The following is a 55,855-nucleotide window of genomic DNA, read 5'->3' on the forward strand; positions in this document are numbered from 1 at the left end:
CCGCCGCCGTCGGCAGACGAGATCTCGCACTGTGACTCGAGTTCCCACGCGGGCTCGTCCGATGACCCGGCTGTTGAAGAGGCACCTGAAGCTGCTGCTGAGGAAGAGGCCCCGGCTGTTGAAGAGGCACCTGAAGCTGCTGCTGAGGAAGAGGAGAAGAAATGATACAACCTCAAACTCGATTAAACGTAGCAGATAATTCTGGAGCTAAGCAAATTATGTGTTTCAACATACCTGGTGGAACACGAAGGCGATATGCTCGGGTCGGGGATATCATTGTAGCCTCGGTTAAAGTAGCTCAGCCAAACAGTGGTGTGAAAAAAGGTGAAGTTGTGCGCGCAGTTGTTGTTCGGACAAGCGCGGTAACTAAACGGCAAGATGGCTCAACTATAAGATTCGATGACAATGCTGCAGTGATTTTAGGATCTGCAGAGGGCAGCAATGCTCAGAACCCTCGTGGGTCTCGCATTTTTGGCCCAGTCGCTCGTGAATTACGAGAGCGTAATTTTATGCGTATAGTTTCCCTTGCCCCGGAGGTGCTCTAGTGGCTTCACGTTTAAGAAAAGATGATGAGGTTTTGGTGATAGCCGGCCGGGACAAAGGTAAAAAAGGTAAAATCCAGCGGATGATTTCTGGAAAAGATCAAGTCCTTGTAGAAGGTGTGAATATGGTAAAACGCCACCTTCGTGCAGGTGCAGAAGGCGCTAGGCAAGCAGGGATTATCGATAAAGAAATGCCAATTCAGACTTCTAAGCTTATGCCGATTTGCCCATCATGTTCCAAGCCTACCCGAATTGGGTACCAGATTTTAAAAGATGGGACTAAGTCACGCATGTGTAAGAAATGTGAAGGGATGTTCAGTTGACGACAGATTCTAACGAAAACAACCAAATAGAGGAATCGGCAAAGCAGCCAGCTAAGCGAAAGCCTAAGGCTGATTCCAGCGCTGCGGGTAAATCCCCTGCTCGTGCTACTACCAGAGCGAAGAATACGGTAAGTGCTGCTGAAAAAACTACAGCCACTGAACCCGCTGTAACTCCGTCTCGTAAAACTGCTACTAAAAGAGCAAAGACTAAAATCGACAGTGCTCCTCAACCTCGATTAATGCAAAAATACCGCGATGAAATTCGCCCTCGATTGATTGAGGAATTTGGTTACTCGAGCATGATGCAAGCTCCGAGGATCACGAAGATTGTAGTTAACGTTGGACTAGGAGAGGCATTGACTAGCAACCGCGCTATTGAGACAGTCCCTGGACACATAGCTGCAATAACTGGTCAAAAACCTGTAGTTACGAAAGCCAAAACATCAATAGCCGGGTTCAAGTTAAGAGAAGGGCAGTCTATAGGAGTAATGGTGACACTCCGAGGTCGCCGAATGTATGAATTTCTTGATCGTATGTTATTTACAGCCTTGCCCCGTATCAGAGATTTTCGTGGTGTGAAGAGAAATGCCTTTGATGGAAGAGGCAATTATTCTCTCGGATTTAGAGAACAAATTGTGTGGCCTGAAATTGATTATGGTTCGGTTGACAGAGTAAGAGGCTTTCAGGTGGTTATTACTACAACGGCAAAAACTGATGCTGAAGGATTTAGATTACTCGAATTATGCGGGATGCCTTTTGCACGCAATTAGAAGTAAAGTAGGACATTGAAAAGTGGCAAAAAAAAGTAAAATAGCTAAATGGAAACGTACACCGCCCTTTAAGGTTAGGCTTATGAATAGATGTAATCGATGCAGTCGTCCCAAAGCCTACAATCGTTTTACTGGGTTATGCAGAATTTGTTTTAGGGAGATGGCTTTGACAGGTCAACTTCCTGGAGTTAGAAAGGCTAGTTGGTAGGGGATAATTTATGACAATGACGGATCCTATATCGGACATGTTGACTCGAATTAGAAATGCTCATCTAGTAGGGCATCCTGATGTCGATTTACCTTCTTCTAAAGTTAAGGTATCAATTGCTGGGATTTTAAAAGCTGAAGGCTTTATTGAAGATTACAACGTTGTGAAGCAGCAGCCTCAGGATGTTTTAACCCTCCAATTGCGTTATTCAGAGAGCCAACGTCCTGCTATCGCAGGATTAAAAAGAGTGAGTAAGCCTGGGTTAAGAGTGCATGTCCAAACTAAGCAGGTTCCAAGGGCTTTTGGGGGCGTAGGAATTTCGATTATCTCCACCTCCCAAGGGATTATGACAGGTAAAGATGCTTACCATCGCGGTATCGGTGGCGAGTTAATGGCATACGTTTGGTAGGAGTTATCAGTGTCTCGAATCGGAAATAAACCAATAAATATACCCTCCGGAGTATCAGTTGAGAGAATTGGTGCCGAGGTTGTGGTCAAAGGGTCAAAAGGTGAGCTTCGGCAAATGATTGACTCTGAGATTGTTGTGCGTCAAGAGAACGAAACTATAGTGATAGAACGCGCTTCGGATGAAAGAGAACAGCGTGCTTTGCATGGTTTAACTCGCGCGCTGATTGCCAATATGGTTACTGGAGTCCATGACGGATTCACTCGCACATTGGAGCTTGTTGGTTACAGGCTTCAGGCTCAGGGTAAATCGGTTAATTTGCAACTAGGATTTAGTCACCCCGTAATTGTAGAACCAATGGAGGGAGTGGCTTTTGAAGTTGAAGGAAATAACAGGCTTCATATTAGCGGGATAGATAAGCAAATTGTTGGAGAGCAAGCAGCTAGGATTCGTAGCCTTCGACCGCCTGATGCGTACAAGGGTAAGGGAGTGCGTTATGCAGGAGAACAAGTGCGCCTAAAACCTGGTAAGTCTGCTGCTAAGAGGGCTTAAATATGGCAAAACTAAAAACAAATTGGGCTGCTCGAATTGTTCGTCATAAAAGATTGCGTCAATCTTTGAGCGGGACTACGGATCGACCAAGGTTGAATGTGTTTCGTAGCTCAAAATTTACCTATGCGCAAATTATTGATGACCAGCAGGGGCATACTTTGGTTTCAGCTAGCTCTCGCGAACTACCTGTAGATTCTCAAGCGAAGACCGACGCTGCGAGGGAAGTTGGGCGGTTGTTAGCAGAAAGAGCAACTTCCACAGGAATAAAGTCGGTTGTCTTTGATAGAGGCGGTTATCGCTACCATGGACGGGTAAAAGCTCTTGCTGATGGTGCCCGGGAAAAAGGATTAGAGTTTTAATTTATGGTATCAACGGAACGAACAAATGAAGATCAATTAGAACTACAAGAAAAAGTAGTTCAAATACGTCGCGTAGCAAAAGTCGTTAAAGGAGGGAGGAACCTTACCTTTAATGCGATGGTGGTGGTAGGCGATGGCGAAGGAAGTGTAGGTGCTGGCCTTGGGAAAGGTAAGGCAGTTCCTGACGCTGTCCGCCAAGGCGTCACCATTGCTAAGAAAGAAATGGTGACAGTTCCCTTAAAAGGTTCGACAATTCCTCATGCGGTTACCACTAAATTTAGAGCTTCAAAAGTTTTGTTACGCCCTGCTAGGCCTGGTGCAGGAATCAAGGCTGGAGGTGCGGTACGTGCAGTGATGGAAGCAGTTGGAATCAAAGATGTAGTAGGCAAAGCATTAGGGAGTCGAAACCCCATAAACATTGTGAAAGCCACTCTGCAGGGTTTGAGTCAATTGCAAAGTAGTGATACAAGGGAAGCCCAGTCTTCTGGTCGGGCTATTTTACCTCCTGCTCCGGATAGGCGCTTACCTTTAAGAAGGGAAATGAGTTCACGGAGAGACAGAGAGGATCGTGAGAAGAAAGAGCCTAATCCAGCTGATCAGGCTACCGAAGAAGTCAATCAGGTCAAGCCTGAGGTCATAGAGGAATAGGAATGGCTAAGTTACGCATTAAACTCGTCCGTAGCCAGATAGGCTCGGATCAAGGTCAGAGGCGCACTGTCAAGGCCTTAGGACTCAATCGTCTGAACGGCGAGGTTGAGCATGACGATACCCCAACCATAAGGGGGATGGTGCATAAAGTCAGGCATTTAGTAAGCGTTAGAGCTGGAGAGGAAAATTAGTTATGCAAGTGCACAATGTGAGATCAGCTCAAAACCGAACTAAGCGTAAAAGGGTTGGACGTGGAGACGCCAGCCGAGGTACCTATTCTGGTAAGGGAATGAAAGGGCAGAAGGCTCGATCTGGAGGTGGTGTTCGCCCTGGTTTTGAGGGTGGACAGAACCCAATGATAAAAGGATTGCCTCGTTTGAGAGGATTTAAAAACCCATTTCGTACGGAATACCAAGTTGTCAATGTTGATCGGCTAAACGCGTTACCTGCAGAAATTAATGAACTATCGCCTGCTACTTTGGAGTCCTTGCGAATAATAAGGCACGCTGATAAGCCTGTAAAAATTCTTGGATTTGGTGAAATCAGTCGCCCAATCTCAATTTCGGGTGTCCAAGTTTCAGGAACTGCTAGAGCAAAGATTGAATCTGCTGGCGGATCGGTACAGGAGGGGTAGTTTTTGAGAGCTGGTCAAACTGGAACTAATGGACCTGTTGGTCGACCTGCTTTAATTCAGGCAATGATCGACGCTTTTCGAGCACCGGACCTTAGGGCCCGGATTCTTTTCGTATTAGGGATGTTAATCATTTTTAGATTACTAGCTCATGTCCCAGTTCCCGGGGTTGATAGGACTGCTCTAGGTAATTTATTTCAAAGTAATTCAATGATCCCATTTTTTGATCTCTTCAGCGGTGGAGGGCTTAGAAATATGAGCATTGCTGCTCTGGGCGTATTCCCTTATATAACTTCGTCAATTGTGATCCAGATACTAACTCCTGTTTTGCCTCAGCTACAAGCACTTGCGAGAGAGGGTGATAGCGGCAGGCAACGAATTAACCAAATAACCCATTGGATTACAGTTCCTATTGCCTTCTTTTCAGGTTACGGGCAGCTTTTATTATTCTCTAGAGCTGGTGTTTTCACCTTTCCTGTAAGTTTCTTTGGCCCTGGGGCATTTGAAACTCTTACAATAGTTATTAGCTTTGTAGGTGGAACCATGCTTCTTGTTTGGATGGGAGAACTTATTACAGAAAGAGGTATCGGCAATGGGATATCTCTTATTATTTTCGCGGGGATTGTGTCAGGTCTTCCGATGATGTTGGGCCAAGGATTTCAAGCCAGAGATAACTCAGGCGGATTATTGCTCACTGCAGTGATTGGATTGGGTTTAATTTATTTTATTGTTGTGTTTAATGAGGCTCAACGACGTATTCCGGTTCAATACGGTAGAAGTGTATTTCGCGGAGGGCGGATGTATCGGCAGTCTGGAGCTACTCATTTACCGCTACGTGTTAATTCCGCGGGTATGATTCCCTTAATCTTTGCTTTTAGCATAATGGTCCTACCTGGGACTATTGCAAATTTCGTCTATAACCCTTCTAGTTCTGGATTTATCTCAACCTTTGCGGGTTTTATAGTCTCTGTATTTGCCCCAACTTCAGTATGGTATTGGATCGCAGTGTTCCTGCTTGTTGTACTTTTTACATTTTTTTATACGTTGATAGTATTTCAGCAGCAGCAACTCGCAGAGAATTTACAAAAAAATGGGGGCTTCATCCCAGGCATTAGACCAGGTGTCCCGACACAGCAATACCTTAATAGAGTGATATTGCGAATTACATGGGGAGGGGCTCTCTTTCTAGGTCTAGTTGCGATAATGCCATACTTTTTTACTCAGATTACGGGAATTAAAGCACTTACTTTAAGTAGCACAAGCTTGCTTATTATGGTTTCGGTAGCTTTGGATTTCATGCGTCAACTTGAAGCACAATTGCTCATGCGCAATTATGAAGGATTCATAAAATGAGCAAGCGCGTCATTCTTTTAGGCCCACCTGGGGCGGGCAAAGGGACCCAAGCACTCATTATAGCGAACACCGCAGGAGTGGCTCACATTGCTTCCGGAGATCTTTTCCGTAAGCATCTTGGTGAAGGTACAGAGCTTGGAATTTTAGCGAAAGAATATATGGCCAAAGGGGAATTGGTCCCTGATGACTTAACTATTCGCATGGTTCTGGAACGCATGAATGAGGACGATGCTTCAGATGGATATGTACTTGATGGGTTTCCTCGGACGGTTGAGCAGGCTGAAGCATTGGATGACGCTTTGCTGAGCCAAGGCCAAGAAATTGATAAAGCTCCGCTAATTGAGGTTGGCAAAGAAGAATTGATTCGTAGATTATCCGGAAGATGGATATGCACCGACTGTCAGACTCCATACCATCAAGTATTTAATCCGTCAAAATTAGCGGGTAAATGTGATCTATGCTCAGGAGATTTATACCAGCGAGAAGATGATAGAGCCGAAGTTGTTGAGGCAAGGTTAGACACATATGACGTACAGACAACACCATTGATAGGGTATTACCAATCTCAAGGTAAATTAGTACGTATCAATGGAGAGCAAGAGGTAGACCTTGTCACGTCGGATTTAGGAAATGCAATTACTTTAAGTGATGGCTTTTCGTAATGACTAATGTGGAGTAAAATAGGCGTTTGATGGAAATGAATTCAAAAACGGTTTTTTTGAAAAGCCTAAATAGAGGCCTTACTTCAGGCCGCTCGTCAAATGGCATTACGGTCAAAACCTCTTTAGAACTAGATCGTATGATCGATGCTGGTCGTATAACGGGTGAAGTCCTAACAGTCTTGCGGGATTCTATTTGTGCAGGAATGACGACTTACGAGCTTGATCAAATTGCGGAGAAAGAAATTCGTTCACGGGGTGCGATTCCAGCTTTCAAAGGGTACCGGGGATTTCCTGGAACCCTTTGCGTTTCTGTTAATGAAGAAATTGTCCATGGGATCCCAGGCAGCAGGGTCATAGCTGATGGTGATGTAATAGGACTTGATTTAGGTGCGATCGTGGATGGGTTATACGGAGATTCCGCTATCACGGTAGCCGTCGGCGAACAGAATGTTGCTACATTAGATCAAATTGAGACTGGCAGAGCGGCATTATTTGCTGGGATAGAACAAGTTCGTTCGGGGAATCGTATAGGTGATATCTCTAATGCGATTGAGAATGAGATTTGTAAGCGAGGCAATTTCGGGATTGTTAGAGAATATGTGGGACACGGAATTGGCCGTAGATTACATGAGGAGCCATCTGTTCCAAATTTTGGACCTACAGATAGAGGGCCAATACTCAGGCCAGGTATGGCAATTGCGATAGAGCCGATGATTAATTTTGGCGGAGATGAAACTAAGGTTTTGGATGATGATTGGACAGTAGTAACTGCAGACGGTTCAGTATCTGTTCATTTTGAGCACACAATTATAGTTACTGAAGGCAAACCAATTATTACAACTAAGGTGGATTAGGGGATGAAATTGCCGAATGGCTAAAAAGGAATCTATAGAAGTTGAGGCTACAGTCCTTGAAGCACTGCCTAATGCTAGTTTCAGAGCGGAATTAGCTAATGGCCATGAAGTACTAGCTCATGTATCTGGGAAAATGCGAATGCATTTTATCCGTGTTCTTCCAGGTGACCGAGTGTTGGTTGAGTTATCTCCGTACGATTTAACGCGCGGTAGGATAACTTACAGGTTCAAATAAACAGGAGTTTGATGTGAAGGTTAGGGCGTCAATAAAACCAAGATGTGATAAGTGCCGTTTGATTCGAAGGAATCGAATAATTCGTATTATTTGTACGAATCCACGGCATAATCAGAAGCAGGGGTAAGATAAATGGCACGTGTTGCAAATGTAGACATTCCCGATAATAAGCGTATTGAAATCGCTCTACGTAGTATTCATGGGATTGGACCCGTGGCTGCGGTAAAGATCACAGCGCGAGCGGGATTGTTAGGTAATCCTCGTGTTCGAGATGTATCCGATGAGGATTTGACAAAAATTCGAGAGATAGTCGATCAAGAATACATGGTTGAGGGTGATCTTCGCAGAGAAGTTCAAGACAACATAAGGCGTCTAATCGATATTGGTGCATACAGAGGAATCAGGCATCGCCGTGGACTCCCGGTGCATGGGCAGCGTACAAAAACTAACTCGCGTACTAAACGCAGTGGTCGTAAGGCTATTGCGAATAAGAAACGCATAATGAAGTAGGGGGGACACCTTGGCTAGGGCCAATAGAACAAGAACTCGAAGGCGTGAACGTAAGTTTGTGCCTCGTGGCAAAGTATTCATTACCGCCACGTTTAATAATACTCTAGTGTCGTTGACGGACCCCGAGGGTAACGTTGTTGCTTGGGGATCAGCTGGAGGAGTGGGATTTAAAGGAGCTCGTAAAGGAACGGCATTTGCTGCTCAAAGAGTTTCTGAAACTGCTGCCAAGAAGGCAATGGAACATGGGTTACGGCAAGTCGAAGTTTATGTCAAAGGCCCTGGTGCTGGACGTGAATCTGCAGTTCGAGCTCTTCAAGGTGCAGGACTAACCGTGACTAGTATTAGAGATGTTACACCCATACCACATAATGGATGCCGTCCACCTAAACGGCGCAGGACATAGAGAGATAATATGGCAAGATATACAGGACCAGTATGTCGGCAATGCCGACGATCAGGGGAAAAACTTTTTTTGAAAGGTGAAAGGTGTTTTACGCCCAAATGTAGCGTAGAGAAACGACGGAAGACACCTGGAGACCAACAGCCTCGCAGGCGGCGTGCTTCTGATTGGGCCATTCAATTACGAGAAAAACAAAAGGCTCGTCAATCGTATGGTGTTCTCGAGCGCCAATTCCGAAAATATTTTGGTGATGCAATTCGATTACCAGGTGCAACTGGTGACAATTTACTTCAGTTGTTAGAACGGCGATTGGATAATGTTACCTATCGAGTAGGATTTGCGGACTCTCGTGCTCAAGCACGACAAAGAGTACTTCACGGTCACTTCACCGTTAATGGTAAGAAAGTGAATATACCTTCTTACAGGGTTAAAGCAGGTGAGGTTGTTGCTTGGAAGCCAAATAGCAAAGATAAGCAATTTGCACAGGATGTTATAAGGACTGTTGGCCAACGTCCCGTGCCTGAGTGGATTTCGCTTGATAAAGGCGAAATGACAGCGAAAGTTAATCGAGTTCCAGAAGCGTCAGATATTGACTCTAGATTGGAGACTCGAATGGTAGTGGAGTTTTATTCCCGTTAACAAGACCTCTTGAGGTGCACTCGTTTCGACTAGTGCTGAAGGATGTGATTTAAAGATGTTGGAATTTGTTTATGATGAGCCAAATGAAGCTGCAGTTGATGCGGCACCCGTTCCGCAAGCAAGCGTGCGTGTTCACGAGACTACAGATACCTATGGCGTTTTTACGATAGAGCCTTTGCCGCGTGGGTATGGAGTTACACTTGGGAATCCAATTCGGCGTGTATTACTTAGCTCTATTGAAGGCGTAGCAATTAACTGGGTGCGCATAGAGGGTGTTGAGCATGAATATTCGACTATTCCAAATGTAAAAGAAGATGTTGTTGATATTCTTCTTAGCATAAAGTCTATCAATTTACGCTCCAGCACTGATCGCCCTGGAAAGCTTCGACTGGAGGTTACAGGTCCAGGCCAAATAACAGCCGGTGATATTATGTCGTCGTCTGATTTTGAAGTTGTTAATCCTGAAATGCATATAGCCACATTGGATGGCGATAACTCCAAGCTAGTTATAGAAATGAATATTGAGCGTGGTGTTGGCTACGAGCCTGCTGCCTCTGGTGAAGGCTTACCCATAGGGGTCCTGCCGGTGGATGCAATTTACACCCCTGTTCGGAAGGTTAATTTCACTGTTGAATCTACTAGAGTAGGGCAGCACACAGATTACGAGCGGTTAAATTTCGAAATTTGGACAAATGGTGCTATTGCGCCAGTGGATGCAATTAATCAGGCTGGCCGCGAGCTAGTTGAGCATTTCTTCAGATTCTCTACTGCTTCTGAAAAAGAACAGCAAGAAGGTGATAGACCCACTTGGGCCTCTGCAATTCCCGCCTCTCAGTACAATTTGACTGTTGAGAGTTTGAATTTGACAGCACGAACGCTGAATTGTTTAAAACGAGCACAGATAAATAAAGTGGGCGAAGTTCTGGAGAAAACTAGAGATGAATTGCTCAGGATAAGGAATTTTGGAGAGAAATCATTGACTGAGCTTGATGAAAGATTACGTGAATTAGGAATAGATCACCCTGACTTTAGTGTTAATGGGGATCTCGATTCAGAAGTTGTGTTGGAAGCTGAGGTAAGTGGAGAGTAAATATGCGTCATCGAGTATCAGGCCGAACCTTAGGCCGTAGAACAGAACATCGAGAGTCGATGTTATACAACTTAGTCTCGCAATTAATTAAGCATGAGCGTGTAACGACAACAGAAGCGAAAGCTCGTGAAGTTAAAGCGATTGCGGAAAAGATCATTAGTAAAGGCCGAGAGGAAAACTTGCATAGTCGCAGGCAAGCTTTGGCTGTCCTTCCAGATAAGGACTCTGTTGAAAAACTATTTGATGAAATAGGGCCGCGCTACGCTGACCGTCCTGGTGGCTATACCAGAATGGTTAAATTGATGCCTCGAAAAGGCGACGCAGCTCCTATGGCATTACTGGAGTTAGTATAGGAGTTTATGACGAGGCGGATTGCTTTAGTCATTGAATACGACGGAACAAATTTTTCAGGCTTCCAAAGGCAGAAAAATGCTTCGTCAGTACAGGGGGAAATAGAAAACGCAATAGAATCGCTTACCCGAAGAGAAACCATTTTGAGGGGTGCTGGTAGGACAGATGCTGGTGTTCATGCTACGGGTCAAGTTGCAGCTTTTGATACTGAGAGTGTACTTCCTATCCCGCAGATAGTTTCAGGATTAAACAACTATTTATGTGAGGATATAGCTATTAAGAGTGCTTACGAGGTTTCTGGGTTATTTGACCCTAGGAGAGATGCTTTAAGCAGGGTGTACAGGTATAGGCTTTTGGAAAGCGAGCATAGGTCTCCTTTTCGTAAAGATTTTGCTCAGTTAGTGAGGATTGGACTAAATACAAACAAAATGCAGTCTGCAGCGGCAACTTTACTAGGGACACATGACTTTCGGGCATTCAGTGGCAGTCAACCAGCAGGAAAGTCATATACGAGGCTTTTAAGCCGAATAGACATTTGGCGTAACAACGATGAAATTGCGGTTGAATTTGAAGGAAACGCGTTTTTGCCTCAGCAGATTAGAAGGACAGTTGCGGCTTTGGTTGACGTGGGGTATTCAAAGACAACAATAGAAAAATTTGAGCAAATGCTTACAAGCGGAATTCAAGGTGCGGCGCAGAAAGTTTTCCCCGCTCGAGGATTAACGCTTAGGGAAGTGAAATACACGGGACTCCCGTGGAGGGAAAATGCAATTACAACGAATAACTAGACATACTAAACCAACAGATCGTACTGAGAAATGGCATCTTATTGATGCCGATGGTGAACGTATAGGTCGCTTAGCTACTAAGGTTGCAAGTATTCTGCAGGGAAAGAACAGGGCTGATTATAGCCGCCACCAACTTAGTGAAGACTATGTAATAGTGGTAAACGCGTCAAAAATTGGAACCTCAGGCAATAAATTAACTCAGAAAGTTTACTACCGACATTCAGGATACCTTGGAGGCCTTCGAACAAGAACGCTTGAAGAAATGCTTGGTAGATTCCCTGAGCGAGTTGTTGAGCTTTCGGTTAAAGGGATGCTTCCACGCAACAGGCTTGGTAGGAAGATGTTACGTAGATTAAAAGTATATTCGGGTAATACTCATCCTCATGATGCTCAATTGAGAATGGGTACATCAGCTACTAAGAAGATTGCAAATAATAAAGAAACGATTCTTGAGCAGGTACAAGAACCAGATATTTCTGCGGATAAGCCTGTAACGAACACAAAATCTGACGGTGCCAAGAAAACTTCTGCTTCACGTGGTAAAGCTTCGACTTCTCCTACTAAACGTGCTGTAGCGACTTCTTCGACCCGCCGCCGCGCCGCAAATAGTAAAGCGAAGGATGGAGAAAGTAAGTAATGACAACTCAACAAAGTTACTACTATGGTACTGGAAAACGTAAATCTGCTATTGCTAGGGTCCGCCTATACCCTGGTGGGACTGGCGCTATGGTGATTAACGGAAAAACTTTAGAAGAAGCCTTGCCTTGGTTAGATTGGCAGAAACGTGCATCTCAACCATTTGATAGTATTCCTGCAGCAAGCAATAGGTTTAATGTAGTAGCTAAAATTGAGGGTGGTGGAATTTCTTCTTGGGCAGATGCATTGAGGCATGGAATATCGAGAGCGCTACTTGTTGCAGACCCCAGTTTGAAGTCTGAGTTACGGAAAAATGGGTTCCTTACGCGTGACTCTAGGATTAAAGAGAGTAAGAAATACGGACTTAAACGAGCTCGTCGTGCCCCTCAATACACCAAGAGGTAATACCTCGAAGTTAAAGTGAAATGAGCGAACGCATCTCATGAAGAATCCCTGCTACTCTGCTAGGGCTATCTGCTTCTGCGTATATCCTAACAAGAGGCTCTGTTCCTGAGGGTCTAATTAATCCCCAGTACCCATTTTCAAGAGAAAATAATAGCCCATCAGTCAGCTCTTTTCTTTGGATTTTAAGACCTGCAAGAGAAGACGGAGAAGACTCTTGAACTTCAACTAAATTAATTTTTGCTGAAGGGTTGAAATAATCAATATCTAGCCTGTTGTAATAGTGATCCCCAACTTCAGAGTGCAAATGTTGAACCAACTCTGAAACTTTCATACCTGTTTGCGCCATTAGTTCGAGGAACAACAACCCGCTTAGTAGCCCGTCTCTTTCAGGTATGTTACCTCGGAATGCGTAACCTCCGCTTTCTTCTCCAGCTGCAATTGCATCTGTTGCCATCATTGCGGGTCCAAGGAACTTGAATCCCACCGGAGTGGTGATCACGGTACTTCCATACTTTTCCGCTAATTTGTTAATCATGTTACTTTGGGTAATTGAGCGAATTATGGTGCCTGTAAGACTTTTGTTTACAAGCTGATGCAGGCATAGCAATGAAAAGATGGTGAGAGTATCAATATATTCCCCATTTTCATCTAATATACCTAACCGATCAGCATCGCCATCGTTTGCAATTGCAACTTCGTACCCACCTTTCTTAAGAAGCTCAACTGCAGGATGCAAATTTGATTCAATTGGTTCTGGTTGCTTCATATTCGGGAAAATAGGATTTTGTTCCTCACGGATTTCTGTAATTTGTGTTTTGCCACCTTCTAGAAGAGATCTTAGATACCCCGCTCCCGCACCATGCATTGAATCGACCAGCACGCTGAGACCTGATTCACGGATTAATTGTAAGTTTACGGCTTGAGATAAATTTGATAGGTAGGAACTACGCAGATCAACTAATTTTGCTGGAATCGACTTTTGTTTTTTACCCATAAGGGGATTGAGAGCCTTAGGATTTTCAATCAGCAACTCTATCTCGGCTATAACTTCTGGAGGAGCGCTACCACCGAATGAAGGTTTGAATTTCAATCCATTCCATTCCCATGAATTATGGCTGGCAGTTATAACTACTCCTGCCCCCGCTTGTTTTTGGATAATGTTGTAACTCACTGCTGGAGTTGGCACGATGCTGTCTGAGATGAGTGCTTCAATTCCTCGAGATGACATTACCTCAGCAACTTCACAAGCGAATGCATAAGATCCAAATCGCGAATCATATCCGATGATTATGCTTTGAGAATTCAATTGGTGATCATGTAAATATGTAGATATTGCTTCAGCAACCTTTCGAATATTTTCGAAAGTGTAATCGCGGGCAATTAGTGCTCGCCATCCATCAGTCCCAAACCTAATTATTGCGTTATCGTCAGTCATATTTAGATATTGGCGTCACTTCTAAGTGCATCTGCTCTATCTGTTCTTTCCCAAGGAAGTTCTACATCCATTCTTCCAAAATGACCATATGCTGCAGTTTGACTGTAGATAGGCTTTCTTAAATCAAGGTCTCGGATGATCGCTCCTGGTCTAAGGTCAAAGTGCTTATTTACTAATTCACTAATTTGGGGATCGTCAATTCTTCCTGTACCAAATGTTTCGACAGAGACATTAATTGGGGCAGCTACTCCAATTGCATACGACACTTGTACTTCACACCGGTCAGCTAGCCCGGCTGCAACTACATTTTTAGCTACCCAACGGGCAGCATATGCTGCCGATCGATCTACTTTTGTAGGATCTTTCCCAGAAAAGGCTCCCCCACCATGGCGAGCAACCGCTCCGTAAGTATCAACGAGAATTTTTCTGCCTGTTAATCCTGCATCACCATGCGGACCACCTACTACAAAACGACCAGATGGATTAATTAATATACGTGTATCTTTATCAATTAGCGACGAAGGTACTACGGCTTCGATAACATGCTTTTTGATGTCTTCTTCAATTTGAGTATTTGAAGCGTTTGAAGCATGCTGAGTACTAACAATAATGGTGTGAACTCGTTTAGGTTTACCATGAGAGTATTCCACCGTAACTTGAGCCTTCCCATCAGGTTTCAAATAAGGAACAATGCCTTCTTTTCGTGCAATCGAGAGCCTTTTTGTCAGCTGATGAGATAACGAAATTGTAAGGGGCATCAATTCCTCTGTTTCATTACATGCAAAACCTACCATCATTCCTTGATCTCCTGCACCTAAGGAATCAGTTGCATCAGTGACAGGACGATTAGTTTCCCGGTGTTCTAGAGCAGTTGTGACGCCATCTGATATATCTGGAGATTGCTCATGTATACGGATGATTACTTCACAGGTTTTATAATCAATACCTATTTCAGGGTCGTCATATCCAATACGCTTAACGGTTTCCCTGACGATATTTTCATAGTCGACTTTTGCAGTTGTTGTTATCTCACCAATGACAACAACTAAATTGGTACTTGTGGCAGTCTCGCAAGCTACCCTAGCGTGCGGATCCTGGGCGAAAATAGCATCAAGTATTGAATCTGAAACCTGGTCACACAATTTATCAGGGTGTCCTTCTGTCACAGACTCAGAAGAATAAAGATAAGAGGGTGAACTTTCAAACGTAGTTCCTTTTCCAGCCATAACTAACTCCAATCAACAAATAGGTTTTATGTGCCTGTCTCCCAGCCGGAGAGATAGGCTGCTTGTTCTTCAGAAAGTTGGTCCATATGGAGCCCCATTGCCTCTAGTTTTAATGATGCAACTGCCTGATCAAGTGGCAAAGGCACATCGTATACATCAGGTTTGAGAGAATGCGCATTTTGTGCCATATACTCTGCACTTAGGGCTTGGTTAGCAAAGCTCATATCCATAACTGCAGAAGGATGTCCTTCTGCAGCCGCAAGATTAACTAGGCGTCCTTCTGCCAGTAAGTTGATACGTCGCCCGTCAGACATTATGTATTGATCTACCATGGGTCGAACAGACTTCTTCTCTGCCGCAGCATCTTCAAGTGCGTCTATATTGATTTCAATATTGAAATGACCACTATTAGCAATGACTGCCTGATCCTTCATTACTTGGAAATGATGAGCATCGAGAGCATATTTACCCCCTGTTACCGTGACAAAAATATCACCAACACGAGCAGCATCTTCCATTTTCATAACGGTGTGACCATCCATGCTTGCCTCTAAGGCGCGGACAGGGTTTACCTCTGTAACAATTACCTGTGCTCCCATTCCGCGAGCGCGCATCGCGACGCCACGTCCACACCAACCGTATCCAGCTACGACTAAATTCTTTCCTGCAAATAACACGTTCGTCGCACGTGTTATTCCGTCCAAGGTACTTTGCCCAGTACCGTATCGATTATCAAACATATGCTTAGTATCAGCTTCATTGACTGCAATGATGGGATATTTCAATTTGCCTGCCTGAGCCATGCTTCGAAGTCGGATTACTCCTGTAGTGGTTTCTTCTGTTCCACCAATTACATTTACAAGCTTTTCCTGCCTTGTGGTATGAAGTGTTGCCACTACATCAGCCCCATCATCCATAGTCATGTTCGGATTGCCATCTAATACAGCATTGATGTGAGAATAATAGGTATTATCATCCTCACCTTTGATTGCAAATGTGGGAATGTCATAAGCGATTGAAAGAGCTGATGCAACAGCATCCTGTGTAGATAGTGGATTGCTTGCGCAGATTCTTACATCTGCGCCACCAGCTTTTAGCGCTAAAGCCAAATTGGCCGTTTCTGTGGTGACATGTAGGCATGCAACTAAAGTCAGCCCTTTTAAAGGACCTTCCTTTTTAAATCGCTCTTGGATGAGCTTGGTTACAGGCATTTCACGTGCTGCCCATTCAATTAGCCTTACGCCTTCATCTGCAAGGCTAGAATCTTTTATATCTCCTAATTTTCCTTCAGGTTGCAAAATTTCTCCGTTTCTATTCCCCGTAATCCGTAGGTAGTTTTGTTTCGATCCAGACTGGGGTTCCTTGCTCGACGTTATAAAGATTACTAGATTCGAACCCAAGAGCAGCCGCCATTTCAGCAGCTAATCCGCTTCGAACTCCAGCGGCACAAATAAACAGTAATTTTTTATCTTTTGGCAGTTTTGATTCAGCCTCAGTCAATACGTCATCAACAGGTAAGTGAACTGCCCCTGATGCGTGGCCAGAGACCCATTCATCGGGCCTTCGTACATCTACAATGATTGCACCTTCCTGCTGCATTTCTAAAGCTTCTTGAACGGATATTCTCCGATAAGGTTCGTTAGCTTCCTGTCTTCCTCGTTCCATTATCATTCTCCAGACTATTCAAAATAGGGAATAGGTATATTGAATTCCATCTTCATTTCGGGGTTCTAGACTATCACGTTTTTGCAATATTGATCCCACATTTTCCGAACGCGCTTTCTAGTTCATCTGAGATTGTTGTTATTTCGCGATCTGAATTCAAAAAATCAGTGAATTCAGAAATTTCGACATATTCTAGCGTACATCTAAGTTCAGCAAAGGAAATCTCTTCTTTGATGCCTGCTCCCAATAGGCCTCTAGTTGTGAGTTTTTTTGCATCTGAGTCACTGAGGCATAGAAGTAAACCAAGAGCATTACTTAGGGCTGCAGATATGTTGGAATCTTCTAAATTAGTTTGCTCTATGGTCAGGAGGATTAGGTCGTCAGATGGGATTCTAGAAAAAATTCCAGCTAGGCATTGTTTAGTCTCATTTGAAAGGCCTCCGGCTTGAGAATCTAAAGACTGTATTACTAGGGAACTTGCCGTGTCAGTATTCAAACAACCAGTTTGCAGTACTGTAGAGTATGTTTCAGTATTGCTTAAATTTTCACCAAGTAACGTTTCGTATATTTCGCTACTTAAATTACTTCTGAGGCAATTTTTCTCCATGTCAGGGATTTGTTTTATTACATCACTCCAATTTGTAGAGGCTGTTATCACTAGTGGTTCTGGGGTCGGCGTGGGAGTAGCCTCTCTAGACATGCAACTTATCGTAATGCTCGCGTAAATCACTAGTAATAAAATTGCTAGAAGAGTAGTACTTTTCCATATTGACTTGGTCGCATGAATAGCTCTCCCAGTAGAAGTACTTTGATAGTATGGAGTCATGCTGTTACGACAATTATCATTAGCAAATTTTCGATCGTATAGTAATTTAGACCTAGAGCTTAATCCTGGATTAACCACAATTACAGGTGAGAACGGCCAGGGTAAAAGTAACTTGTTGGAGGCAATATATTTTTTAGCTATAGGTAAGTCTTATCGTGCCTCTGTAGAAAAAGATTTAATTTATTGGCATGCTGATTTTACAGATGCCTATTTAATTATAGCTGCTGACATAGAGCGAAAAGAAGGCTTTAGCAATATTCGTATAGGGTTGAAACCATATGATGGCAGTAAAATTTCTAAACAGATCAGGATTGATGGGATTCCTCGAAGAATTACCGATCTAATAGGAACATTAAATGCAGTGCTTTTTAGCCCAGAAGATATGGAGCTAGTTTTTGGGAGCCCTGCTGGGCGAAGAAAGTACTTGGATATTCTCCTTGCCCAAATTTCGCGTAATTATGTTCGGTCTCTTTCAAAATACCAGAGGATTCTTCTGCAGCGTAACGCATTACTTAAAAGAATTAAGGATAAGGCTGCACTAGAGAGCGAGTTAGATTTTTGGGACTACAGTTTGTCATCAGAAGGCGCAATTATTTTGAGGCAACGAGTGGAAGCGATGGATCAGCTCAATCGCAGCGCTAATACACTTTTCAACCAGCTTTCGGGCGAAAGCAATATTGAAATTAAATATTCCTCTACGGTTGATACGGATAATCAGCAAGAGATAGAAAGTGCGATGATTAAGAACTTGACCCTTTCGAGATCTTATGAAATTCAAAGAGGCAGTACTCTTGTAGGGCCGCACAGGGATGACATGAGATTAATTGTTAAAGGAATTGACGCTAGTAAGCATGTATCAAGGGGACAGGCCAGATTAATTGCTCTTTCACTTCGCCTTGCGGAATCTAGATTATTATCCACAATGCGCGGCGATCCTCCAATTATCTTGCTGGATGACGTTTTTTCTGAACTTGATGTGACCCGCAGATCTTTGGTTATGGATGAAATTTCCACGTATACGCAGGTAATTATTACGTCGGCAGATAGCCATTTACTGGGCGGAAAATACTTGGGAGATTCCACTAAATTACTGTTAAGGAATGGTGTATTACTTCCTGAAGGATCATCAACTCATGGCAATTGAGATTATTAATGTTGCGAAAAAATTTGGACATGTCCGTGCATTAGAAGAAGTGAATTTGATAATTAACGAAGGTGAGGTTTTTGGGTTTTTAGGGCCCAATGGTGCTGGAAAAACAACCACTATCAGAATCGCTACCGGGTTTATACGACCGGACGCAGGGTCTGTTCGCCTGCTAGGTCTAGACCCTTGGGCACAATCAGCAGAATTGAAAGGAAGAATTGGATTTTTACCAGATCGCGTTGCTTTTGATAACGGAATTAGCGGGCGTGAGTTCCTAAAATATATGTCCAATTTGCACGGACAAAAAGACGCGAGCCCCTGGCAGCAAGAACTTCTGGATCGATTAGAGCTTTCACAGGATGCTTTAGCTAGGAAAGTGAGAGGTTATTCTTCTGGGATGGCAAAAAAACTCGGACTTGTACAGGCAATGCAGCACAGACCCGAATTATTGATTATGGATGAGCCCACTGAGGCTCTGGACCCATTGGTGCGGCAGTCGTTATTTGAGATCATAAAAGAACTGAGTAACCAAGGAGTAACTATTTTCCTTTCTTCACATGTTTTACCGGATATACAGGAAGTCTGCCAAAGAGTTTCGCTTATTCGCGGAGGAGAAATTGTCGAAACAGGTTCAGTTGAATCCTTGAGACTAGGTAAATACCGAACTATGGTCGTCGATTTTAAAAAAATTCCTGATACGGAAATTATATTAGAAGGTGCGGAAATCCTCGATATGGATGGAACAAGAATGGTGATTAAGATAAGTGGGGACATTAACAACGTGATTAGATCTTTGAGTAGGCATGAGGTCGATGACATAGTTTATGAGAGATTAAGTTTGGAAGAATTATTTTTGGAATACTATGGAGACATTGATTAGCCTAATGATTAATGTTTTTTTATATACGTTTCGTAGATCGTTGGTTGGTTTGACTGCCGTTTCCGTTGGGTTATTTTTAATAAGTGTATTGATAATTTATACAATCGAGGCTTTTGGGGGAATTGCAGAATTCCAGCGGCTTTTTGAGTTAATGCCAGATTCAATTTTGGCGCTCTTCCATGCTCAAGGAGGCTTTGGCACTACACCCACGAGCTACATTGCCGGTGATTATCGACATCCGATTTACCTCATTACAGGGTTTTCATTTGGGATTGCATTTGCTAGTGGTGCAATTTCGAGGGAAATTGAACGAGGTACGATACTTATGTACCTTGCTTCACCAATAGAAAGATGGCAGTACGTTTTAGCAAAAATAGGAGTACTTGTAATAGGCACCGCAATTATTGCCTTTTCTATCTGGCTTGGATCTTTTGTTGGGGCAGAACTTTATGGCTTGCCAAAGGGCGAAATAGATAACATGCTACTTGTCTTTGCCCAAATAAATATGTGGAGTTTGATGCTTGCATTCGGGGGCATTACTTTGCTAATTTCCGCCTATAGCTCAGATGGAGGACTAACGATTGCCTGGGCTGCAGGTATTTCTATAGTGATGTACTTTGTCGACTTCCTCTCTTTGATTTGGTCAGTCGCAGAGCCTTTAGGGCCGCTTTCGTTATTTCACTATTTTGACCCAGTGGGGATTGCTAGAGATGCAGTTTTCCCCTGGTTCGAATTTTTAATCCTAATGGGCGTATCTGCATTGAGTATGTTGTTAGCCTTATATGTTTTTCAAAAGAGAGATATATCCAATTAATGTACTTTGAGGAATACTCAAAATATGAAATATGGGGGAACGCTACTATTATGAACTTTACAGTCTATTGTCCAACCAGGAAGTAGAGGATTCATAATTGTGTGCACATTGCAGTAGAGTTTCTTCACTTAATGGAGGACCGAGCAATTGAAGACCCACTGGAAGCTCTTCAACCAGTCCGCATGGTACGGAAATACCAGGAATTCCTGCTATATTGGCAGGAATGGTGCAGATATCATTAGCATGCATTGCAATGGGATCAGCAATCCCCCCAATATCAAATGCCGTATTAGGCGTTGTAGGTAAGGCTAAAATATCTACTTTATCGAATGCTTTTTCAAATTCTTGACGAATTAATGTTCTTACTTGCTGAGCCTTTTTGTAATATGCATCGTAGTAACCAGAAGATAGTGCATAAGTACCCATCATTATGCGCCGTTTGACTTCTTCCCCAAAACCGTTTTTTCTGGTCAAGTCTAAAGCTTTGTCAATAGTCTCAACGCTTGTTTCAGAAAAACCATATTTCACGCCATCGTATCTGGCCAAATTTGCAGAACACTCTGATGGGGCAAGTATGTAGTAGACGGCCAGTGCTGAAAGTGAAGTCGGTAAAGAAATTTCAGTTACTGATGCACCAAGGCTTTCTAATTGTTGGATAGCATTTCTGACTGAATGAGACACGCGCGGGTCTATGCTGCTATCGAAGAATTCTTTGACAACTCCGACTTTTAATTTCTGTATGTTGTCATCTAGTTTGGACGTGTAATCGGGAACTGCTTTATTAATGCTAGTTGAGTCTAAGGGGTCGTAACCGGCAATTGTATTTAGGACTATGGCTGAATCTTTCACGGTATTGGTGATTGGGCCAATTTGATCCAATGAAGAGGCAAAAGCTACGAGGCCAAAACGAGAAACAAGGCCGTATGTAGGTTTTAGGCCGACTACGCCACAAAAAGAGGCAGGTTGCCTGATAGATCCACCGGTGTCAGAGCCTAGTGAATAGGAAGCTAGTCCTGCAGAAACGGCAGCTGCTGGTCCACCGCTGGAGCCCCCAGGTACCTTCACGTTGTTCCAAGGATTTCTGACTGGTTTAAAGGCAGATGTTTCATTGGATGATCCCATTGCGAACTCGTCCATATTACCTTTACCTAGCAAAACTGATCCGGCATTTTCTAAGTGGTTTGCTACTGTTGCATTGTAAGGGGGGTAATAGTTAGAAAGCATTTTTGATCCACAGGTCGTCAAGATGTCGCGTGTGGAAATATTGTCTTTGAGCTGCATAGGAATACCGGTTAAGTACGAATAATTTCCGTCTGCAAACGCTTTATCAGCATCTTTAGCTTGTTCCAATGCATGTTCGAACGTTGTAGTTATATAGGAACCTAGGTTCGAATCCAAGGCGGAAATGCGCTGGATATGGGCTTCAAGTATTTCTTGAGCAGATATCTCCCGGGAATGAAGTGCCTTATGAATTTGTAAGATGGATGCATTAGGGGATATAGGCATTAGGAAGATTTATCCATTACTTGAGCAACTCTGAAAAAGAACCCATCCTTCATCGGAGCATTCTTTAGCACATCTTCTTGGCTTAAGCTTTCGCGAGGAATATCTTCACGCATAACGGAATGGACCGTAGGAACTGCATGCGCAGACGGAGTTACATTGTCGGTATTGATTTCGCGCAAGACATCTACTTCTTTGATCAAAGATGCCATGTCTTGGGCTAGCTGATTGAGCTCATCGTCTGAGAACTCTAAATGGCATAGTCGTGCAACATTTAGAACCTCTTCAATTGAAAGTTGTTTTGGTGGTTCACTAGACATTAGCTTCTCGTATTTGTAGATTACTTGATTCTAGCAGAATACTAAAAAATTTTAGCTAACTTAGTTCATTGAAAAGTAAATAACACTTATTTTTACATCTCAAATTGCTTCGCAGATTAAATTCCATTGCTTACACTGAAGAGAGATAAGAGGGTAGAGGAAATTATGAAGATCTCTCAGATCTCCGAATACAGCTTGCCTTCAGATGGAGGTTTACCTCCATTGCAGGCGATGATATATGAAGAATTAATGCGAAGGCCTGATGAGGTATTTGAATATCAGGGAGATGAATTAATTAAAACTTTTCCCCGATTGAAAAGATCAGCATTGAATTGGTCACTCTGGCTTTTGGCAAAGACTGGCCATGTAGGGAAAATGAGAGTACGAGTGAATGGCAGGCTTACAACTGTATACGGTGCACATATAGCAATCGCTGCTCTTAAAAACAAAATGGGTATTACTGAAGAAAAGAATATGACCGAAAGCCTTGATGCCTATGGCACCTAATTGGGAATGCTTACATTCAAATCCCTAAGCATTTTGTAGGGGTAAATCCCTGTTTCATGCAAATCACTGAATAATATACCTATTGCGTAACGCCCTATTTCCATAAACTCTTCGACTTGGACGTTTGTAGCTACGTCAGCAATTCCAAATTTACGAACATGTGTGACTTCATCTACGCATTGTGCACACCCGCAATTACCGCGCAAATAGCGGTGAGGTAATAGGCTTTCCTCTCCGTCTCGCCACTTTATATATAGCCCATCGGGTGTAAGTTCTATCAATGTTGGTTCATACTTTTCCTCTGCCATTTACAATCTCTCCTAAATATGAATTTCTTTACCCAGTCCTGTTTCTATAGCTTTCCTATAGACATACATCCCTGCGTAGACATCCTCAATCCCTAAGCCTTGAGACTCAAATAAGCTCGTTGAATTTATAAAGCGAGTAACGTCCACCTGATTAGATACAATATCTTTCAAATTGTACGCTTGGTTCCAATTGAATTTCCGTGTTTCGGCAGCCCAGATTAGCTCACCGCATTCAGATTTTGCGTTATCGACATCATCACATACAACGATTTTACATTTGCTGATCGTTTGGTTATCTAGCTCGCGCCTTGCCCAATGATTACTTCCTGCCGCATTAATATGGACTCCATCTAGTAGTGATTCACCTGAAAAAACAGGTTCTCGAGAATTAGTAATAGTGCAAATAATGTCTGAATTCGCTATCGCATGTTCGGGCTGATTGACTGGCTCAATTTCGATGTTTAGTTTTTTTGACATTTTGTTTGCAAAATTTTGCCGATTATCTTTGTTACGGCTGTAAACAAAGGCTTTATCTATATTGCGGACTGATTGCATTGCAGATAATTGAGTCTCTGCCTGAAACCCACTTCCAATTACTGCTACGGTTTTGCTGTTGTTTGTGGTTAAGTATTTTGTAGCGAGACCGCTTGCTGCACCTGTTCTGATTTGACCTAATGCGGTTGAATTTAAAATGGCAATGGGTTTCCCCGTGGCCGTCGAGTACAGCAACACAACCATTTGGGTTCCTTGATTGCTACCAGTCACATAAGTTTTTATTCCTGCAACCTCTTCAGTCCCAGACGAACCTGCTAATACTTGAAGGGCTCCGCTCGTCAAGGGAAGGCGGTATCTGGGCATATTTGTTGCATGGCTATGCCCCCAATCCATAAAGGCTTTTTCCATTGAGTCGATACAATCATCAATTGGTAATAGGGTTTCTATCTCGTTTTCACTTATAGCCAGCATAATTTTCCTTGAATTAATCTAATAATTGTTTAAAAGGCAGCTGCGATGGTTCGGAAGAAGTATAAAAATTACTTAATGTCAAACCCATTAGACGTAGAGTATCAAATTGATTTAACGTTTGATTAATTAAATCGCTAGCAATTATTTCAACTGTTTCCTTGTCTGGGATCGCATACCCAAGAGTTTTACTTCGTGTAATTGTTCGGAAATCAGAATACCGTAATTTGATGGATATAGTTCTTGCATTAAGCTTTTTCTTAGCACTGCTGTCCCATACCTGGCTGGTCAGTTTGCTCAAAACTGAAAATATCGGAGTTCCATCTTTGAACGTTATATCAGTGGGGAAAGTTCTTTCTGAGCTAATGGATTTAATATGCTTTATGCCACTAACTATTGAATCATCCTCCCCCATGGCGTTTTTATACAATGATCTTGCTGTAGAGCCTAATATTTGCGCGATCATTTCCGGCTTGGACCTTGCAATGTCTCCAATTTTGTAGAAACCATATGAATTCAAACGTTTTGTTGATTGAGGGCCTATTCCAGGAAGGGCAGATATGTCTAAATCTTTAAGGAATGTTGCCTCTTGGCCAACTCGCACTGCCTTGAAGCCATTGGGTTTTGCCTGCTCGCATGCTACTTTGGCGACAATTTTATTACTTGCCATTCCTACTGAGCAGGGAAGTCCAATGTCAACGTGAATTCTCGCCTTCAGCCTGTGAGTGAAATTAATAGCCTCTTCTTCAGTAAGACCTTTGCTTGTTAAGTCAATATATGCCTCGTCTATTGAAACTTGTTGAAAGGCTTCAGATTCCGTTTTCAGTATTGCCATTACTCTGTCTGAGTATTTTTTATAAAGACTAAATCGAGGGGTTATAAGTATGGCTTCAGGGCATAGCCTAAGCGCTTGGGAAACAGGCATTGCAGATTTGCACCCACGAGCCCTAGCTTCATATGATGCAGTTGCCACTACGCCTCTTTTGTCAGGGCTACCTCCTATCAGTAACGGTTTACCCCTTAAATTATCGTCCTCTAATACTTCGACAGATGCATAGAACGCATCAAGATCCACAAGTGCGATGAAACGATGTACATTCATAGTTCTATAGTATTAATTATGGGAAACTAAAAAAAGCATCGGATGACTCACAACGGGAGGTACAAACTCTCCCGTTGTGAAATTAAGGATGAATTACTTCTTCCCGCGTACGGCAGATGCAAGATCTGAGCCTGGGGTGAACCCAACACGCTTATGTGCAGGAACCGTAACCCTCTGCCCAGCTTGCCTACCTTTTATTGCCCGAACTTGACGCTCCTTAACCTGACGGGATTCGAATGCTCCAAATCCAGTTAATACGACTCTATCACCGGATGCGAGCGCTTCTCGCACGCTGTCAAGGACAGCATTTAATGCTCCGTCTCCCCAAGATCTTGGGCCTCCAAGTTTTTCTGCAACTCTTGCGGCAAGATCTCCTTTACGTAGCGTAGCCAAGACAACACCTCCAATAACCGTTTCTACCTCTTGTGGGTTTACTTATTCCCACGTACGGCAGATGCAAGATCTGAGCCCGGTTTGAACCCTACACGCTTATGTGCAGGTATAGTAATCTTCTCCCCAGCCTCTCTACCTCTTAGTACTCGAACTTGACGCTCCTTAACCTGACGGGATTCAAATGATCCAAATCCAGTTAATACGACTCTATCGCCTGATGCGAGCGCTTCTCGCAAGCTATCAAGGACAGCATTTACTGCTCCGTCTCCCATCGATCTTGTGCCTCCAAGTTTTTCTGCAACTCTTGTGGCAAGATCTCCTTTACGTAGCGTAGCCAAGACAACACCTCCAAAACTGTTTGTATTGTCCTCCCGCCGATTGGGAGTATAGCAGGATTAAACCAAGGTCAATAGTCCAGGTTAGTTTGCATCCTATTCGAACACGTGATCGTAACGGTTATAGAGGTGATTAAGCGGGCCATATCCTTGCCCAATTGGGACTGCATTTGAAATAGCTTGATAAACATATTTTTTTGCAATAGATACAGATTCATAAATAGATTTTCCAGACGCTACACCTGCTGCAATGGCTGATGAGAAAGTGCATCCTGTTCCATGTGTAGAGCTTGTTGTTACTCTTCCGGTTGAGAATGTAAAGTACTCAGAGCCGTCGAAAAGAACGTCAGTTGCGTCGTCTCCAAAATGCCCGCCTTTTACTACAACATTGCGGGCTCCGAGATTATGAATTACTTCAGCTGCACGCTGAGCATCTTCTAGGGAGTGAATTTTTATGTGTGACAATACCTCTGCTTCATGAGCGTTTGGAGTGATAATTAACGAAAGAGGTATTAATAATTTGATCAAAGCGTCCACTGCATCTTCATTCAATAAACGATCACCTCCTTTAGCTATCATTACAGGGTCTACTATTAGGTTACCCATGCGATGTTCTTGAATTTTGGAAACTACCGATTCAACAATTTGAGCACTTGAGAGCATCCCTGTTTTAACTGCCAATGGTTGGAAGTCAGACATTAGTGCATCTATTTGACTTTCAATAATACTGACGGGTAATTCGATTGAGTCATGCACGCCAACGGTATTTTGAGAAGTAATTGCAGTTATTGCCGTTACTCCATAGACACCTAGCGAAGCAAAAGTTTTAAGATCGGCTTGTACCCCCGCGCCTGCTCCAGAGTCCGAACCTGCAATGGTTAAAGCTATTGGCTGTTGATTTTGCATTTAAGAATTAACGTCCTTTTAGGAATTTTCGAGTGCTTTTATCTGATTACTTAATTCTTTAAATTGAAAGTCTTCAGTTTTAGCAAAGCGTGACCATATTGAAAAAACTAAAGTGCAGCTAGTTGAGATAATTATTGCTATGGTGAAGCTTGCCAGTAAGTTACCAGAGGCAAGGATGTGCCAAAATTCTGAAAGTGCATCCCATGTCCACCACCCTGACAGATCCGATTTAGGGAAAAACAATGCTCCAGTGGATATACCTAAAATAGAGCTTATGGCCGCATGTGTTCCTCTAATTTTACTTAACCAGAGGCCTGAAAAAGTAGGCACCATTGCCCCTGCACAAACCAAATCTGCAATTAAAAACAAATATAGGACGCTATCGAAAGCGTACCCAATGAGCGCGGCGGGGATTATCAGGACCGCAGTGACTATTCTTGCGACCTTTAGTAGATGAGTTGTGGGAAGTGACGGTTTTAATCGAGGCAAATCTGCTGTAATTATACTTGCTATACCATTTAATAAAGTGTCCATGCTACTCATAACAAGTACGACAGCTAAAGCGACTAGCAGAAAGAGTGTCCACTGAGGCAATACTTCCAAGGCTAGCGAGAATAGCGCAATCGAGCCGGGCCTATCGCTATCGACAAGGCCTGCTCCAACCGCCCATAGGCCAAAGAGACCCGCAGCAATAATCATTGGGATAATAATTATGGAAGCTGCAAGAAAACCTCTTTGTGCATCTCCTATTGATTTGGCTGCGTATATCCTTTGCCAGAAGCCTTGGTGAAATAAATTCGCAGCTAAAATTGCTATGAAAAGTGTTATTCCAAACTCTATACCCGGCTGATGGCTAAGCTTCAGTAAGGAATCATTTGAATTTCTTACTGAAGCAAAAGACTCTCCCCACCCCCCAAGCTGGGAGATAGTGGCAATTAGAATAATTCCGAGCAAAGGTATTATGAGAAGAAATTGGATTTTGTCAGTGAAAATTGAAGCGCGAAGACCTCCGTAGGTTGTATAGATCATTGTTGAAGCGCCTACGAAAATCAAAGTTATGATTAAAGGAGCATCGGTTACAAGTCGTACAGCACGAGCAATTGCTCCCATTTCTGCTGCAAGGAAAGTAAACATATAAAGCATGGTTATTGCGAGTATCAGTGCGTACATAAGACGGCCGAAACGGAACCATGTAAATTCACTTAAGGAGTGACCGTTTGGGGCCAATTTCCTTACCCTTGGTCCGACAAATATAAATGCTAATACAGGTGCAGCCTGGCCTAATGCATACCCAATAACCGCAATAAGTCCTGCCCAAGTGGCTGCTTCTGCAGGGCTAAATAAAATCCATGCGCCCATGACTGAAGCGACTATTGTGGCCATTGAAGAAAACCTGCCCATGCTTGAACGTGCGGATATATACTCCTCAATATTTTGCCGGGACTTTGAGAAAATCAGCCCCAGAGCCATCATACTCAGTGTTACTGCAACAACTAAGATGAAAATCATAAGATTCATGTATCAAGTACTCCTTCTACAAAAAAGACCACTCCAGTGAGTGGTCGGGGAACAATTTTGTTCTTCCTACACTGGAATTAACCAGATCAGGTTCTAGGGTCGCCCGAAGGGCCTCTCAGCCGGAAATCCAGCTCCCCTGACGTTAATTTGATCTATGCAATCGGTAGTATAGATCAAAAAGAATATGCGGATATAGGTAAATAAAATAGCCTTCTATAAAAAGATTAATGTTTATCTGTAATCATACCTATGGTAGTTTAATAAGTATGTACTATAATGCTGCGGCTAGTATTCTTTGAAAAGGTGCTAATACTAGTAATTTTCAGTGGTTTTGCGGATTCGATTTGAGTAATCTCAAAATTGCTAGATCCATGCCCAGAGGGAGGCGAATACAATGCGCCGAAAATTGTTTTTAAGTTTTGCCAGTGTGTTTTTGTTAACAATGCTTACTACTGTAAGTGCTTTTGCTGATCACAGTAGCGCATCCGTACTTGGCGGTTCTGCTAACTTCCGTGATGCAAGTGCACAAAGCGATAGTTTTGTAGTGAATATCACGGGTGCAACAGTTCTATCTGCTGGTTCAACGTACCAAGGATGGCTTGTAGATGAAGCAGGCACTAAATTGAGCGTTGGGGTTTATGGGCCTGGTCCTGACCTTAAAGGGACCTATGTTAGCCCTTCAAATGCTGACCTGCTGGCCGATTACAAGACGTTCCTAGTAACGATAGAACCGAAACCAGATGATTCCTCAGCTGATTCAGGTAATGTTGCGTATGGTGACTTTGTCCCATCAGCTACATCTGATGCCATTGGAACTTTGCTGGGAGAAGCTGGCCAGTTGAGGACGCAGGCGAATTCCATTCTATCGAGTGCTAATACTGCCGAAGCCTCTAGTGATCTTGCAAGTCAAACGTCTGGTGCACAGGCAGTTATTGACGCTTTAGGTGCCTTGAAAGCTACTGCCGAGAATATATCTGTTCAAGCAGGCGATATTAAGGCAAATGCCGCGGGAGATACTCTAATCTCTACTGCTGCGGATGCTGTAGTTTCCTCAGCTTCAAATGTAATAGCAATTGCTGATAAGTTGAATGCTACCTCTTCTCGTGCGGCCGCTGCGACTGCAACAGGCCTAGCGCTCGAATTGGAATTAGATAATGTAAAAGCCGCTGCTGGACAGTTAGTGAATGGTGATGATTCAGGGAATGGATCCGCCGGCCTTTACACCAATGTACAGGACATTGGCAAGATGAATTTAGTAGTGGGTACACCCCCTGCTACTGGTGATTCGATGTTAATGAATGTTATATGGGTCACTTTAGCAATCGGGATGTTGATGATGCTAAGTGGAGCAATCCTTTACAATAGAAGACCATTGCGAGCTGTGGCATAATTTTCATGAGATAAGTTAAATAAAAAGGCCTCCATTTGGAGGCCTTTTTATTTATTCTAAAGCTAAAAGATTTTTAAGCTCTCGCCACTCTCTTGGGGACATTTTTAAGTTTTCAGGGTCTATTTGCTCCCCTGCTAATAGCATTCTTACTACAGATAATCCTTCTTCGCTAAGATGGGCTCCACCTGTCCGATAATTAATGAAAGCTTTAGTTACAAGCGGGACCCATAATTGCAGGATATTTAGCATGATGCGCGCGTATTCTTGGATTTCCCACTGCGCGTGACTGTCAGCACGCAAGTTCACAAAATGCAGCAGGTTATGCAGATCTATCTTCCAGTACCACTGTGTATAGGTGCTCAGCGGTAATCCTATACGAGCAAGCTCCCGAGCAAGGCCGGTTTCTCCAGGGATTATCTCTTTCCCTTCTTGATTGCGATTTAGCATTTGAAAATAATGGTCGAATGATTGACTGGCATCGCTTTTAAGCAGGTCTAAAATTTGCTCGGCACGATTGGTACCTAAGGAACTTTCTCTACCCTGTTTATTCACTGAAGACTGTGCTGATAATTGTTCAATGGGAGGCGTGTAGAATTCGTTGTCTAAAACGGAATATCGTGCGGAGTATTCATTTACATTAGCCATTCTGTGCCGTATCCATTGTCGAGCAACGAATATAGGAAGTTTCACATGCAGTTTTATTGCGCACATTTCAAAAGGGGAAGTGTGTGCATTTCTCATCAAGTAGTTGATTAACCCCTGGTCATCGCGAGTTTGCTTAGTTCCTCGCCCATATGAAACGCGTGCTGCCTGAACTATTGCAGCATCATCACCCATGTAATCTATGACTCTAATAAATCCATTGTCTAAAACATCGAATGGTTGGTATAGGATTTCTTCTATTGCGGGAACCGTAGCTCTACGCGTTGTGTATTGAATCTTTCGTAGTGCTTCAATTTCAGCTTTTTGTTCGGGTGTTAAAGGCATCCTAGTAAATTTACATCATGCGTTGGATTATTCGCTCTGCCTGTTCTTCAGAGACTCCACCCTGCCGTTTTGAAACAGGGCCTTCTTTCAGGACTGGTTCTAGTTCATTGAGAGATTCTTTTTCGTTAATGTCAAAGAATTTCCCTATATATATTTGATCTCCCCAGACCATAGCTTTTTCACATGCGGCAACCCAATCAGTAGCATCATGGCCTTCATCTTCTAATTTTTTAATACGAGATTTAAAAAATGCGTGTGTATTGTCTAAATTGAAAGTCACACAAGGACTATATACGTTAATTAACGAAAATCCTTTGTGCTCAATACCGCCTTTTATAAGTTCAGTCAGATGTTTTATGTCGCCTGAATAGCCTTGAGCGACGTACGTTGCGCCATTCATAATGGCCGAAGTAATAGGGTTCAGGGGATATTCCACACTACCGAATGGAGTGCTTTTCGTCTTTTGCCCCGGACGACTAGTGGGAGAAATTTGCCCAGTAGTTAATCCGTATATTTGATTGTTCATGACGACATAAGTTAAGTCTACGTTTCGGCGTGCAGTATGAGTGAAATGATTACCTCCGATTCCATAACCATCCCCGTCTCCACCTGCTGCAATTACGGTCAATTCATGGTTGGCCATTTTTACACCTGTAGCAAAGGCTAAGGAGCGGCCGTGTAATGTGTGCATTCCGTAAGTGTTAATGTACCCGGGTAAATTAGAGGAACAGCCTATCCCGCTTACTGTGACTATTTCATGAGGCTGAAGCCCTAATTCCGCTGCTGCTCTTTGTAGGCTATTTAAGACCCCAAAATCGCCACAGCCTGGGCACCAGTCTGGCTCTACGTCACCTTTAAAATCTTTTGCTGTTAATTCAATAATTTTATCTGTCATAATTACCTCTGGGCTAAACAATCACTTCTTGGTCGGGTATAAAGATTTCCGTGCCATTTGTTAGTATTTCCGCAACGCCGTCAGCGATATGGTGCGGAGCAAAAGGTTCACCATCGTATTTGCGTATGTGACCGTTTGCTGTAAGGCCAGTCTCGCTCCTTAAGTACCGAGCAAATTGACCCGAGTAGTTATTTTCTACAATTATGAAATTCTTACCGGATAAGGAGCTCATAATTTCGTCCGCATGAAATGGAACAATCCATTTAATTGCTAATTGATTGGCAATTGTACCTTTTTCTGCGAGCTGATCGATAGCTTCCCTAATCACTCCTTCGGTTGATCCCCAACCTACTAATGTTACTTCTGCATTAGCATCTCCGTCTATTTCTGGAGGATCCATCAAGGAACTTGCATTGGCAAATTTCCTTGCGCGCTTCTCAACAGAAGCCCTTCTTTTATGCGGGTTAGTAAACTCATCAGATAAAAGCCCCGAATTCTCTTCATGCTCATCAGTGGCTACAGTATGAACATGCCCTTTAACACCAGGAACAGCCCGTGGTGAAACCCCTGTATCGGTTTCCTTGTACCGTAGGTACCTACCTTCATCGGAGGTCGGTTCTGTAATCAACTGCCCGCGATCAATCACAGGTTGGAAATTGATATGTTTTGGGTCTACGCTGAATCGTCCTTCTGAAATAAGTAGATCTGAAAGAACAATAGCAGGGCATTGAAGTTTGTCGGTCAGATTAAACACTTCAGGAATAGTATTAAATGCATCTAAAGCATCCTTGGGAGCAACTATAAAACGCTCAAAATCGCCTTGGCTTGCTCCAAGAGCTTGCCATAGATCGCCCTGTTCAGTTTTAGTGGGAACACCGGTAGATGGTCCGGCACGCTGTACGTTCACGTAAACGCAAGGTATTTCCATCATTGCAGCCGCACCCACGGCTTCAGTCATTAATGCAAAACCGCCACCAGAGGTTGCACACATGGACCGTACACCAGTATGTGCTGCTCCAATAACCATGTTGGCGACTCCAATTTCATCCTCAACTTGCCTAACCATAATTCCTAGATTTCGGGCATTTTGTGCATACCAGTGTAGGACTCCAGTAGATGGACTCATTGGATAAGCTGCATAAAATTTTACACCTGCAGCAGCCCCTCCCATTGCGATTGCATCATTACCCGACCACATTGCTTGTGGCTCACCTCCTTGGGGAAGGGGTGCGGTGTAAGGTTCAAAATTTTCCTGAGCGTGAGTATACCCGGCCAACGCTACACGAATATTGTCGTTGACAACATCCTCGCCCTTACGCGCGAATTGCTGGGTGATACTTGTTTCGAGTACAGAAAAATCTAGTCCAAGTAGGTGCATCATGGCCCCAAGAGCAACAGTGTTTTGGTTTAGCCCTGCTCTTGTAGACCCTGTAAGTTCATTTACTGGAATTGGGCAGAGCTGGACTCCTGCAGCAGCTTCACCTGGAGTTATCTGGTCACTGTTATATAACGCCGCAGCTCCTGGTCCTAAAAGGCGCAGATGTCGATTCATAGTATCTTGATTGAGAGCAAGCAGCATATCGAGTTTATCTCCGTGGCTATATATCTCTTTATCTGCAACTCTGATTGTCAAAAAGATATGACCACCACGAATGATTGATTGGAATGCATTATATGTTTGGACATTAAGCCCCCGACGAACCATAATTCGAGCTAGTGTGTCACCTGGAGTAGCGATACCTTGCCCAGCCTCTCCACCTATTGCTAATGCGAAATCAAAATTGTTCTCGCTCATAAATTCCCTCCCCTTGTGGTCTAACCACATCCTATCTAAATATGAAGCGCGCTCTCATATGTAGCAAGCGCTGCCTCTTTTATCACTTCTGATGCACTAGGATGGGCTTTTACAAGCCCTCCTAACTCTTGAGTCGTCCCATCTAAAGCACGGGTAAGACTTAGCTCTCCAAGTAATTCTGTTACCTCATGTCCTATCAAATGAGCACCGAGTAACTCTCCGGTGTTTGCTTCTCCAACAATTTTAACAAACCCTTCACGCTCATCGGCGGTCAGTGATTTCCCGTTTGCCAAGAAAGGGAACTTCCCTACTTTAACTGAATAACCTTTATCGGTGGCTTCTTTTTCTGTTAACCCTATGCTAGCAATTTGAGGGTTACAGTAAACTGCTCTTGGCATGGCATTATAGTCTAACGGCTGTGGTGCCAATCCCGCGATATGTTCTGCTGCAAAGACTCCTTCAGCTTGAGCCACATGTGCTAAAGGGATCCTCCCATTTATATCACCGATTGCATATACATTCTTCCCATTTACAAGCAAATTTTCATCTACTGAGACAAACCCATCCGTAATATGGGCCTGAGCATTTTCTATTCCAATATTCTCAATATTGGGTGTGATTCCAGTCGCAACTAGAACTCTATCAACCCAAAATTCTTTCTTAGTCCCTTGACTATCAAGGGTGATTCTACCTTTATTTTCCAAACAGACCAATTCAGAGACGCTGGTGCTGGTATGCATTTCAATTCCTAATTTGCGAAATGACCTTGATAAAGCTTTTGAAATCTCCTCATCTTCTTTTGGTAAAATTTGCGACATCGATTCAATTAATGTCACTTTTGATCCGTAGCTCTGGTACAGGTAGGCAAACTCTACGCCTATTGCACCAGCACCTATTATCGCGACACGATCAGGAACTATGTCACTGAGGATTGCTTCAAGTGAGGTCATTACAATCTGACCATCAATAAGAACCCCTTCAGGAACCTTTGGCCTTGCCCCGGTAGCGACGATCACATTTCGAGTCGTATATTGTTCGCCAGAAACAGTCACTTGGTTTGGATTATCAATATAAGCAGCACCTTGACGGAATTCTACAGCATTTTTAATAAGAAGCTGCTCGACTCCTTTTGTGAGCCTTCCGACCACTTCCCGACTCCTTTGAAAACCCTTAGCGTAATCTGCTCTTATATTCCCAACGGTAATTCCAAAATCCCCTGCTCTTTTTACGAGATTCAAAATTTCAGCGTTACGAAGAAGTGTTTTTGAAGGAATGCAGCCCCAATTCAGGCAGACGCCACCTATGGTTTCTTTTTCGACGCATAGAGTTTTCAGGCCTAATTGAGACGCACGTATTGAAGCTACGTAGCCTCCTGGTCCTGCCCCAATTACAATGACATCATAGTCTGACATTCTTTAACTCAACTGGTTGCAGTAGATTTTGCATAATTTTATTTACCCAGAATGAATAATGTAGCACGAGCGAAGTATATATGAGTCTGCCTATGCGAGGAATAAAAGACAATCGGTGACTGACCAATTTAAAGAAGGCAGATAGGAGATTATCAGTAAACATTACAGTTATAATGACTTAATGGATGAGCAGGATAAGCGATTAATTGACGCAATAGAACATACTTGGGTCGTAAGGCCACCTAAGCAAGCTTTGGCAACGTTTGGAATAACATCGGTAAAGTATTATCTGGTAACCACGCCCGTGTATGAAGAATTGCATATTGAATCAGGCTCTGAAGAAGCGGTGGTACGAGAGGGAGTAGTAAGAGCTGAGCGACCTCAAGTAGTGACGCCTAATTATTTGCTGAATCATGAAGGATTTGGTGAAAATGCTGGGAAATTTTTACAGCATCTGATTGATGAATTTGGCCCTGATCAACCTGGTTTAATGTACAGGTATAAGAATGATGGTGGAGGGACTTCCGTAGTTTCAGGTTCGGAAGAGGAAGTTACAAAAAAGATTATTGAAAAATTGGATAAAGAGAATAAACCTTTGGAAGCAGTGATCAGGGGTTTAGATGATCTCTGGGATGTTTCACTAATGAAATTTATATATGAATTAACTGCACAATCTGCACGAGCGAATGCTGACGAAATGAAATCTCATGGCTTACTTAGAATGGAAGGATCAGTTCCTAAGGGTGCCCGACGTCGGATTGAATGGATGATTGAGGAAGCAAAAAAAGGGAATTTGGAACCATCCGAGGTTCATAAAGAGCTTGAACGGTGGGGTGTTTTTGACGAATACCAGGATAGGTTTTTGAAGCTATTTCGCTGAGAAGGAAATTAATTGATAGATATAGCAAAAATGCGTCTGTATATGACTCAAATTGGCTTAGCTACTCTAACATTGGCTTTAACAATTTGGGCGGCTGACTTGATCACCGGTTCAATCACATCTAGAGCCGTGGTGGTAGGTGCGATTGCATCCACGGCGTTTATATTATTTATATCGCCTCATAGTAATACTGCTAGGCACAGGCATGTAATAGGCGGTCATTTGGTATCTATTGCTATCGCTCTTCCATTTGCATTGTTCGCAAACTCTGTTTCTGGAGTTGCTTTTAGCTTTTACATTGCTATAGCAGTTGGCTTGTCCATGTTAGCTATGGCTGCAATTAATACTGAGCATCCACCAGCTGCTGGCACAGCGTTTGCGATTGTTGCACACGGGGTGAGCTTCTCACTTGTTTTTTTTGTGTTAATAGCTATTGGTTCACTCGTTGCGGTTCACTCAATTTTCAGAAGATGGATGAAAGATTTGTACTAGCGGTACCGTCTATCACCAATGCCAGAAGGTACGAAGTACTTTGTAGGTTTTAATAGCTGGGTTTCTGCAACTTCCCAGTCAGGCGGGGAATCACTGACAAATTCAGAGAAACAGGAGCCTGTACCTGCAAATTCCATTATTCGATGTATAGCTTTTTTATGAGGCTCCGAGTTTACAAATGCAAGCATTGCATCTCGGTCTTCCCACACCGTATAGGTATAAAATTGCTTATTCCACCATTTACCTCTTATCCCCCCAGCGTAGTAACCCGGCTGCAATCGGGCGAACTTGTAAATCTTCATGTTTAATCCCATGAAAGCGAGCGTTTGGGTAAAACGTTTCAAACTAAAAAAAGTGACAACGTGTATTCGCGGTTTAGGTTCGTAAAGTTCGACAGATTGTACCAATTGATTCCTCTAAGTTATGTGGACTCCACCGTTAACTTCTAGCAACGCACCAGTAGTGTAGGTAGATAAATCAGAACAGAAAAATACTATTGGCCCTACGGCTTCTTCAATAGAACCTGCTCTATGCAATGGGATTTCTTCTAGTGCTTTCTGCCGGGCGGTTTCAGGAATTCCTTGAACTGCTCCGTCTACATATTCGTTTTGTGATTCTATGGGTCGTGTCATACGGGTATCTATAAGGCCGAAGGCAAGTGAATTTGCTAGCACATTGAACATTGCACCTTCTATGGCAACTGTACGCGTCAATCCGGCAATCCCTGCTTTTGCTGCGGAATAATTAGCCTGCCCTAGATTTCCAAACCCGGAAAGAGAAGAGATAGTGACGATCCTTCTTGCTGGTACAGTGGTTCCGTTTTCTTTTTCTTCTCGCGCCTTTTCACGCATGATTTTGAAAGAATCACGTACAACTTTGAAAGTCCCGCCTAGATGGACATTTATTATCGTTTCAAATTGTTCATTAGTCATTCGATGGATCATGCCGTCCCACAAGAAGCCCGCGGCAGGGACTACTATATGAATATCCCCAAAAGTATCTAATGCTTTTTGCGCTAATTTTTCCCCTATATCGTCTGCAGTTACTGATTCTGCAATGCCAACTACTTCTCCTCCATCTTTTTGGATGCGTTTTATGGTTTCGTCTAATGGTTCTTGGTCTCGATCATTAATTACTAATTTTGCTCCTTCTTGAGCAAGCCGTAATGCGACTCCCTGACCTATACCTCGTCCCGCACCTGTGACGATCGCAACTTTACCTTTTATTCCATCAAGCATTTTTTTCTCCATTAAACGTGCTGTTACGTGATATGGAATCCCAATCGTTGTTCAGTTTTATGCGCAATATCTGAAAGTTGATTTTCTGAAAGCCCGTCAACTTTTATAGATACCACATGATCAAGATTGTATATAACGACAGGATTTTCGAGTATGAACCCTCTAGGCGTAGAGGGATTGAACGCATCATCTATTCTACTGGTCGTTCTTGCTATTAAGTCAGCAACACCTTCAGGTGTGTTCGGGGCAGGGTATGCGTGCTGAATAATTTGCCCAGTACTTGTGGTAACAGAGATAACTAATATAGCAGTATTCGATGAATTAGACATGAACTCCCTCTCAATTCTAATGTCAGGTACTATGATAAAGCTAACCCCTATTCAATGCGCAAACAAATTATGGTCATTGGTAGTATTTAATTATGAATTCTCAAGACGATGTAAAAGAATTACCAATATTAAAATTGTATATAGATGGTTTTGGACGCCAGGGTGAGGCTATAGCCAATTTCGAAGGGAAAACGATCTTCGTTTTTGGAGGTATCCCCGGTGAGACTGTTTTGGCACAGGTTATAGCGGAACGCAGGAGCTATACAGCCGCGGAAGTAGTTGAAGTGCTGGTGCCTTCAGATAAGCGGGTTTCTGCACCTTGCAAATTCTTTGGCCGATGTACTGGATGTCAATGGCAGCATATTAGTTACGACACTCAATTAGAGATAAAGCGTGACATTCTGATTGATGCACTCTTCCGGATTGGTGGAATAGAGCCGTTAGTCTTACCAACACTTGGGAGCGCTCAACAATTAGGCTATAGGAATCATGCTCGCTTCACTGTTAGCAAGGAAGGTGGGCGATTAGGTTATGTGCATAAAGAGCGCAGAAAGCATGTGGAGATTGAAAATTGCTTACTGATGGCGCCATGGATCAATGAAGCTATTGAATTGCTTCAAGGGAAAGTAAGTGAAACAACTCAGCTATCTCTTCGGTACGGGATGAATACGGGTAGTTATCTGCTTCAGCCAACTTTTCAAAATCCTGATATTTCGCTCAAATCTGGTCAAAAATATTACGAAGAAATTCTTTTAAGCAAGAGGTTTCAAGTTTCTTCCCCTTCGTTCTTCCAAGTAAACTCTCTCCAGGCAGAACATATCGCACGTTTAGTTATAGATGAATTAGAACTTGATGGTACTCAAACCATTGTAGACGCCTATGCAGGAGTGTCTACATTTGCTGTGCTAATTGCAGACCAAGCTAAGAAAGTAATCGCGGTTGAAGAGTCTGCTTCTGCTTTGATTGATGCCACTGTTAATACTAAGGATATTAGTAATGTGGAGATATTTCAGGCAAAAACGGAAGAATTGCTTTCGAGTATTGCCGGCAATGAAATCGATGCAGTAATTTTGGATCCACCACGTTCTGGTTGTATGCAAGGTACATTGGATGCGTTACTGGACTTTCCTCCTCCAAAGATTGTGTATATTTCGTGCGAGCCTGAAACTTTGGCTAGGGATTTATCTATTCTTACAGCCGGCCCTTTTAAAATAAAAAACGTACAACCGATCGATATGTTTCCCCAGACCCACCATGTTGAATCAATCACGACCCTAATCAGGGACAATGACAGGTTAAATCTGATCAATGCAAGGCAATCACTCACATTAGCTTCAGGTTCTCCTCGGCGAATAGAGATTCTCCAAGGGCTAGGGTTAGAATTTGATGTTAAAACCTCTACAGTTGAAGAACCTTCGGTTCCGGATGGGACAAACCCAATAGAACTTGCAAAGAATAGAGCGTATGAAAAGGCTATATCGGTCGGATCAGATACATTTGAAGGAACAGTTTTGGGTGCAGATACGGTTGTGGAAATTGACGGGAGAATTTTAGGCAAGCCCAGCGATTCTGAGCAGGCACGGGAAATGCTCAATTTATTACGAGATAAAGAGCATAGGGTTATTACGGCAGTTTGTGCTTATGATGTTAGTGTTGGCGAGTTTTTGATTAGCCATAAAACATCAATAGTGCATATGAGGAAATACTCAGACGAAGATATCGAGACTTATATTGCATCAGGTGATCCTATGGACAAGGCTGGTGCATATGCAATTCAAAATCACTATTTTGCGCCTGTCGAAAAAATCAACGGATGCTATTTGAATATTGTCGGTTTACCTGTGTGTACAACTCTGAACCTATTGCAAAGGTTTGGTATTAGAATAAAAAACGATTTACAGTCTTCTTTGTTAGGTCTGACAAGGTGCCCAGAATGTAAAAAAGCAGTGGGACTGCAACAGCCTTCGGGCAGGAAGAGGCGATGAATATTTTTGGCATAGGTAATTTAGAATTACTTTGGGTCTTGATTATTGCACTTGTTTTACTTGGGCCAGCCCGAATGATAGACGCCGCGCGCTCTGCAGGTAAGTATTGGCGTGAGGCTCAGCATCTATTGAAAGCGACAGCAGATTCTGCCACTATCGATTTAGATAGGCCAATAGCTTCTCCAAAAACTAAATTAGAACCTATACCTCCACCTGAAGATTCTTTTTCAAGAAACGACGACGTTGGTGGTGATGCTTCGGAAAAAAGAGAAGTTTAGCTTTGGCTGAGGTTATGACGCTCCGGGATCATCTAGAAGAATTACGTAAACGTATTTTGTTCATAGTTGTTTTCATTGTAATCACAATGGTTGCGGCTTTTGTTTTTAGAGACACAATTCTTGATTTTTTGCTCGAACCAGGGTTTTCTCAGCTTGATGAAAAACCTATAGCGACTGAAGTGCTGGAAACAGTAAGCGTCACTTTCAAAGTTACGTTGATGGTCGCATTTGCTGTTTCTACTCCTGTTCTACTCTATCAATTAATCATGTTTGCCTCACCCGGGCTCACTGTTCGAGAGCGGGTCTATCTATTTTTATTTTTGCCAATGGTGATTATTGCCTTTGCTACAGGAATGGCTTTTGCCTATTACGTTTTATTTCCACCGGCGTTTAATTTTCTTTTCAATTTTGGTTCAGAAAATATCAATGCAGAGATTCGTATTTCTAGCTATATAAATGTTCTAATTTCTTTGATGTTTTGGATGGGTGTCATATTCCAAATACCTTTAGTTCTTTTTGGACTTGCACGCTTAGGGGTTGTTACTCCAAGGTTGCTAGGAAGATTTCGGCGCTTTGCAATATTATTAGCCTTTGTTGCAGCCGCAATAATTACCCCAACATTCGATCCGGTAAATCAGACGTTAGTAGCCGTTCCAATAATCGTGCTTTATGAATTGGGTATTTTATTGGCACGGGTAGGTCAACTACTTAGGAAGAGATCACAAAACGATACAGAAAAAAAAGGATTTTTTAGAAAATTAGTTTCACGACTTAGGTTTTGGAAGAGATAAATTTTTTAATTATTTTTTTTTGGATTTTGAGGAAGATGCTTTTTGGGGAGTATCAGCGGAGGCTTCGCCTTCTATTTCCTCTTTAACGTCTGAGACAGAGCCTCGGAATTCTTTTATACCTTTGCCAAGGGCTCTCCCGATTTCAGGGACTCTACCAGCTCCGAATATTACAAGGACAATTACAAGAATTATCGTTAGTTCTGGCCAACCTAGTCCAAACGGCATAGCAGCCCTCCTCTTAGTACCTAGCATGCTCTCACACAGAATAGCACGGGCTGAGCTGGACTTAAACAAGTACGAGTGCATAAAGAATTACTTAGCATTATTAATTGGTACTGCGTATACACGTTCACGCGGTACTCCTTCGGAAAATTCAAATACGTGTCACTAAATTAAAGAACAGTGGAGTTTGAACAAATATTATTTATGCGGAAGAGATACGGACTCGGCAATCAGTTCAGTCAATGCAATTTCGTCGTTACTGCTTGATTTAATGGATATATCAGTTTTTAGAAGCATTGAGTAAAACTGGATAATAGCCTCTTTACTGAATCTTTTGGCTTGGTTTTCCGTTTTACGTATCACGAAGTCAGATTGAGTTCCGATGCGTGGCCCCCATTCATGGGGGCTTACGTTTTTTTCTAGCAGCTCTTGAGCAATCGCGATTTTCCTAGCTTGACTAGCGATCATGGATAGTAAGTAAGTTCCGGTCTGTCCATCGTAGAATAGCTGTTGAGTCGTTTTAAGTGCCTTTGCATATTTGCGGTCCATAATTGCATCAACTAACTCGAAAATATTGGCTTCACGAATTCTAGTTACTAACTCATTTACGGCATCAATAGTTATGGTGCCATTGCTGCAGTAAATTGATAATTTCTCAATTTCTGAGTTTAGAATCCATAGGTTGGAGCCAATCCGGTCTACAAGAGATTCGCTGGCATCATTGGTGATTTTTGCTTGATACATATGCGTACGATCAATAACCCATTGGAAAATAGCCTCTCTACGAAGTGGTCTGAATTCTTTGATCGAAACATTCCCATGGCTATTGCTAATACTAGTAATAAGATCATGAAGTTCATTCTTGGCAGCTAATCGATTTTCGAAGAAAACAACATCCGAAAATGAAGGTAGTTGGACGAGTAAATCCTGTAGTCCTTCTGGAACGGTTGTCTTTTTTTCCTTTGCACGCCTTGTGCGACTACGGTTTTCGCCGGAGCTCAATGCGCCATGAACGATTGCCATACGCCTATTGGCTAGAAAAGGTGCCACCATGCAGGCAGCACCAAGTGTTGCCGTCGTAAATTCATTGTTATCAATATGTGTGAGATTTGACTCTCTAAGATCTTCAGGACCAATGGCATCTAGTAATTCTTTTAAGAACTCATTTGAACTAAATGAATCTTCACCGTGTACTAAATAAATCAAAGCATCGCCTTTGGTTCTGGCGAATTGAGGTATATTAGTACTGAGGTCCGGGAAACGATGTTTTTCATAATTACAAGAATTTTGTCTATAGCCTATCTGATCTTTAGCAGATCTATTCCATTACGGTACAAAATTTTGCCACTTTTAGGAATGGCTTATTTTATCCTCCCTCGTGATCTCATTCTGGATTTAGCCCCTTTAGGGCTGTTAGACGACTTACTAGTTTTCTCTTTATTATTTAGCTTGTTTGTCTCGAAAAGCACAACTTTTCTTCGAGGTAAGAACAAAAGGAAAGTAGAGGATGATTCAATACATATTACTGATTTTGAATTAGCAGATGATGCTGAGGATGATTCAGAAGAGAAAAACAAGCAAGAGAAAGAATAATTGTTGCGTAAAAATACATCGATTTGAGAAAAACTGACACCGTCAAGGAGATTTTATGTCTACTAACCCATTAAAAAAACACTCTGCAGAAATGACTGATGGCCCTTCTCGTGCACCAGCGAGATCGATGCTCAAGGCTATTGGTTACACTGACGAAGATCTCTCAAAACCCATAATTGGGGTAGCAACTACTTGGATTGAAACCATGCCCTGTAATTACAATCAAAGAGAACTTGCTAAATATGTAAAAGAAGGAATTCGCGAAGCTGGCGGTACGCCAATGGAATTTAACACTATCTCTGTTTCGGATGGCGTGACTATGGGCACGGAAGGAATGAGGGGCTCTTTAGTCAGTAGAGAGGTGATTACTGATTCCATTGAAACCGTGGTAAGAGGGCATTCCTTTGACGGATTGGTAGTTTTGGTTGGGTGCGACAAAACACTGCCTGCTGGAGCTATGTCATTGGCTCGTTTAAATCTGCCTGGTTTAGCTTTTTATAATGGGTCGATTGCACCTGGGAAAATTGATGGCAGGGATATAACTATTCTTGATGTTTTTGAAGCAGTTGGCGCACATGGAGCAGGCAAAATTGATGATGCGCGACTGAAAGCGATAGAGGACGCTGCTTGCCCTGGAGCGGGAGCCTGCGGTGGTCAATTTACCGCTAATACCATGGCAATGGCATTAGAATTCCTTGGGATTAGCCCTGCAGGGGCGAACGCTGTGCCTGCGGTGGGGAGTTCTAAGGCAGATGAAGCAAGGAAAGCCGGCAGACTTGCAATGGAATTACTGAAGAGCGATACAAAACCGCGAGATATTATGACAAGGGAGGCATTCGAGAACGCCATTGCAGGGGTTGCTGCAACTGCTGGCTCAACTAACGCTGTGCTTCATTTGCTTGCGATTGCCCGTGAAGCCGGTGTTCAATTGACAGTCGACGATTTTGATGAAATAGCATGGCGTACTCCTATTGTTGCTAGCATGAAACCGGGTGGGGAGTATGTCGCTGAGGATTTATACAATGCTGGTGGGTATGGATTAGTTTCGCAACAATTGGTCACTGCGAATTTGGTCAATGCTGATGAACGAAACGTCAGCGGGCAGAGTTTTAAGGAAATTGCATCTGCCACAATAGCGGATCCCGATCAAAAAGTAGTTTTGCCAATTGATCAGCCTGTTAATCCTCATGGCGGAGTTGCGATACTTCGCGGGAACCTATCACCAGAAGGCTGCGTTGTTAAGCTTGCAGGACATGGTAGGAGATTGCACCGAGGTCCTGCCAAAGTATTTGAGCGCGAGGAAGAATGTTTTTCAGCTGTGAGAAATGGAGAGATCGTTGACGGAGATGTCGTAGTAATTCGTTATGAAGGCCCAGTCGGTGGGCCTGGTATGCGAGAGATGCTTGGCGTAACCGCAGCAATTCAAGGTGCGGGGCTGGGTGATACGGTGGCCTTAATCACTGATGGTAGATTTTCAGGTGCCACACATGGCTTTATGGTCGGCCACATAACTCCTGAGGCTGCTGTTGGTGGCCCAATTGGTGTAGTAAAGAATGGTGACTATATAGTCCTAGACGTTGAAAATAGAGAATTAAATTTGGAAGTAGATTCCGAGGAACTATTGCGGCGTAAAGCTGAATGGACTGCCCCTGCGCCAAAATATACCACTGGAGTATTTTCAAAATATGCAAAAAGCGTTGCTTCCGCGAGCGAAGGCGCGATAACTAGCCCAGGTCTGACGGGAAGTATCTGGTAAGGGACATTTGTAACTGGCGAGATGCATAAATAGGGATATATCTTTGCCCTATGATTAGTTATATGTCCCTTTTTCTCGGGGTTTTTATCACAGCACTAGGCGTATTTGCTCTCTGGGTTGCTATTAGGCTATTGCGCCAGCCTCCAAGTATTGAGCCCAATGCCATAGAAGAGCGCTTGGAGCTTGTCCTTGAATCTTTTGATAGATTAGCTTCTCGAGTTGCTGAAAAAGTCGATCTAGCTGATATCGCAGTACATGTGAAAAATGTAAGCACACAGACTGATGAACTACATCGTGTTATGTCGAATAATCAATTAAGAGGCTTGTGGGGCGAGCGTATCGCAGAGGACATCCTGACTTCTGCCGGATTAATTGAAGGAATAGGTTACTATCGGCAAAAAGTTCAGCAGGAATCAGGCTCACGTCCCGATTTCACCTTCCCTTTGCCCGGTGGTCTTCGATTAAACATGGACGTTAAGTTCCCGATGGAAAATTATCGTAAAATGCTTGATTCTATCGAAGGTCGAGATAAGGAATTAGCTCAAAAACAATTAATGCAAAATGTTCGCACCCAAATACGTGAAGTTTCGACTAGGGATTATATTGATCCAACCAGCGGGACTGTTGACTGTGCTTTAATGCTCATACCCAGCGAAAGTGTTTATACTGATCTTCAACGATTAGCTCCAAATTTAATGGATTTTGCTCTATCAAATCGTGTGGTCTGTTGCTCACCATTAACTCTATTCGCTGTATTAGCTGTTATTCGGCAAGCTTCTGAAAGTATGCAGCTTACGCAGGCTTCAAGAGATCTTGCTGTTTCTTTGGGCAAATTTCGTACCGAGATATCCAAATTTTTTGAAAAAATTGATAACTTGAGTACTAGATTTGATTCAGCCCAAGGGGTTTTGGATGAAATTAATGGAATTAGGCGTAAAAAATTACAAGCCAGTGTTAATAGCCTCTTAAGTTTTGATCAGATTGACCGTGATTAGCCAGTATTTGATTGACATCAAAATACGCGAGCGTTTTTTCCCTTTATAACGTACAATCGCGATTCCGAGTTTTTATTAAGAGGTGATTGATGCCGGGTCCACTTGAAGGAATCAGGATCATTGACTTGACTCGTATTTTGTCAGGGCCTTTTTGCACGATGCTTATGGCTGATCTTGGAGCAGACGTTATAAAGGTGGAACAACCTGTAACTGGTGACCCAGCTAGAGGTAATGGGCCTTTCCTTAGCCCACCAGAATCTACAGAGGATAGTAACCAGTACAGTACTTACTTTATGAGTATCAATAGAGGTAAGCGCAGCATTGCAATTGATTTATCTAAAAGCGATGGTAGGGAAATACTACTGCAACTTATAGACTCTGCTGATGTACTCATCGAAAATTTCCGACCAGGTACTATAGAACGATTAGGTTTGGGGTACGAAACGGTTAAGGCAAGAAACCCTAAAATTATTATGGCCTCGATCTCAGGTTTTGGGCAAACTGGGCCATATGCACACAGGCCTGCACTTGATGTGATTGTCCAAGGTATGGGAGGGATGCTTAGTATTACGGGGGAACCCGGCAGGGGTCCTGTGCGCCCTGGCGCAAGCATTGGTGACATTACCGCTGCACTTTTTACCACTATTGCTATCGAATCTGCGTTATTGGAAAGAAATCAATCCAATGAAGGGCAGTATATTGATGTATCAATGTTGGATTGCCAAGTATCAATCATGGAAAACGCTTTTATGCGTTATTTTGCTCTTGGGCAGATACCGGAGCGCATAGGTACTCGCCATCCTAGTTCGACACCATTTCAAGCATTTGAGACATCTGATGGGCACGTAGTAGTAGCAATCATGGGAGGATCTACGGATCAATGGCCACTTTTTTGTGCGGCGATTGATAGAGTAGATTTGATAGATGATCAGAGGTACCTAACGGGTTGGGGTCGTACGCAAAATTATGATGAATTGATTCCAATAATTGAACAGGCCATGAAAGCAAAAACGACAATTGAGTGGGTAGAAATCCTTAGTGAAATGGGAGTTCCAGTTGGCCCAGTGCAAAACATAGAGCAAGTGGCGAATGATCCACAGGTTAACCATAGAGATATGTTTATTAGCATGGATCACCCAAGTATTGGCCCAGTAAAATTCACTGGGAATCCTCTGAAGTTTTCTCGTACTCCAGTTGTGCCGGAGAAATTTCCGCCTCAATTGGGTGAGGATACTACGCAAGTACTGCAGGCTATTGGGTTTACGGAGAATCAAATTTTTGAGCTCCGTGAAAACGGGGTGATTGAGTAATGCTTGCAGGGGCAATATTATCTCTGTTCTCTGCATTTTCATTTAGCGTAAATGCAATTCTGGTCCGTAGAGGAATTGCGAGTGCAGGTGCAACGGCCTCCCAAGGAGCATTCATTACTGTATTGCTTGGAGTTCCATTTGGTCTTTTGGCAGTTGCTATTACTGGTCAATTATTCAATTTTGATGAAATTTCTATGAATGGGTACTTGATGCTAGCCTTGGCTGGGATAGTCCATTTTGCCTTTGGTCGCTATTGCAATTATAGGGCTATTGGTGCTGTAGGAGCTGCTCGTGCAGGTCCGATACAGGCAGTCACAGTTCCTTACAGCGTGGGAATGGCTGTTCTCTTGCTGGATGAGAAGCTTACGCCTCTGATGCTACTTGCGATAACTTTAATATTACTTGCACCAGCCGTGATGATTGAGCGCACCACTATGTCATTTGGCTCGAAAGGCAGCTCCGAAACTGGAGAGATTGAACTAAGGCAACTTGAGGGTTATAGCTTTGCGCTGCTAGCTGCCGTTGCATACGGTACAAGCCCACTGTTAATTCGCGCAGTCGTAGAAGACTCTACTCGTACTGCTGCTATAGGTACATTTGCGGCATATTTTGGTGCATCAGCATTGCTTGTGGCTACACTGGCAATACCTAGCAGGAGAGAACTGATGGGTACAATTAATTTAAGGTACATGCGCCTTTTTGGAGGCGCAGGTCTCGCAGTGTTTCTTGCCCAACTTTTAAGATTTTTTGCTTTATCTATAGCTGACGTTGTTGTGGTTAACCCACTGCAGCGGTTGGTCAATGTATTTACACTGCTGTTGTCCTATGCAGTTAATAGGTCGATAGAGAAAATTAACTTTAGAGTAGTATTGAGCGTGATAATTTCTCTTTTGGGCTCGGGGCTTCTTATTTTGGCTGCTATTAATTCGTAGATTTGTACATTTCTAAAGCCGAACTGTAATCCTCTGGCGTATTGATGTTAGTAATAACATGCGGATCATTCGTAGGTACAAAAATTCGCTGGTCTTGATACTTTAGAATTATTTCTCGTAGGCCCATCTTTTCTTCAGTAATTGATAGTAAATCTCGCATTAGACTGCAGTGAAAAATGATAGGATGCCCGCTTTTTCCATTGAAGGATGGCGTTGCAATTAATGCCTTAGATTCAATCCATTTATCAATTAACGTTTTGATTATTGTTTTCGAGCGAGGTTGATCGACTGAGATAATCAAAATTCCATCAGGAGTGGTATTTATATTACTTAAACCTTTAATAATCGAACTTGATCGTCCGTTGTCATACTCTTGGTTAATTACAATTTGAGTATTGCTGTCCGAGAGTTCGTCTGAAACTAATTGATGATCGTGGCCGACTACAGTGATAATTGGGTCGAGCCCAGCTGCAGAAAGATTCTCAATTTGGTAGGAAATTATAGAACTTGCATTTCCCCAAGGTAGCAATGCTTTTGGTGTATTCATTCTCGATGATCGGCCTGCGGCCAGTAGTACTGCAGCAATAGATGGCATATATTATTTTTCGCTGGATGTTATTTTGCTTACCTTTTTAACGATCTTGTCTATTTGACTTGCCGCCATTGTCATCGCCTCTCCATTACGCTCATGTCTCCATGCGACAATTTCGGCCATGATACTGAGAGCTATTTCTTCAGGTGATCGCCCTCCCAAATCTAATCCGATAGGCGCATGAATTTGGCGGAGCCTACTTTCTGGGACGCCTTGCTTAAGTAAGGATTCATAAATCATTATTGTTTTGCGGGTACTACCTAGGAGTCCAACATATCCTGCTTTTGTTTTCGCTGCGCTGAAAAGTGCGAGATCATCAAAATTATGACCTCTAGTACCTATGACTATCGCAGTGTTAGGCGTAATAGGGAAAAAATCTAAACCTTTTTCATAAGGAGCAGTATTGACCATTTCAGCCATTTGAAAGCGTTCTTTGCTAGAGAATTCTTGCCTATCATCAGTGACCATAATCCGATATCCAAGCGTATGTGCAAGATTTGCAACTTGTAAATTCACATGCCCCCCACCGACCAGCACTATTGAGGCGGGGGCAGTGTAGCCTTCTATAAATATTTCATCATTTTCTTGAGTAATGAATCTGTGAGTCTTCCCCATTTCCATAAGAGAAATTGCTTTCGGAGTTATTTCTACGTCAAGCTTGGAGTCCCCTAAAGTTCCAGAAAGTACACCAGTTGAATCAATGATAAGCTGGGATCCAATTTCCAATCGATTACTCGAGACGACCGTAGCAACAGATAGGTTTTTTTCGCCAGCGTAAGCGCTGGATATCATTGCCGGTATTTCTCGTTTTGAGCCTTGGCCAATTATGGGTTCTATATAAAAATACATAGTTCCTCCGCACACGAGCCCATCGCGTGCAGCGATATCTTCATTTAGATAATACCTTTTGTAAGACGGACCCGATTTTTCTCTCAATGCTTCTTTGGCGGCAAACCAAATGTCTCCCTCTACGCATCCTCCTCCAAGAGTTCCAACCGTGGACCCGTCTTTTTTCACCAGAAGACTTGCCCCTGGTTTTTGAGGTGTGGACCCTTGAGTATGAATAACCTTCGCTATTACAAAATCTTCCTCAGAACTAGAGAGATTTGCAGCTTCGTCGTATACAGATTTCATAAAAATGGCCCCCAGCTTCATCATAACTGTATTAATTTTAACATTCCTTACCTAGGTCATCTCAATTGTTCCGGTGTACAATCTCGAGGTCCATTAAAATATGCTTTTTTGCATATTTGTATATAAGAGATTGGTATGCCAATAAAAAAAATTTCTATTGAACAGAAAGATCTAATTGATCTACGGGCTAGGATTCGCCATTCTGCAGCACATGTCATGGCTGATGCAGTTTTAGCATTATTTCCTGATGCCCAATTTGCAGTTGGTCCATCTACAGATGACGGATTTTATTACGATTTTGCAGTGGAACGCCCTTTTACTCCTGAGGATCTTGAAAAAATCGAAAAACACATGCTTCACACGATTCAACAGAGCATCGCGTTCAAATATTCTGAGATTAGTCGCGCTGAAGCGATAAAATATTTTTCGAATCAGGAATTCAAGCTACAAATTATTGATTCAATTCCAGTTGATCAAACAATAAGTACATATTCACATGGAGATTTTGTAGATTTATGTCGTGGTCCTCACGTGGATAACAGCGCCGATATTGTGGCGGTAAAATTAATGAGCGTAGCTGGTGCCTACTGGCGAGGTAATGAGCAAAATGCAATGCTTCAAAGAATTTACGGCACTGCATGGGAATCCGAGGATGCACTCCAAGAGCATTTGCATAACTTAGATGAGGCTGCAAAAAGAGACCATCGACGCTTAGGGCAGGAGCTCAGATTATTTTTTTTCGATTCCATTGCCCCGGCTAGTCCGTTTTTCCTCCCCAATGGGACCACTCTTAGTAACACTTTAGTGGATTACGTGCGGGATTTATATCAACGTTATGGGTATAAAGAAGTGATCACGCCCCAAGTATTTGATGCTGAATTGTGGAAAAAATCAGGTCATTATGAAAACTACAAAGAAAATATGTACTTCACTTTCGTTGAAGACAGAGAATTTGGTGTAAAGCCAATGAATTGCCCAGCTGCGGCTTTAATTTATGGCGCAGATTTGCACTCCTACCGTGATCTACCCTTACGTTATGCAGATTTTGGACGACTTCACCGTTTTGAAAGATCAGGTGTTACTCACGGATTAACCAGGGTACGAACTTTTTCGCAAGATGACGCGCATATATTTTGCGCACCGGATCAAGTGGAATCGGAAATTTCAGCATTTATATCTATGGTGCAAGAGACTTTTGATGTATTTCGATTTAATGACGTCAGGGTTGCACTTTCTTTACGTCCTGAAAAAAGGATTGGGACTGATAAATTATGGGACATAGCTGAAGGCGCATTAGCGTCTGCTTTGGATAATAAAAATATTGAATATGAGCCTATCCCCAATGAGGGAGCATTTTATGGCCCTAAAATAGATTTTTTTATCGCAGATGCAATTGGTCGTGAATGGCAATTGAGCACTGTTCAGCTTGACTATAATTTGCCTGAACGATTTGACTTAGAATATGTAGATTCAGAGGGCGTACGCCAAAGACCTGTCGTTATACATCGGGCAATGCTTGGTAGCCTAGAGAGATTTTTGGGTGTAGTAATTGAGCATTTTGGAGGAGCCTTTCCCACATGGTTAGCACCGATTCAAGCCCAAATTATTCCAATTGCAGATAGGCATCTTCCTTATGCGTATCAGCTACAAACTTCTCTTGATGGTAGAAATATCCGCTCCGACGTGGATAGCCGAAGTGAGCGGATGGGTGCCAAAATTCGTCAAGCTCAAGTCAATAAGATTCCATATATGTTGATTGTTGGTGATAAGGAGCAGGAATTAAATGGAGCCGCTGTCAGGCTACGGTCTGGAGAAGATCTTGGAGTCATGAGTGCGGATTCAATTTGTGAACGTATTTTTAATGAAATTGTTGCAAGGTCTTAGGCGGGTACCTTGAAACCAGATTCTATTGCGGTTGTAGGTACGACATTGTGGGGAGCCACTCTGTCTATAATACTAGCTCGCCAAGGTCACAAGGTAAGCTTGATTGCTCGCACATTGGATGAAGCAGAACTTCTGAGTTCAGAGCGTAGCTTTGAAAACAGGTTGCCTGGTTACCGATTCCCTGACTTATTAGAGATTACGTCGGATTGGACAGAAGGGCTTTCCAATGCAAGCATTATCGTATTTGCGGTTCCTAGCAATTCTATGAGAGACAATGCTCGAAGGGCTTTTTCTTCAATAAAAAATGATCCAATTGTAATTTCCGCATCAAAAGGTCTGGAAAAAGAAACATCTAAGCGTATGAGTGTAATTCTTCATGAAGAATTAGGAATAGGCCAAGAATTAATTTGCGTTTTATCCGGACCGAATTTAGCTCGCGAAATAGTTCAGGGGTTACCTGCGTCTTCCGTCGTGGCTTCCTCTTCCGAAGAGGCCTCTTTAATCGCTCAATCGGTGCTTAACTCAAATGTTTTTAGGGTTTATACCAATACAGATATTGTTGGCACTGAAATAGCAGGAGCTCTTAAGAATATTATTGCAATTGGAGCTGGTATCTGCGATGGAATGAGCTTGGGAGACAATGCTAAAGCGGGTTTTATCAACCGTGGCTTAGCTGAAATGACTCGCTTAGGAGTAGCATGTGGTGCACAGCCTTCAACTTTTGCAGGAAATGCTGGATTAGGTGATTTACTGGCGACATGTTACAGCACGCAAAGCCGCAATTACCGAGTTGGAGTGGCTTTAGCAAACGGACAATCCTCTGAAGATGCAATTCGCTCACTTGGTGGAGAAATTGCTGAAGGGGTCTGGACTAGCTTTAGTGCTGCAGAGTTAGCCGAAAATTTAAACATTGAGATTCCGATCATTGAGATGACCAATCGAATAATCAAAGGTACTGTGTCGCCGTCTAGTGCACTGAATGAATTTATGAATCGATCTATTAAGCAAGAAAACTAAGATTTTTTGCTTACTAAACTTATCCAATCGTCATCTTGGAATTGCTCAATAATTTGAAAACCATTGTTACTAAATGAATCTGCTACTTCCTTTAGTCGATTCATAAGTATTCCAGATGTAATCAAGGTACCATTTGGTTTCAAGCTACGATTCAACTCAGGGGCTAATTTTGCAAGTACTACTGAATTGACGTTAGCCAATGTCAAATCAGACCATTCGAAAGGTATATTTGGGTTTGGTAGCGACCCGTTGTAAAAGCGGACTTTCCCCGAAACGGCGTTTGATACCAAATTCTCCCTTCCCGCTTTTACCGCTACTGAGTCAATTTCAACTCCAAGTACTTTTGCAGCTCCTAGTTTGGCCGCTCCGATACTTAATATTCCCGATCCGGATCCAACATCAAGTACATTATCTGCGGGCTTTATGAATTCCTCTAAGCATTGCAATGTTCGTCTTGTTGTAGGGTGGTGGCCAGTACCAAATGCTAGCCCTGGGTCAATTTCAATTACGATACTTTTACTATCTGGCTCAAGTTTATGCCAAGGAGGTTGTACTATTATGTGCTTCCCAATTCGTAGCGGAGTGAAATGAGCCTTCCAAGCGTTTTCCCATTCGCTTTCTTCAATCTTTCTTTCTTCAAATTGTTCCAGTTCAGTTAATTTACCGATCAATTGCAGCCCTATGTGCAACATTTCTTGGTTTGTTTTAAAAGCAGGAGTTTGAGGAATGTAAGTTCTGAGTATTGCGCTAGGACTTTCTGGCGGGGATTCTCCCTCGTCGGGATTCCATCCGCCTTCATGTTCAATCACAAGGCCGTCTTTACCGTATTTTTTGAATAGCTCCGCTACTGGTTCTACGTATTCAAAAGGGACTTTTACTTTGAATTCGATCCAAAAGCTTTCTGTCATTAAGACTCTTTCATGGACTTTTGGAGCTTTTCTAGAAGATCACGTTGTTCCTTGGATAGTTTTGAGGGAGTGGCAACATGGATACTGACAATATGATCACCGCGCCGACCATTTTTGTTGAGGTGGGGTATACCTTTGGACTTAAGCCTCAATACTTCGCCAGATTGTGTACCCGATGGAATTTTTACTTCCACTATTCCATCGAGCGTAGGAATCTCGACTGTAGTGCCAAGTGCAGCTTCTGGGAAATTCACCTCCAGATCGGACAGAACATTATTCTCAGCACGTTTGAAAATGCTATGCTTCATAATTCGAATATTTACCAAAAGGTCGCCTGCTTGGCCACCATAATCACCGGCATCGCCTTGCCCATCTAGGCTGAGATTTGCTCCTTCAAATACACCTGCTGGTATCGGAATTTTAATTTTATGAGATTTGTTTTCCCGTCCTCGCCCTCTGCAGGCCTTGCAAGGGTTGAGAATTTTTTCTCCACTTCCAGTACAAACGTTGCATATTGCCTCTGTTACGAATTGACCAAAAACAGAGCGTTGAGTACGTCGAACTTTGCCACTGCCCTGGCAATTAATGCACTGCTCTGGATTTGTACCGGGCTCTGATTTACTCCCAGCGCATGTTGCGCATTTTTCTACTCTGGTAATTTCAATTTCTTTGGTTATTCCAAATGCGGCTTCTTCAAATGTGAGGGAAATATTTGTCTGTAGTGTTCTTCCTGATCTAGCTCTGGAGCGCTGAGTGGTTCCGCCTCCAAAAAATGCATCAAATATGTCGCCAAATCCCCCAAAAACATCAAATCCCTCAAAGCCTTGACCTCCGGATGAATTTACTCCGGCGTGCCCAAATTGATCATATTTTGCACGTCTATTTGGGTCGCTTAATATCTGGTAGGCTTCGTTGACTTCCTTGAATTTCGCATCGGCACCTGGTTCTTTATTACGATCTGGATGAAATTCCATCGCCTTTTTGCGGAACGCTTTGCGTACTTCTTCCTCGTTGGCATTTCTATTAATGCCTAATGTTTCGTAATAATCTCTTTTTGTGGTCATATCTATTGAGGATTCTCTAGGGCTAGGATCAGTTCATTTAGAAACTTAGATAAGTATTGGACACTGGCAATTGCTTTCCCGTAATCCATCCTAGTAGGCCCAAGTGTGCCAATTATTCCCATGTCTCCGCCTGGAGTCCCGTAAGTTGCATATACGATACTGTACGGTCGGAGGCTTTCCTCATGACTTTCTTCACCGATGATTACTTTTACTTCTGATGGTACAGAGGGTTCTGCAAAAATCTTTGATAAGGATCGCTCTTCTAATACTCCTGCAGCATCCTGAGCTTTCTGTCGCGATTGAAATTCAGGTTGGTTTAGTAAATTGCGTAGCCCATTGGTGTATAAAATTTGGGTATCGTTTTTTTGTACATCAGTCAGAACATGGATTGTTTCAGTTATCACCGCATCATAAAGCGTAGATTCGCTACTTCTGCTATCCCACAATTTACGAAGATCACCTGCACTGCAACCTGTAATAATAGTATTCAAGTGGTTTGCAGTATCAGTCATAGCATTTTGATCAACGGCCCCTTCGAAACGAACCATCCGTTGACTTACCCTAGCTTCCTGCATAACGACTACCAATAAAGCATCATTGTCATGTAGGTGCACCAATTGTATTTGCTTAACACGCGCTACTACTGGCTTAATTGTCGTTGCAATAGTCAAATTGGTGACGGCGCTTGATAGTACCTCCGCTGCACTTTTGGCCCAAAGTATTGGATCTGCTGTATCTGGGTGTATAGATTTTCGGACGTTACTTTCAAAATTATCGGGCAATTGTGACGACTTGATAGTTCTCTCTACGTAAAAACGATAGCCAGGGTCAGAAGGAATACCTCCTGAAGAGGAATGCGGCCTTGAGATATAGCCAAGTTCTTCAATCTCAGCCATATCGTTGCGGATAGTTGCGGGGCTGACATGTAACGCATACCTTTTTACTAGTTGCTGAGAGGCAACCGGCACCGCCGTTTGAATATAATCTGCAACTATTATTTCAAGCAGCGTCTGTCGACGTAAGTTAAGGCCTGCAGGTTGATTATGTGTTGTATTAGCAGTCGATGTATCCAAGTGCTAACGCTCCTCCGACGAATGTAGCATTGGAGTTGTCGTCGAGTCAACGACAAACCCAATGGATTGTAAAATTGGATGGTATTGGTATTGTGAAATCAATCTCAATTAGATTGACTCATTAGGATGCTTTTGCTAGAGTCGTTTCTCAATACACAGCACTAAATGGGGGCCAAATGGTACTACCTGGAATTCAACTTCGAGAATTGCGTAGGACCTACGGTTTTGAGGAAGTTGCGATTGTTCCAGGTGACGTTACTACCAACCCCGACCTTTCTCGTACAGATCTCTCCATAGGGCCCTATAATTTCACAATTCCAATACTTGCTTCGGCTATGGACGCCATAGTTGATCCTCAATTTGCTGGATTGATGGCTAGTGCTGGTGGCCTTGGAGTCATGAATCTAGAAGGCTTGTATTGTAGATATGAAGATCCTACTGACGCCTTAAAGGAAATTAGCTCTGCTCCTAAGGAGAACGTCACTGATGTGCTTCAGCGTGTTTACACGGCGAAATTCAATGAAAACCTTGTGGGGAGGCGCGTCGAGGAAATCAAGGCAACTGGTGCTGTGGCAGCAGTCTCTGTCACTCCGCAAGGTACTAAACGTCTAGCGCCTCTAGCTGTTGAAGCTGGTGCAGATATCATTGTAGTCCAATCTACTGTTACTACTGCTCGACATATTTCTAATAGCTTTA

Annotated in this window: 68 protein-coding genes, 1 pseudogene and 1 riboswitch (1 of these 70 cut by a window edge); of the genes and pseudogenes, 41 read left to right on the forward strand and 28 right to left on the reverse strand. The window is 42.9% G+C overall.

All coding sequences use genetic code 11. The features are described from left to right. Positions 1–161: 161 nt before the first annotated feature. The 23 genes and pseudogenes from rplN to rpsI all read left to right on the forward strand — a co-directional run bounded on the left by rplN (position 162) and on the right by rpsI (position 12,362). Positions 162–545: a 50S ribosomal protein L14 gene (gene rplN / locus MK127_05585; protein MCH2532262.1), complete on the forward strand. Its 384-nt coding sequence runs from the start codon at positions 162–164 to the stop codon at positions 543–545. After that, the gene (gene rplX / locus MK127_05590) at positions 545–865 is read left to right on the forward strand and encodes a 50S ribosomal protein L24 (GenBank protein MCH2532263.1); all 321 of its coding nucleotides are present in this window, start codon (positions 545–547) and stop codon (positions 863–865) included. The genes rplN and rplX overlap by 1 nt, the downstream gene beginning before the upstream one ends. A gap of 239 nt (positions 866–1,104) precedes the next feature. Further along, the gene (gene rplE, locus MK127_05595) at positions 1,105–1,635 is read left to right on the forward strand and encodes a 50S ribosomal protein L5 (protein MCH2532264.1); all 531 of its coding nucleotides are present in this window, start codon (positions 1,105–1,107) and stop codon (positions 1,633–1,635) included. Positions 1,636–1,657: 22 nt separating this feature from the next. Next, positions 1,658–1,843, forward strand: a complete 186-nt coding sequence (locus MK127_05600; protein ID MCH2532265.1) for a type Z 30S ribosomal protein S14 — start codon at positions 1,658–1,660, stop codon at positions 1,841–1,843. 10 nt (positions 1,844–1,853) lie between these two features. Beyond that, positions 1,854–2,252, forward strand: a complete 399-nt coding sequence (gene rpsH, locus MK127_05605; GenBank protein ID MCH2532266.1) for a 30S ribosomal protein S8 — start codon at positions 1,854–1,856, stop codon at positions 2,250–2,252. Positions 2,253–2,261: 9 nt separating this feature from the next. Beyond that, on the forward strand, positions 2,262–2,801 hold the full coding sequence (rplF, locus tag MK127_05610; GenBank protein ID MCH2532267.1) for a 50S ribosomal protein L6: 540 nt from the start codon (positions 2,262–2,264) through the stop codon (positions 2,799–2,801). Positions 2,802–2,803: 2 nt separating this feature from the next. Beyond that, positions 2,804–3,160: a 50S ribosomal protein L18 gene (rplR, locus tag MK127_05615; protein ID MCH2532268.1), complete on the forward strand. Its 357-nt coding sequence runs from the start codon at positions 2,804–2,806 to the stop codon at positions 3,158–3,160. A 3-nt stretch (positions 3,161–3,163) separates the two neighbouring features. Continuing rightward, positions 3,164–3,808 (forward strand): 30S ribosomal protein S5, encoded by a 645-nt coding sequence (gene rpsE, locus MK127_05620; GenBank protein ID MCH2532269.1) that lies wholly within the window; start codon positions 3,164–3,166, stop codon positions 3,806–3,808. A 2-nt stretch (positions 3,809–3,810) separates the two neighbouring features. Further along, positions 3,811–3,999, forward strand: coding sequence for a 50S ribosomal protein L30 (gene rpmD, locus MK127_05625; protein MCH2532270.1), 189 nt, complete (start codon positions 3,811–3,813; stop codon positions 3,997–3,999). A 2-nt stretch (positions 4,000–4,001) separates the two neighbouring features. Then, positions 4,002–4,442, forward strand: a complete 441-nt coding sequence (gene rplO / locus MK127_05630; GenBank protein ID MCH2532271.1) for a 50S ribosomal protein L15 — start codon at positions 4,002–4,004, stop codon at positions 4,440–4,442. A gap of 63 nt (positions 4,443–4,505) precedes the next feature. Beyond that, entirely contained in the window at positions 4,506–5,792 is a 1,287-nt protein-coding gene (secY, locus tag MK127_05635; GenBank protein MCH2532272.1) for a preprotein translocase subunit SecY, read from the forward strand. Then, entirely contained in the window at positions 5,789–6,454 is a 666-nt protein-coding gene (locus MK127_05640; protein ID MCH2532273.1) for an adenylate kinase, read from the forward strand. Before secY ends, MK127_05640 begins: the two co-directional genes overlap by 4 nt. A gap of 35 nt (positions 6,455–6,489) precedes the next feature. Beyond that, a complete protein-coding gene (gene map / locus MK127_05645) occupies positions 6,490–7,308 on the forward strand; it encodes a type I methionyl aminopeptidase (protein ID MCH2532274.1) in 819 nt (272 codons plus the stop codon). Between the two features lie 16 nt (positions 7,309–7,324). Continuing rightward, entirely contained in the window at positions 7,325–7,543 is a 219-nt protein-coding gene (gene infA, locus MK127_05650) for a translation initiation factor IF-1 (protein MCH2532275.1), read from the forward strand. Between the two features lie 13 nt (positions 7,544–7,556). Further along, on the forward strand, positions 7,557–7,670 hold the full coding sequence (gene rpmJ, locus MK127_05655) for a 50S ribosomal protein L36 (protein MCH2532276.1): 114 nt from the start codon (positions 7,557–7,559) through the stop codon (positions 7,668–7,670). Positions 7,671–7,675: 5 nt separating this feature from the next. Continuing rightward, on the forward strand, positions 7,676–8,053 hold the full coding sequence (rpsM, locus tag MK127_05660; protein MCH2532277.1) for a 30S ribosomal protein S13: 378 nt from the start codon (positions 7,676–7,678) through the stop codon (positions 8,051–8,053). A 10-nt stretch (positions 8,054–8,063) separates the two neighbouring features. Then, complete coding sequence (rpsK, locus tag MK127_05665) at positions 8,064–8,456, forward strand: 30S ribosomal protein S11 (protein MCH2532278.1); 393 nt, start codon at positions 8,064–8,066, stop codon at positions 8,454–8,456. Between the two features lie 9 nt (positions 8,457–8,465). Next, positions 8,466–9,092, forward strand: a complete 627-nt coding sequence (rpsD, locus tag MK127_05670) for a 30S ribosomal protein S4 (GenBank protein MCH2532279.1) — start codon at positions 8,466–8,468, stop codon at positions 9,090–9,092. Positions 9,093–9,147: 55 nt separating this feature from the next. Continuing rightward, positions 9,148–10,182, forward strand: coding sequence for a DNA-directed RNA polymerase subunit alpha (locus tag MK127_05675; GenBank protein MCH2532280.1), 1,035 nt, complete (start codon positions 9,148–9,150; stop codon positions 10,180–10,182). Positions 10,183–10,184: 2 nt separating this feature from the next. Continuing rightward, positions 10,185–10,535, forward strand: a complete 351-nt coding sequence (gene rplQ, locus MK127_05680) for a 50S ribosomal protein L17 (protein MCH2532281.1) — start codon at positions 10,185–10,187, stop codon at positions 10,533–10,535. A gap of 6 nt (positions 10,536–10,541) precedes the next feature. Further along, positions 10,542–11,321 carry a tRNA pseudouridine(38-40) synthase TruA gene (gene truA / locus MK127_05685; protein ID MCH2532282.1) on the forward strand — a complete coding sequence of 260 codons (780 nt, stop codon included), beginning with the start codon at positions 10,542–10,544 and terminating at the stop codon, positions 11,319–11,321. Next, positions 11,299–11,715, forward strand: a pseudogene (gene rplM, locus MK127_05690) (50S ribosomal protein L13). The gene truA and the pseudogene rplM overlap by 23 nt, the downstream one beginning before the upstream one ends. A gap of 242 nt (positions 11,716–11,957) precedes the next feature. Then, complete coding sequence (rpsI, locus tag MK127_05695) at positions 11,958–12,362, forward strand: 30S ribosomal protein S9 (protein MCH2532283.1); 405 nt, start codon at positions 11,958–11,960, stop codon at positions 12,360–12,362. A gap of 10 nt (positions 12,363–12,372) precedes the next feature. Here the strand turns inward: rpsI and MK127_05700 are convergent, their stop codons facing one another. From MK127_05700 to MK127_05720, 5 genes are all read right to left on the reverse strand, one after another. After that, a complete protein-coding gene (locus tag MK127_05700; protein ID MCH2532284.1) occupies positions 12,373–13,797 on the reverse strand; it encodes a phosphoglucomutase/phosphomannomutase family protein in 1,425 nt (474 codons plus the stop codon). Between the two features lie 2 nt (positions 13,798–13,799). Further along, the gene (gene metK, locus MK127_05705) at positions 13,800–15,023 is read right to left on the reverse strand and encodes a methionine adenosyltransferase (protein ID MCH2532285.1); all 1,224 of its coding nucleotides are present in this window, start codon (positions 15,021–15,023) and stop codon (positions 13,800–13,802) included. Positions 15,024–15,049: 26 nt separating this feature from the next. Continuing rightward, on the reverse strand, positions 15,050–16,321 hold the full coding sequence (ahcY, locus tag MK127_05710) for an adenosylhomocysteinase (protein MCH2532286.1): 1,272 nt from the start codon (positions 16,319–16,321) through the stop codon (positions 15,050–15,052). Between the two features lie 13 nt (positions 16,322–16,334). After that, entirely contained in the window at positions 16,335–16,688 is a 354-nt protein-coding gene (locus MK127_05715) for a rhodanese-like domain-containing protein (GenBank protein ID MCH2532287.1), read from the reverse strand. Positions 16,689–16,761: 73 nt separating this feature from the next. Continuing rightward, entirely contained in the window at positions 16,762–17,514 is a 753-nt protein-coding gene (locus tag MK127_05720; protein MCH2532288.1) for a hypothetical protein, read from the reverse strand. On the opposite strand from MK127_05720, the gene recF reads away from it, so the two are divergent. Genes recF through MK127_05735 form a run of 3 tightly spaced genes read left to right on the forward strand, consistent with a single transcriptional unit; the run spans position 17,513 to position 20,352 of the window. Then, positions 17,513–18,658 carry a DNA replication/repair protein RecF gene (recF, locus tag MK127_05725; GenBank protein MCH2532289.1) on the forward strand — a complete coding sequence of 382 codons (1,146 nt, stop codon included), beginning with the start codon at positions 17,513–17,515 and terminating at the stop codon, positions 18,656–18,658. The genes MK127_05720 and recF overlap by 2 nt on opposite strands. Then, the gene (locus MK127_05730; GenBank protein MCH2532290.1) at positions 18,648–19,538 is read left to right on the forward strand and encodes an ABC transporter ATP-binding protein; all 891 of its coding nucleotides are present in this window, start codon (positions 18,648–18,650) and stop codon (positions 19,536–19,538) included. Before recF ends, MK127_05730 begins: the two co-directional genes overlap by 11 nt. After that, positions 19,522–20,352 (forward strand): ABC transporter permease, encoded by an 831-nt coding sequence (locus MK127_05735; GenBank protein ID MCH2532291.1) that lies wholly within the window; start codon positions 19,522–19,524, stop codon positions 20,350–20,352. Before MK127_05730 ends, MK127_05735 begins: the two co-directional genes overlap by 17 nt. A gap of 57 nt (positions 20,353–20,409) precedes the next feature. Here the strand turns inward: MK127_05735 and gatA are convergent, their stop codons facing one another. Further along, positions 20,410–21,858 (reverse strand): Asp-tRNA(Asn)/Glu-tRNA(Gln) amidotransferase subunit GatA, encoded by a 1,449-nt coding sequence (gene gatA, locus MK127_05740; GenBank protein MCH2532292.1) that lies wholly within the window; start codon positions 21,856–21,858, stop codon positions 20,410–20,412. Continuing rightward, entirely contained in the window at positions 21,858–22,175 is a 318-nt protein-coding gene (gene gatC / locus MK127_05745; protein MCH2532293.1) for an Asp-tRNA(Asn)/Glu-tRNA(Gln) amidotransferase subunit GatC, read from the reverse strand. Before gatC ends, gatA begins: the two co-directional genes overlap by 1 nt. A 165-nt stretch (positions 22,176–22,340) precedes the next feature. Here gatC and MK127_05750 point away from each other — a divergent pair, with 165 nt between their 5' ends. Beyond that, positions 22,341–22,682, forward strand: coding sequence for a hypothetical protein (locus MK127_05750; GenBank protein ID MCH2532294.1), 342 nt, complete (start codon positions 22,341–22,343; stop codon positions 22,680–22,682). Here MK127_05750 and MK127_05755 read toward each other — a convergent pair. The 7 genes from MK127_05755 to MK127_05785 all read right to left on the reverse strand — a co-directional run bounded on the left by MK127_05755 (position 22,679) and on the right by MK127_05785 (position 28,207). Next, complete coding sequence (locus MK127_05755) at positions 22,679–22,990, reverse strand: DUF971 domain-containing protein (protein MCH2532295.1); 312 nt, start codon at positions 22,988–22,990, stop codon at positions 22,679–22,681. The two genes, MK127_05750 and MK127_05755, sit on opposite strands and share 4 nt — an antisense overlap. Positions 22,991–23,002: 12 nt before the next feature. Then, a complete protein-coding gene (locus tag MK127_05760; protein MCH2532296.1) occupies positions 23,003–23,956 on the reverse strand; it encodes an ornithine cyclodeaminase family protein in 954 nt (317 codons plus the stop codon). 13 nt (positions 23,957–23,969) lie between these two features. Then, positions 23,970–25,055, reverse strand: coding sequence for a DNA polymerase IV (dinB, locus tag MK127_05765; GenBank protein ID MCH2532297.1), 1,086 nt, complete (start codon positions 25,053–25,055; stop codon positions 23,970–23,972). Positions 25,056–25,148: 93 nt separating this feature from the next. Continuing rightward, positions 25,149–25,448 (reverse strand): HU family DNA-binding protein, encoded by a 300-nt coding sequence (locus tag MK127_05770; protein MCH2532298.1) that lies wholly within the window; start codon positions 25,446–25,448, stop codon positions 25,149–25,151. Positions 25,449–25,486: 38 nt separating this feature from the next. Then, positions 25,487–25,786: an HU family DNA-binding protein gene (locus MK127_05775; protein MCH2532299.1), complete on the reverse strand. Its 300-nt coding sequence runs from the start codon at positions 25,784–25,786 to the stop codon at positions 25,487–25,489. A gap of 93 nt (positions 25,787–25,879) precedes the next feature. Then, positions 25,880–26,689 (reverse strand): bifunctional hydroxymethylpyrimidine kinase/phosphomethylpyrimidine kinase, encoded by an 810-nt coding sequence (gene thiD, locus MK127_05780; GenBank protein MCH2532300.1) that lies wholly within the window; start codon positions 26,687–26,689, stop codon positions 25,880–25,882. Positions 26,690–26,707: 18 nt separating this feature from the next. After that, a complete protein-coding gene (locus MK127_05785; GenBank protein MCH2532301.1) occupies positions 26,708–28,207 on the reverse strand; it encodes a Na+/proline symporter in 1,500 nt (499 codons plus the stop codon). A gap of 45 nt (positions 28,208–28,252) precedes the next feature. Further along, positions 28,253–28,355, reverse strand: a riboswitch (TPP riboswitch). A 246-nt stretch (positions 28,356–28,601) separates the two neighbouring features. Here MK127_05785 and MK127_05790 point away from each other — a divergent pair. Further along, complete coding sequence (locus tag MK127_05790) at positions 28,602–29,597, forward strand: anti-sigma factor (GenBank protein ID MCH2532302.1); 996 nt, start codon at positions 28,602–28,604, stop codon at positions 29,595–29,597. 51 nt (positions 29,598–29,648) lie between these two features. Here the strand turns inward: MK127_05790 and thyX are convergent, their stop codons facing one another. The 4 genes from thyX to lpdA are packed head-to-tail and all read right to left on the reverse strand — an operon-like array spanning position 29,649 to position 34,686. After that, a complete protein-coding gene (gene thyX / locus MK127_05795; protein ID MCH2532303.1) occupies positions 29,649–30,584 on the reverse strand; it encodes an FAD-dependent thymidylate synthase in 936 nt (311 codons plus the stop codon). Between the two features lie 10 nt (positions 30,585–30,594). Beyond that, the gene (locus MK127_05800) at positions 30,595–31,479 is read right to left on the reverse strand and encodes a 2-oxoacid:ferredoxin oxidoreductase subunit beta (protein ID MCH2532304.1); all 885 of its coding nucleotides are present in this window, start codon (positions 31,477–31,479) and stop codon (positions 30,595–30,597) included. A gap of 13 nt (positions 31,480–31,492) precedes the next feature. Beyond that, complete coding sequence (locus tag MK127_05805; GenBank protein MCH2532305.1) at positions 31,493–33,274, reverse strand: 2-oxoacid:acceptor oxidoreductase subunit alpha; 1,782 nt, start codon at positions 33,272–33,274, stop codon at positions 31,493–31,495. Positions 33,275–33,309: 35 nt separating this feature from the next. Beyond that, positions 33,310–34,686 carry a dihydrolipoyl dehydrogenase gene (gene lpdA, locus MK127_05810; GenBank protein ID MCH2532306.1) on the reverse strand — a complete coding sequence of 459 codons (1,377 nt, stop codon included), beginning with the start codon at positions 34,684–34,686 and terminating at the stop codon, positions 33,310–33,312. Between the two features lie 181 nt (positions 34,687–34,867). On the opposite strand from lpdA, the gene MK127_05815 reads away from it, so the two are divergent. Next, positions 34,868–35,566: a hypothetical protein gene (locus MK127_05815; protein ID MCH2532307.1), complete on the forward strand. Its 699-nt coding sequence runs from the start codon at positions 34,868–34,870 to the stop codon at positions 35,564–35,566. Positions 35,567–35,578: 12 nt separating this feature from the next. Next, entirely contained in the window at positions 35,579–36,058 is a 480-nt protein-coding gene (locus MK127_05820) for an HPP family protein (protein ID MCH2532308.1), read from the forward strand. On the opposite strand, the gene MK127_05825 is transcribed toward MK127_05820, so the two are convergent. The 3 genes from MK127_05825 to MK127_05835 form a co-directional block, all read right to left on the reverse strand. Beyond that, positions 36,055–36,360: an antibiotic biosynthesis monooxygenase gene (locus MK127_05825; protein MCH2532309.1), complete on the reverse strand. Its 306-nt coding sequence runs from the start codon at positions 36,358–36,360 to the stop codon at positions 36,055–36,057. The genes MK127_05820 and MK127_05825 overlap by 4 nt on opposite strands. Before the next feature lie 114 nt (positions 36,361–36,474). Further along, positions 36,475–37,296 (reverse strand): SDR family oxidoreductase, encoded by an 822-nt coding sequence (locus tag MK127_05830; protein MCH2532310.1) that lies wholly within the window; start codon positions 37,294–37,296, stop codon positions 36,475–36,477. A 23-nt stretch (positions 37,297–37,319) separates the two neighbouring features. Beyond that, positions 37,320–37,625: a hypothetical protein gene (locus MK127_05835; GenBank protein ID MCH2532311.1), complete on the reverse strand. Its 306-nt coding sequence runs from the start codon at positions 37,623–37,625 to the stop codon at positions 37,320–37,322. A gap of 92 nt (positions 37,626–37,717) precedes the next feature. Between MK127_05835 and MK127_05840 the strand changes: the two genes are divergently transcribed. The 3 genes from MK127_05840 to tatC are packed head-to-tail and all read left to right on the forward strand — an operon-like array spanning position 37,718 to position 40,679. Continuing rightward, on the forward strand, positions 37,718–39,610 hold the full coding sequence (locus MK127_05840; protein ID MCH2532312.1) for a Maf family nucleotide pyrophosphatase: 1,893 nt from the start codon (positions 37,718–37,720) through the stop codon (positions 39,608–39,610). Continuing rightward, on the forward strand, positions 39,607–39,888 hold the full coding sequence (locus tag MK127_05845; protein ID MCH2532313.1) for a twin-arginine translocase TatA/TatE family subunit: 282 nt from the start codon (positions 39,607–39,609) through the stop codon (positions 39,886–39,888). Before MK127_05840 ends, MK127_05845 begins: the two co-directional genes overlap by 4 nt. 2 nt (positions 39,889–39,890) lie before the next feature. Next, positions 39,891–40,679 (forward strand): twin-arginine translocase subunit TatC, encoded by a 789-nt coding sequence (gene tatC / locus MK127_05850; GenBank protein MCH2532314.1) that lies wholly within the window; start codon positions 39,891–39,893, stop codon positions 40,677–40,679. A 9-nt stretch (positions 40,680–40,688) separates the two neighbouring features. On the opposite strand, the gene MK127_05855 is transcribed toward tatC, so the two are convergent. Together MK127_05855 and holA are read right to left on the reverse strand one after the other, a co-directional pair. Next, the gene (locus MK127_05855) at positions 40,689–40,904 is read right to left on the reverse strand and encodes a twin-arginine translocase TatA/TatE family subunit (GenBank protein MCH2532315.1); all 216 of its coding nucleotides are present in this window, start codon (positions 40,902–40,904) and stop codon (positions 40,689–40,691) included. A 195-nt stretch (positions 40,905–41,099) separates the two neighbouring features. Continuing rightward, the gene (holA, locus tag MK127_05860; protein ID MCH2532316.1) at positions 41,100–42,107 is read right to left on the reverse strand and encodes a DNA polymerase III subunit delta; all 1,008 of its coding nucleotides are present in this window, start codon (positions 42,105–42,107) and stop codon (positions 41,100–41,102) included. Between the two features lie 57 nt (positions 42,108–42,164). Between holA and MK127_05865 the strand changes: the two genes are divergently transcribed. The 5 genes from MK127_05865 (at position 42,165) to MK127_05885 (ending at position 47,487) form a co-directional block, all read left to right on the forward strand. Then, a complete protein-coding gene (locus MK127_05865) occupies positions 42,165–42,494 on the forward strand; it encodes a DUF1232 domain-containing protein (GenBank protein ID MCH2532317.1) in 330 nt (109 codons plus the stop codon). A 55-nt stretch (positions 42,495–42,549) separates the two neighbouring features. Next, positions 42,550–44,250, forward strand: coding sequence for a dihydroxy-acid dehydratase (gene ilvD, locus MK127_05870; protein MCH2532318.1), 1,701 nt, complete (start codon positions 42,550–42,552; stop codon positions 44,248–44,250). Positions 44,251–44,312: 62 nt separating this feature from the next. Further along, positions 44,313–45,245 (forward strand): DNA recombination protein RmuC, encoded by a 933-nt coding sequence (locus MK127_05875; protein MCH2532319.1) that lies wholly within the window; start codon positions 44,313–44,315, stop codon positions 45,243–45,245. Between the two features lie 89 nt (positions 45,246–45,334). After that, positions 45,335–46,555 (forward strand): CoA transferase, encoded by a 1,221-nt coding sequence (locus MK127_05880; protein MCH2532320.1) that lies wholly within the window; start codon positions 45,335–45,337, stop codon positions 46,553–46,555. Next, positions 46,555–47,487, forward strand: coding sequence for an EamA family transporter (locus MK127_05885; GenBank protein MCH2532321.1), 933 nt, complete (start codon positions 46,555–46,557; stop codon positions 47,485–47,487). The genes MK127_05880 and MK127_05885 overlap by 1 nt, the downstream gene beginning before the upstream one ends. Here MK127_05885 and MK127_05890 read toward each other — a convergent pair. Further along, the gene (locus MK127_05890) at positions 47,477–48,082 is read right to left on the reverse strand and encodes a nucleotidyltransferase family protein (protein MCH2532322.1); all 606 of its coding nucleotides are present in this window, start codon (positions 48,080–48,082) and stop codon (positions 47,477–47,479) included. The two genes, MK127_05885 and MK127_05890, sit on opposite strands and share 11 nt — an antisense overlap. Before the next feature lie 3 nt (positions 48,083–48,085). Then, positions 48,086–49,213 carry an XdhC family protein gene (locus tag MK127_05895; protein MCH2532323.1) on the reverse strand — a complete coding sequence of 376 codons (1,128 nt, stop codon included), beginning with the start codon at positions 49,211–49,213 and terminating at the stop codon, positions 48,086–48,088. Positions 49,214–49,348: 135 nt separating this feature from the next. Between MK127_05895 and thrS the strand changes: the two genes are divergently transcribed. Both thrS and MK127_05905 read left to right on the forward strand, forming a co-directional pair. Continuing rightward, a complete protein-coding gene (thrS, locus tag MK127_05900) occupies positions 49,349–51,097 on the forward strand; it encodes a threonine--tRNA ligase (protein ID MCH2532324.1) in 1,749 nt (582 codons plus the stop codon). A gap of 9 nt (positions 51,098–51,106) precedes the next feature. After that, positions 51,107–52,114, forward strand: coding sequence for an NAD(P)-dependent glycerol-3-phosphate dehydrogenase (locus MK127_05905; GenBank protein MCH2532325.1), 1,008 nt, complete (start codon positions 51,107–51,109; stop codon positions 52,112–52,114). Here the strand turns inward: MK127_05905 and prmA are convergent. From prmA to hrcA, 3 genes are read right to left on the reverse strand one after another with little or no spacing between them, the layout of a single operon-like run. Beyond that, positions 52,111–53,022: a 50S ribosomal protein L11 methyltransferase gene (gene prmA / locus MK127_05910; protein MCH2532326.1), complete on the reverse strand. Its 912-nt coding sequence runs from the start codon at positions 53,020–53,022 to the stop codon at positions 52,111–52,113. The genes MK127_05905 and prmA overlap by 4 nt on opposite strands. Beyond that, the gene (gene dnaJ / locus MK127_05915) at positions 53,022–54,086 is read right to left on the reverse strand and encodes a molecular chaperone DnaJ (protein MCH2532327.1); all 1,065 of its coding nucleotides are present in this window, start codon (positions 54,084–54,086) and stop codon (positions 53,022–53,024) included. Before dnaJ ends, prmA begins: the two co-directional genes overlap by 1 nt. A gap of 2 nt (positions 54,087–54,088) precedes the next feature. Further along, a complete protein-coding gene (gene hrcA, locus MK127_05920; protein ID MCH2532328.1) occupies positions 54,089–55,159 on the reverse strand; it encodes a heat-inducible transcriptional repressor HrcA in 1,071 nt (356 codons plus the stop codon). A 176-nt stretch (positions 55,160–55,335) separates the two neighbouring features. Here hrcA and MK127_05925 point away from each other — a divergent pair, with 176 nt between their 5' ends. Further along, a protein-coding gene (locus tag MK127_05925; protein ID MCH2532329.1) for a GuaB3 family IMP dehydrogenase-related protein crosses the window boundary here: on the forward strand, positions 55,336–55,855 show its beginning. It continues 632 nt past the right edge of the window; only the first 520 of its 1,152 coding nucleotides appear in the window; it begins with the start codon at positions 55,336–55,338; its stop codon lies beyond the right edge, outside the window.

It is taken from the genome of Dehalococcoidia bacterium (assembly GCA_022449765.1).
Classification (GTDB): domain Bacteria; phylum Chloroflexota; class Dehalococcoidia; order Lucifugimonadales; family Australimonadaceae; genus UBA2963.

Excerpts from the sequence above, each read along its gene's own strand:
- thiD (MCH2532300.1), bottom strand. The coding sequence starts at position 26,689 with ATGCAAAATCAACAGCCAATAGCTTTAACCATTGCAGGTTCGGACTCT.
- MK127_05785 (MCH2532301.1), bottom strand. The coding sequence starts at position 28,207 with ATGAATCTTATGATTTTCATCTTAGTTGTTGCAGTAACACTGAGTATG.
- dnaJ (MCH2532327.1), bottom strand. The coding sequence starts at position 54,086 with ATGACCACAAAAAGAGATTATTACGAAACATTAGGCATTAATAGAAAT.
- MK127_05890 (MCH2532322.1), bottom strand. The coding sequence starts at position 48,082 with ATGCCATCTATTGCTGCAGTACTACTGGCCGCAGGCCGATCATCGAGA.
- MK127_05700 (MCH2532284.1), bottom strand. The coding sequence starts at position 13,797 with ATGACTGACGATAACGCAATAATTAGGTTTGGGACTGATGGATGGCGA.
- MK127_05825 (MCH2532309.1), bottom strand. The coding sequence starts at position 36,360 with ATGAAGATTTACAAGTTCGCCCGATTGCAGCCGGGTTACTACGCTGGG.
- MK127_05885 (MCH2532321.1), top strand. The coding sequence starts at position 46,555 with ATGCTTGCAGGGGCAATATTATCTCTGTTCTCTGCATTTTCATTTAGC.
- rpsI (MCH2532283.1), top strand. The coding sequence starts at position 11,958 with ATGACAACTCAACAAAGTTACTACTATGGTACTGGAAAACGTAAATCT.
- thyX (MCH2532303.1), bottom strand. The coding sequence starts at position 30,584 with ATGCCTTTAACACCCGAACAAAAAGCTGAAATTGAAGCACTACGAAAG.
- gatA (MCH2532292.1), bottom strand. The coding sequence starts at position 21,858 with ATGCCTATATCCCCTAATGCATCCATCTTACAAATTCATAAGGCACTT.
- gatC (MCH2532293.1), bottom strand. The coding sequence starts at position 22,175 with ATGTCTAGTGAACCACCAAAACAACTTTCAATTGAAGAGGTTCTAAAT.
- thrS (MCH2532324.1), top strand. The coding sequence starts at position 49,349 with ATGCCAATAAAAAAAATTTCTATTGAACAGAAAGATCTAATTGATCTA.
- MK127_05855 (MCH2532315.1), bottom strand. The coding sequence starts at position 40,904 with ATGCCGTTTGGACTAGGTTGGCCAGAACTAACGATAATTCTTGTAATT.
- dinB (MCH2532297.1), bottom strand. The coding sequence starts at position 25,055 with ATGAATGTACATCGTTTCATCGCACTTGTGGATCTTGATGCGTTCTAT.
- ilvD (MCH2532318.1), top strand. The coding sequence starts at position 42,550 with ATGTCTACTAACCCATTAAAAAAACACTCTGCAGAAATGACTGATGGC.
- lpdA (MCH2532306.1), bottom strand. The coding sequence starts at position 34,686 with ATGTCAGACTATGATGTCATTGTAATTGGGGCAGGACCAGGAGGCTAC.
- recF (MCH2532289.1), top strand. The coding sequence starts at position 17,513 with ATGCTGTTACGACAATTATCATTAGCAAATTTTCGATCGTATAGTAAT.
- MK127_05840 (MCH2532312.1), top strand. The coding sequence starts at position 37,718 with ATGAATTCTCAAGACGATGTAAAAGAATTACCAATATTAAAATTGTAT.
- prmA (MCH2532326.1), bottom strand. The coding sequence starts at position 53,022 with ATGACAGAAAGCTTTTGGATCGAATTCAAAGTAAAAGTCCCTTTTGAA.
- rpmD (MCH2532270.1), top strand. The coding sequence starts at position 3,811 with ATGGCTAAGTTACGCATTAAACTCGTCCGTAGCCAGATAGGCTCGGAT.
- rplE (MCH2532264.1), top strand. The coding sequence starts at position 1,105 with ATGCAAAAATACCGCGATGAAATTCGCCCTCGATTGATTGAGGAATTT.
- infA (MCH2532275.1), top strand. The coding sequence starts at position 7,325 with ATGGCTAAAAAGGAATCTATAGAAGTTGAGGCTACAGTCCTTGAAGCA.
- MK127_05715 (MCH2532287.1), bottom strand. The coding sequence starts at position 16,688 with ATGGAACGAGGAAGACAGGAAGCTAACGAACCTTATCGGAGAATATCC.
- MK127_05755 (MCH2532295.1), bottom strand. The coding sequence starts at position 22,990 with ATGGCAGAGGAAAAGTATGAACCAACATTGATAGAACTTACACCCGAT.
- rpsD (MCH2532279.1), top strand. The coding sequence starts at position 8,466 with ATGGCAAGATATACAGGACCAGTATGTCGGCAATGCCGACGATCAGGG.
- MK127_05790 (MCH2532302.1), top strand. The coding sequence starts at position 28,602 with ATGCGCCGAAAATTGTTTTTAAGTTTTGCCAGTGTGTTTTTGTTAACA.
- MK127_05875 (MCH2532319.1), top strand. The coding sequence starts at position 44,313 with ATGTCCCTTTTTCTCGGGGTTTTTATCACAGCACTAGGCGTATTTGCT.
- MK127_05830 (MCH2532310.1), bottom strand. The coding sequence starts at position 37,296 with ATGCTTGATGGAATAAAAGGTAAAGTTGCGATCGTCACAGGTGCGGGA.
- MK127_05895 (MCH2532323.1), bottom strand. The coding sequence starts at position 49,213 with ATGAAATCTGTATACGACGAAGCTGCAAATCTCTCTAGTTCTGAGGAA.
- MK127_05735 (MCH2532291.1), top strand. The coding sequence starts at position 19,522 with ATGGAGACATTGATTAGCCTAATGATTAATGTTTTTTTATATACGTTT.
- MK127_05730 (MCH2532290.1), top strand. The coding sequence starts at position 18,648 with ATGGCAATTGAGATTATTAATGTTGCGAAAAAATTTGGACATGTCCGT.
- rpsH (MCH2532266.1), top strand. The coding sequence starts at position 1,854 with ATGACAATGACGGATCCTATATCGGACATGTTGACTCGAATTAGAAAT.
- secY (MCH2532272.1), top strand. The coding sequence starts at position 4,506 with ATGATCGACGCTTTTCGAGCACCGGACCTTAGGGCCCGGATTCTTTTC.
- rplR (MCH2532268.1), top strand. The coding sequence starts at position 2,804 with ATGGCAAAACTAAAAACAAATTGGGCTGCTCGAATTGTTCGTCATAAA.
- rpsM (MCH2532277.1), top strand. The coding sequence starts at position 7,676 with ATGGCACGTGTTGCAAATGTAGACATTCCCGATAATAAGCGTATTGAA.
- MK127_05675 (MCH2532280.1), top strand. The coding sequence starts at position 9,148 with ATGTTGGAATTTGTTTATGATGAGCCAAATGAAGCTGCAGTTGATGCG.
- MK127_05865 (MCH2532317.1), top strand. The coding sequence starts at position 42,165 with ATGTTTTTCATAATTACAAGAATTTTGTCTATAGCCTATCTGATCTTT.
- MK127_05815 (MCH2532307.1), top strand. The coding sequence starts at position 34,868 with ATGGATGAGCAGGATAAGCGATTAATTGACGCAATAGAACATACTTGG.
- MK127_05800 (MCH2532304.1), bottom strand. The coding sequence starts at position 31,479 with ATGACAGATAAAATTATTGAATTAACAGCAAAAGATTTTAAAGGTGAC.
- MK127_05805 (MCH2532305.1), bottom strand. The coding sequence starts at position 33,274 with ATGAGCGAGAACAATTTTGATTTCGCATTAGCAATAGGTGGAGAGGCT.
- MK127_05760 (MCH2532296.1), bottom strand. The coding sequence starts at position 23,956 with ATGCTGGCTATAAGTGAAAACGAGATAGAAACCCTATTACCAATTGAT.
- MK127_05750 (MCH2532294.1), top strand. The coding sequence starts at position 22,341 with ATGAAGATCTCTCAGATCTCCGAATACAGCTTGCCTTCAGATGGAGGT.
- MK127_05845 (MCH2532313.1), top strand. The coding sequence starts at position 39,607 with ATGAATATTTTTGGCATAGGTAATTTAGAATTACTTTGGGTCTTGATT.
- rpsE (MCH2532269.1), top strand. The coding sequence starts at position 3,164 with ATGGTATCAACGGAACGAACAAATGAAGATCAATTAGAACTACAAGAA.
- rplO (MCH2532271.1), top strand. The coding sequence starts at position 4,002 with ATGCAAGTGCACAATGTGAGATCAGCTCAAAACCGAACTAAGCGTAAA.
- MK127_05640 (MCH2532273.1), top strand. The coding sequence starts at position 5,789 with ATGAGCAAGCGCGTCATTCTTTTAGGCCCACCTGGGGCGGGCAAAGGG.
- rplN (MCH2532262.1), top strand. The coding sequence starts at position 162 with ATGATACAACCTCAAACTCGATTAAACGTAGCAGATAATTCTGGAGCT.
- metK (MCH2532285.1), bottom strand. The coding sequence starts at position 15,023 with ATGGCTGGAAAAGGAACTACGTTTGAAAGTTCACCCTCTTATCTTTAT.
- MK127_05880 (MCH2532320.1), top strand. The coding sequence starts at position 45,335 with ATGCCGGGTCCACTTGAAGGAATCAGGATCATTGACTTGACTCGTATT.
- MK127_05835 (MCH2532311.1), bottom strand. The coding sequence starts at position 37,625 with ATGTCTAATTCATCGAATACTGCTATATTAGTTATCTCTGTTACCACA.
- MK127_05720 (MCH2532288.1), bottom strand. The coding sequence starts at position 17,514 with ATGACTCCATACTATCAAAGTACTTCTACTGGGAGAGCTATTCATGCG.
- map (MCH2532274.1), top strand. The coding sequence starts at position 6,490 with ATGAATTCAAAAACGGTTTTTTTGAAAAGCCTAAATAGAGGCCTTACT.
- truA (MCH2532282.1), top strand. The coding sequence starts at position 10,542 with ATGACGAGGCGGATTGCTTTAGTCATTGAATACGACGGAACAAATTTT.
- rplQ (MCH2532281.1), top strand. The coding sequence starts at position 10,185 with ATGCGTCATCGAGTATCAGGCCGAACCTTAGGCCGTAGAACAGAACAT.